This window comes from Streptomyces sp. CB01635, from assembly GCF_002803065.1.
GTDB lineage: Bacteria > Actinomycetota > Actinomycetes > Streptomycetales > Streptomycetaceae > Streptomyces.
In genome coordinates, this window is sequence record NZ_NNBL01000027.1 from 43,550 (window position 1) to 100,272 (window position 56,723).

At 71.9% G+C, this 56,723-nt stretch carries 49 protein-coding genes (1 of these 49 cut by a window edge); 21 read left to right on the forward strand and 28 right to left on the reverse strand.

Annotated features, from left to right (window positions below):
• Window positions 1-77 precede the first annotated feature (77 nt).
• The 3 genes from CG723_RS38050 to CG723_RS38060 form a co-directional block, all read right to left on the reverse strand.
• The gene (locus CG723_RS38050; RefSeq protein WP_100598115.1) at window positions 78-3,506 is read right to left on the reverse strand and encodes an ATP-binding protein; all 3,429 of its coding nucleotides are present in this window, start codon (window positions 3,504-3,506) and stop codon (window positions 78-80) included.
• 86 nt (window positions 3,507-3,592) lie between these two features.
• Window positions 3,593-6,520: an FG-GAP-like repeat-containing protein gene (locus CG723_RS38055; protein ID WP_100598164.1), complete on the reverse strand. Its 2,928-nt coding sequence runs from the start codon at window positions 6,518-6,520 to the stop codon at window positions 3,593-3,595.
• A complete protein-coding gene (locus CG723_RS38060) occupies window positions 6,520-9,054 on the reverse strand; it encodes a S8 family serine peptidase (RefSeq protein ID WP_100598116.1) in 2,535 nt (844 codons plus the stop codon). The genes CG723_RS38055 and CG723_RS38060 overlap by 1 nt, the downstream gene beginning before the upstream one ends.
• Before the next feature lie 285 nt (window positions 9,055-9,339).
• On the opposite strand from CG723_RS38060, the gene CG723_RS38065 reads away from it, so the two are divergent.
• The 3 genes from CG723_RS38065 (at window position 9,340) to CG723_RS38075 (ending at window position 13,363) form a co-directional block, all read left to right on the forward strand.
• The gene (locus CG723_RS38065; protein WP_100598117.1) at window positions 9,340-10,728 is read left to right on the forward strand and encodes an aldehyde dehydrogenase family protein; all 1,389 of its coding nucleotides are present in this window, start codon (window positions 9,340-9,342) and stop codon (window positions 10,726-10,728) included.
• A gap of 14 nt (window positions 10,729-10,742) precedes the next feature.
• Window positions 10,743-11,825 carry a Zn-dependent alcohol dehydrogenase gene (locus CG723_RS38070; RefSeq protein ID WP_100598118.1) on the forward strand — a complete coding sequence of 361 codons (1,083 nt, stop codon included), beginning with the start codon at window positions 10,743-10,745 and terminating at the stop codon, window positions 11,823-11,825.
• Window positions 11,826-12,031: 206 nt separating this feature from the next.
• Window positions 12,032-13,363 carry an MFS transporter gene (locus tag CG723_RS38075; RefSeq protein ID WP_100598119.1) on the forward strand — a complete coding sequence of 444 codons (1,332 nt, stop codon included), beginning with the start codon at window positions 12,032-12,034 and terminating at the stop codon, window positions 13,361-13,363.
• On the opposite strand, the gene CG723_RS38080 is transcribed toward CG723_RS38075, so the two are convergent.
• The 3 genes from CG723_RS38080 to CG723_RS38090 all read right to left on the reverse strand — a co-directional run bounded on the left by CG723_RS38080 (window position 13,326) and on the right by CG723_RS38090 (window position 15,897).
• Window positions 13,326-14,384 carry an urea transporter gene (locus tag CG723_RS38080; protein WP_100598120.1) on the reverse strand — a complete coding sequence of 353 codons (1,059 nt, stop codon included), beginning with the start codon at window positions 14,382-14,384 and terminating at the stop codon, window positions 13,326-13,328. The genes CG723_RS38075 and CG723_RS38080 overlap by 38 nt on opposite strands.
• A gap of 111 nt (window positions 14,385-14,495) precedes the next feature.
• On the reverse strand, window positions 14,496-15,206 hold the full coding sequence (locus CG723_RS38085) for an ArsR/SmtB family transcription factor (RefSeq protein ID WP_100598121.1): 711 nt from the start codon (window positions 15,204-15,206) through the stop codon (window positions 14,496-14,498).
• Between the two features lie 43 nt (window positions 15,207-15,249).
• A complete protein-coding gene (locus tag CG723_RS38090; protein WP_100598165.1) occupies window positions 15,250-15,897 on the reverse strand; it encodes a TetR/AcrR family transcriptional regulator in 648 nt (215 codons plus the stop codon).
• A 79-nt stretch (window positions 15,898-15,976) separates the two neighbouring features.
• Between CG723_RS38090 and CG723_RS38095 the strand changes: the two genes are divergently transcribed.
• From CG723_RS38095 to CG723_RS38105, 3 genes are all read left to right on the forward strand, one after another.
• Window positions 15,977-17,164 carry an acyl-CoA dehydrogenase family protein gene (locus CG723_RS38095; RefSeq protein WP_100598122.1) on the forward strand — a complete coding sequence of 396 codons (1,188 nt, stop codon included), beginning with the start codon at window positions 15,977-15,979 and terminating at the stop codon, window positions 17,162-17,164.
• Between the two features lie 114 nt (window positions 17,165-17,278).
• Window positions 17,279-17,569: a YiaA/YiaB family inner membrane protein gene (locus CG723_RS38100; RefSeq protein ID WP_100598166.1), complete on the forward strand. Its 291-nt coding sequence runs from the start codon at window positions 17,279-17,281 to the stop codon at window positions 17,567-17,569.
• Window positions 17,570-17,643: 74 nt separating this feature from the next.
• Entirely contained in the window at window positions 17,644-18,282 is a 639-nt protein-coding gene (locus CG723_RS38105; RefSeq protein ID WP_199842058.1) for a TetR/AcrR family transcriptional regulator, read from the forward strand.
• 12 nt (window positions 18,283-18,294) lie between these two features.
• Here CG723_RS38105 and CG723_RS38110 read toward each other — a convergent pair whose 3' ends face one another.
• Window positions 18,295-18,756, reverse strand: coding sequence for a MaoC family dehydratase (locus tag CG723_RS38110; RefSeq protein WP_100598168.1), 462 nt, complete (start codon window positions 18,754-18,756; stop codon window positions 18,295-18,297).
• Window positions 18,757-18,880: 124 nt separating this feature from the next.
• Here CG723_RS38110 and soxR point away from each other — a divergent pair, with 124 nt between their 5' ends.
• Window positions 18,881-19,348, forward strand: a complete 468-nt coding sequence (gene soxR, locus CG723_RS38115; RefSeq protein ID WP_100598123.1) for a redox-sensitive transcriptional activator SoxR — start codon at window positions 18,881-18,883, stop codon at window positions 19,346-19,348.
• An 11-nt stretch (window positions 19,349-19,359) separates the two neighbouring features.
• Here the strand turns inward: soxR and CG723_RS38120 are convergent, their stop codons facing one another.
• Window positions 19,360-20,022 (reverse strand): response regulator, encoded by a 663-nt coding sequence (locus CG723_RS38120; RefSeq protein ID WP_100598124.1) that lies wholly within the window; start codon window positions 20,020-20,022, stop codon window positions 19,360-19,362.
• Window positions 20,019-21,236 (reverse strand): sensor histidine kinase, encoded by a 1,218-nt coding sequence (locus tag CG723_RS38125; protein ID WP_234374721.1) that lies wholly within the window; start codon window positions 21,234-21,236, stop codon window positions 20,019-20,021. Before CG723_RS38125 ends, CG723_RS38120 begins: the two co-directional genes overlap by 4 nt.
• 133 nt (window positions 21,237-21,369) lie before the next feature.
• Here CG723_RS38125 and CG723_RS38130 point away from each other — a divergent pair, with 133 nt between their 5' ends.
• The 3 genes from CG723_RS38130 (at window position 21,370) to CG723_RS38140 (ending at window position 23,796) form a co-directional block, all read left to right on the forward strand.
• Complete coding sequence (locus CG723_RS38130) at window positions 21,370-22,308, forward strand: ABC transporter ATP-binding protein (RefSeq protein ID WP_199842059.1); 939 nt, start codon at window positions 21,370-21,372, stop codon at window positions 22,306-22,308.
• Window positions 22,305-23,159, forward strand: coding sequence for an ABC transporter permease (locus CG723_RS38135; RefSeq protein WP_234374722.1), 855 nt, complete (start codon window positions 22,305-22,307; stop codon window positions 23,157-23,159). Before CG723_RS38130 ends, CG723_RS38135 begins: the two co-directional genes overlap by 4 nt.
• A 124-nt stretch (window positions 23,160-23,283) precedes the next feature.
• Complete coding sequence (locus tag CG723_RS38140) at window positions 23,284-23,796, forward strand: hypothetical protein (RefSeq protein ID WP_100598126.1); 513 nt, start codon at window positions 23,284-23,286, stop codon at window positions 23,794-23,796.
• A gap of 77 nt (window positions 23,797-23,873) precedes the next feature.
• Here the strand turns inward: CG723_RS38140 and CG723_RS38145 are convergent, their stop codons facing one another.
• Window positions 23,874-24,476, reverse strand: coding sequence for a hypothetical protein (locus CG723_RS38145; protein WP_100598127.1), 603 nt, complete (start codon window positions 24,474-24,476; stop codon window positions 23,874-23,876).
• 257 nt (window positions 24,477-24,733) lie between these two features.
• Between CG723_RS38145 and CG723_RS38150 the strand changes: the two genes are divergently transcribed.
• Entirely contained in the window at window positions 24,734-27,589 is a 2,856-nt protein-coding gene (locus tag CG723_RS38150) for a penicillin acylase family protein (protein ID WP_100598128.1), read from the forward strand.
• Between the two features lie 43 nt (window positions 27,590-27,632).
• Here the strand turns inward: CG723_RS38150 and CG723_RS38155 are convergent, their stop codons facing one another.
• Window positions 27,633-28,958 (reverse strand): MFS transporter, encoded by a 1,326-nt coding sequence (locus CG723_RS38155; RefSeq protein WP_234374723.1) that lies wholly within the window; start codon window positions 28,956-28,958, stop codon window positions 27,633-27,635.
• A gap of 84 nt (window positions 28,959-29,042) precedes the next feature.
• Window positions 29,043-30,293 (reverse strand): exo-beta-N-acetylmuramidase NamZ family protein, encoded by a 1,251-nt coding sequence (locus CG723_RS38160; protein ID WP_199842060.1) that lies wholly within the window; start codon window positions 30,291-30,293, stop codon window positions 29,043-29,045.
• Between the two features lie 149 nt (window positions 30,294-30,442).
• On the opposite strand from CG723_RS38160, the gene CG723_RS38165 reads away from it, so the two are divergent.
• Genes CG723_RS38165 through CG723_RS38175 form a run of 3 tightly spaced genes read left to right on the forward strand, consistent with a single transcriptional unit; the run spans window position 30,443 to window position 33,494 of the window.
• Complete coding sequence (locus CG723_RS38165) at window positions 30,443-31,210, forward strand: SDR family oxidoreductase (protein WP_100598130.1); 768 nt, start codon at window positions 30,443-30,445, stop codon at window positions 31,208-31,210.
• Window positions 31,207-32,874 (forward strand): class I adenylate-forming enzyme family protein, encoded by a 1,668-nt coding sequence (locus CG723_RS38170; protein ID WP_100598131.1) that lies wholly within the window; start codon window positions 31,207-31,209, stop codon window positions 32,872-32,874. The genes CG723_RS38165 and CG723_RS38170 overlap by 4 nt, the downstream gene beginning before the upstream one ends.
• A gap of 26 nt (window positions 32,875-32,900) precedes the next feature.
• Complete coding sequence (locus CG723_RS38175) at window positions 32,901-33,494, forward strand: TetR/AcrR family transcriptional regulator (RefSeq protein ID WP_100598172.1); 594 nt, start codon at window positions 32,901-32,903, stop codon at window positions 33,492-33,494.
• Between the two features lie 84 nt (window positions 33,495-33,578).
• Here CG723_RS38175 and CG723_RS38180 read toward each other — a convergent pair whose 3' ends face one another.
• The 3 genes from CG723_RS38180 to CG723_RS38190 form a co-directional block, all read right to left on the reverse strand.
• A complete protein-coding gene (locus CG723_RS38180; protein WP_100598132.1) occupies window positions 33,579-34,799 on the reverse strand; it encodes an acyl-CoA dehydrogenase family protein in 1,221 nt (406 codons plus the stop codon).
• Between the two features lie 6 nt (window positions 34,800-34,805).
• Window positions 34,806-35,840, reverse strand: a complete 1,035-nt coding sequence (locus CG723_RS38185) for a phosphotransferase family protein (RefSeq protein WP_100598133.1) — start codon at window positions 35,838-35,840, stop codon at window positions 34,806-34,808.
• Between the two features lie 175 nt (window positions 35,841-36,015).
• On the reverse strand, window positions 36,016-36,312 hold the full coding sequence (locus CG723_RS38190; protein WP_100598134.1) for a hypothetical protein: 297 nt from the start codon (window positions 36,310-36,312) through the stop codon (window positions 36,016-36,018).
• Window positions 36,313-36,397: 85 nt separating this feature from the next.
• Here CG723_RS38190 and CG723_RS38195 point away from each other — a divergent pair, with 85 nt between their 5' ends.
• Window positions 36,398-37,333, forward strand: coding sequence for an NADP-dependent oxidoreductase (locus CG723_RS38195; protein ID WP_100598135.1), 936 nt, complete (start codon window positions 36,398-36,400; stop codon window positions 37,331-37,333).
• A gap of 62 nt (window positions 37,334-37,395) precedes the next feature.
• Here the strand turns inward: CG723_RS38195 and CG723_RS38200 are convergent, their stop codons facing one another.
• The 4 genes from CG723_RS38200 to CG723_RS38215 are packed head-to-tail and all read right to left on the reverse strand — an operon-like array spanning window position 37,396 to window position 39,669.
• Window positions 37,396-37,746, reverse strand: coding sequence for a DUF202 domain-containing protein (locus CG723_RS38200; RefSeq protein ID WP_100598173.1), 351 nt, complete (start codon window positions 37,744-37,746; stop codon window positions 37,396-37,398).
• Window positions 37,747-37,751: 5 nt separating this feature from the next.
• Window positions 37,752-38,144 (reverse strand): YidH family protein, encoded by a 393-nt coding sequence (locus CG723_RS38205; RefSeq protein WP_100598136.1) that lies wholly within the window; start codon window positions 38,142-38,144, stop codon window positions 37,752-37,754.
• A gap of 9 nt (window positions 38,145-38,153) precedes the next feature.
• Window positions 38,154-38,741 carry an NUDIX hydrolase gene (locus CG723_RS38210; RefSeq protein WP_100598137.1) on the reverse strand — a complete coding sequence of 196 codons (588 nt, stop codon included), beginning with the start codon at window positions 38,739-38,741 and terminating at the stop codon, window positions 38,154-38,156.
• A 37-nt stretch (window positions 38,742-38,778) separates the two neighbouring features.
• Window positions 38,779-39,669: a DMT family transporter gene (locus tag CG723_RS38215; RefSeq protein WP_100598138.1), complete on the reverse strand. Its 891-nt coding sequence runs from the start codon at window positions 39,667-39,669 to the stop codon at window positions 38,779-38,781.
• Between the two features lie 186 nt (window positions 39,670-39,855).
• On the opposite strand from CG723_RS38215, the gene CG723_RS38220 reads away from it, so the two are divergent.
• The 5 genes from CG723_RS38220 to CG723_RS38240 all read left to right on the forward strand — a co-directional run bounded on the left by CG723_RS38220 (window position 39,856) and on the right by CG723_RS38240 (window position 45,748).
• Window positions 39,856-41,523, forward strand: coding sequence for an FAD-binding dehydrogenase (locus CG723_RS38220; protein ID WP_100598139.1), 1,668 nt, complete (start codon window positions 39,856-39,858; stop codon window positions 41,521-41,523).
• 235 nt (window positions 41,524-41,758) lie between these two features.
• Window positions 41,759-42,718 (forward strand): hypothetical protein, encoded by a 960-nt coding sequence (locus CG723_RS38225; protein WP_100598140.1) that lies wholly within the window; start codon window positions 41,759-41,761, stop codon window positions 42,716-42,718.
• 71 nt (window positions 42,719-42,789) lie between these two features.
• Complete coding sequence (locus CG723_RS38230; protein ID WP_100598141.1) at window positions 42,790-44,352, forward strand: APC family permease; 1,563 nt, start codon at window positions 42,790-42,792, stop codon at window positions 44,350-44,352.
• Window positions 44,353-44,493: 141 nt separating this feature from the next.
• Window positions 44,494-45,159: a molybdopterin-dependent oxidoreductase gene (locus CG723_RS38235; RefSeq protein ID WP_100598174.1), complete on the forward strand. Its 666-nt coding sequence runs from the start codon at window positions 44,494-44,496 to the stop codon at window positions 45,157-45,159.
• Window positions 45,143-45,748, forward strand: coding sequence for a cytochrome b/b6 domain-containing protein (locus CG723_RS38240; RefSeq protein WP_100598142.1), 606 nt, complete (start codon window positions 45,143-45,145; stop codon window positions 45,746-45,748). Before CG723_RS38235 ends, CG723_RS38240 begins: the two co-directional genes overlap by 17 nt.
• Before the next feature lie 9 nt (window positions 45,749-45,757).
• On the opposite strand, the gene CG723_RS38245 is transcribed toward CG723_RS38240, so the two are convergent.
• Genes CG723_RS38245 through CG723_RS38260 form a run of 4 tightly spaced genes read right to left on the reverse strand, consistent with a single transcriptional unit; the run spans window position 45,758 to window position 49,589 of the window.
• Window positions 45,758-46,789: an L-idonate 5-dehydrogenase gene (locus CG723_RS38245; RefSeq protein ID WP_199842062.1), complete on the reverse strand. Its 1,032-nt coding sequence runs from the start codon at window positions 46,787-46,789 to the stop codon at window positions 45,758-45,760.
• A 26-nt stretch (window positions 46,790-46,815) separates the two neighbouring features.
• Window positions 46,816-47,589: an SDR family oxidoreductase gene (locus tag CG723_RS38250; protein WP_100598144.1), complete on the reverse strand. Its 774-nt coding sequence runs from the start codon at window positions 47,587-47,589 to the stop codon at window positions 46,816-46,818.
• Window positions 47,590-47,607: 18 nt separating this feature from the next.
• The gene (locus CG723_RS38255; protein WP_100598145.1) at window positions 47,608-49,005 is read right to left on the reverse strand and encodes a GntT/GntP/DsdX family permease; all 1,398 of its coding nucleotides are present in this window, start codon (window positions 49,003-49,005) and stop codon (window positions 47,608-47,610) included.
• A gap of 38 nt (window positions 49,006-49,043) precedes the next feature.
• On the reverse strand, window positions 49,044-49,589 hold the full coding sequence (locus CG723_RS38260; protein ID WP_100598146.1) for a gluconokinase: 546 nt from the start codon (window positions 49,587-49,589) through the stop codon (window positions 49,044-49,046).
• Window positions 49,590-49,719: 130 nt separating this feature from the next.
• Between CG723_RS38260 and CG723_RS38265 the strand changes: the two genes are divergently transcribed.
• Window positions 49,720-50,421 carry a FadR/GntR family transcriptional regulator gene (locus tag CG723_RS38265; protein WP_100598147.1) on the forward strand — a complete coding sequence of 234 codons (702 nt, stop codon included), beginning with the start codon at window positions 49,720-49,722 and terminating at the stop codon, window positions 50,419-50,421.
• A 15-nt stretch (window positions 50,422-50,436) separates the two neighbouring features.
• Here the strand turns inward: CG723_RS38265 and CG723_RS38270 are convergent, their stop codons facing one another.
• The 5 genes in view from CG723_RS38270 to CG723_RS38290 are tightly spaced (at most 55 nt apart) and all read right to left on the reverse strand, a layout consistent with a single transcriptional unit that may run on beyond the window.
• On the reverse strand, window positions 50,437-50,829 hold the full coding sequence (locus tag CG723_RS38270) for a YchJ family protein (protein WP_100598148.1): 393 nt from the start codon (window positions 50,827-50,829) through the stop codon (window positions 50,437-50,439).
• Between the two features lie 55 nt (window positions 50,830-50,884).
• On the reverse strand, window positions 50,885-53,146 hold the full coding sequence (locus CG723_RS38275; RefSeq protein ID WP_100598149.1) for a glycoside hydrolase family 3 N-terminal domain-containing protein: 2,262 nt from the start codon (window positions 53,144-53,146) through the stop codon (window positions 50,885-50,887).
• Window positions 53,143-55,077: a glycoside hydrolase 5 family protein gene (locus CG723_RS38280; protein ID WP_100598150.1), complete on the reverse strand. Its 1,935-nt coding sequence runs from the start codon at window positions 55,075-55,077 to the stop codon at window positions 53,143-53,145. Before CG723_RS38280 ends, CG723_RS38275 begins: the two co-directional genes overlap by 4 nt.
• A gap of 34 nt (window positions 55,078-55,111) precedes the next feature.
• Window positions 55,112-56,149, reverse strand: a complete 1,038-nt coding sequence (locus tag CG723_RS38285; RefSeq protein WP_100598151.1) for a LacI family DNA-binding transcriptional regulator — start codon at window positions 56,147-56,149, stop codon at window positions 55,112-55,114.
• Window positions 56,146-56,723 carry the 3' portion of a carbohydrate ABC transporter permease gene (locus CG723_RS38290; protein ID WP_100598152.1) on the reverse strand. The gene runs 268 nt beyond the window's last position, so only the last 578 of its 846 coding nucleotides appear in the window; its start codon lies off the right edge, out of view — the gene reads right to left on this strand; the stop codon is at window positions 56,146-56,148. Before CG723_RS38290 ends, CG723_RS38285 begins: the two co-directional genes overlap by 4 nt.

Below are 56,723 nucleotides of genomic sequence, written 5' to 3' on the forward strand. Positions count from 1 at the left end.
CGGGGTGTCTTCCCCAAGCCCGCCCCTTCCCGAACCGGGGCTCCGCCCCGGACCCAGCTCCTCAAACGCCGAAGGGGCTAGCCACGCCCCAGTGCTGCTTGCGCGCGGCCGTGTATGGCCCTGGCCTCCGCCTCCGCCAGGCGTTCGCCTGCCTCGTGGGCGCGGGTGGCCTCGGCCTCGGCAAGCGTTGCTGCCTGGGCCGGGCGGCCCGCCTCCAGGTGGGCCCAGGCCGTGAGATGTCCCGCGTCCGTCGCGCCCGCCAGCAGGGCCAGTGCCTCCTCGGGACGGCCCCGGCGCACGCCCAACTCGGCCCGGGCCAGCCGTACTTCCTGCTGGGCCTGCCGGTCGCCCTGCGCATCGGCGGTCCGGCCCGCGCGGTCCAGCAGGGCGGCGCACGACTCCGCGTCACCGGACCGCATCCGTACCCGTGCGAGCGCGGCCAGCGCATACGGCGCGCACCAGCCCGTGTGCGGCTCCGACTCGCGTACCGCGTCCTGCGCGAGGTCGTGCGCCGCGTCGTACTCCTCCAGGAGCAGATGGAGTTCGGCGAGATTGGCCCGCTCGAAGGCCGCAGCCGTCGGGTCGCCGGAGCGCTCGGCCAGTGCGAGGGCGCGCTCACCTGTGGTGATGGCCTCCCGCAGCCGACCCGACCGGCGTGCGTGTTCCCGCAGGACGGAGAGGACCGAGCCGAGCAACTGCGGATCCCCGTACGCCTCCGCGTGCGGCAGCGCCCGGTCCGCCACCGGCCGGGCCTGCGCGAAGCGCCCGGCGAGGGCCAGTGACGTGGCCTGCGTGGCGAGCGAACGCCCGAGCAGGCCCCGCTGCTCGGGCCCTGTCACCCGCAGCGCCGCCGCGTGCGCCGCCTCTCCCGCGGTGACGGCTTCCGGGTAGCGCCCGGTGACGAACCACAGGATCGAGCGGGCGAGATGGTGCGCGGTGGCCGCCTCGGGCGCGGTGCCGGCGGCGGGCGGCGCCGCGTCGAGGAGGGCGAGCCCCTCCTCCGTGGACCGGGTCTTCGCAAGGACCTCGCCGAGCCGGGCCGAGGCAAGGACGCGCCCGTCCGCATCGCCGCGGCGCGTCACGTCGTCGAGTGCCTCGCGCAGCACCCGCGCCGCGTCCTCGTACCGCGCCATGCGGCGCAGTACGGCCGCCCGGTCGATCCTGGCCCGCGCCGACTCGGCGGCGAACGCGTCGAGACGGTCGGTGAGCTGGGCGTAGTAGTGGTCCGCGGTGTCGTTCGCGCACAGGGCGGCGGCCCGCTCGGCGGCCTGCCGGAGGTAGCCGGTGGCGCGCGGGTCGTCGGCGCGCGTCAGATGGGCGGCGAGCGTGTCCACGGCGTCGGGCCTGCGCCGCAGCACGGCCTCCGCGTACGCCGAGTGGAGGAGGCGGCGGCGGGCGGCGGAGAGGCGTTCGTAGCAGGTGAGGCGTACGAGGGGGTGGCGGAAGGTGAGGCCGGGTACGGTGCGCCCGTCGGCGACGACGTCCCGTTCGGCAAGGACCGAGGCGGCGACCGCCGCGTCGGCGCCCGATGTCGCCTCGGCCACGGAGAGCAGCGGGTGCAGCCCCGCGCTCGCGACGTCGAGTACTTCGGCGAGCGCCGCGTCCCCGCCGGCCACCGCCACGGCCTCCACGACCCGGCGCGCGCCGGGCCCGAGCCGCGCGAGCCGAGCGGCCACCAACTGCCGTACGCCATAAGGCGTCTGCGGCTCGAAGTCGTCGCCCCTCGCATCCGCGCTCGCCCCCGTCCCGAGCCCGCTGCCGCGTCCGTCCCCGTCCATGCCAAGACCGTTCCCGTGTCCGTCCCCGTCCGTCCCGAGTCCGGCCCCACGCCCGCCCGCGTCCGTGCGGAGCCCGACACCACTCCCGTCCCCGCCCGCGCTCGGCCCACCCCCGCGCCCGTCTCCAAATGCCCGTGCCAGTTCCAGGGCGAAGAGGGGGTTGCCCAGTGAGAGGTCCCAGACTCGTTCGGGTACGTCGGATCCGGTCGGCAGGCCCAGTGCGTCCGCCGCCAGGGTCAGGCAGTCGTCGCGGCCCAGGCGGGGCAGGTCCACGTGGCGCGCGAGGCGTTGGCCCACGAGGGATTCGAGGCCCGTGCGGCGCGGGTCGGTCTCGGTGAGTTCCTCGGACCGGTACGTCGCCACGAAGCGGACGGGGCCGCGGGCCGTCCTGGCGCGGCGGGCCAGATGCCCGAGCAGCTGGAACGACCCCGCGTCGGCCGCGTGCAGATCGTCGAGGACGACCAGGACGGGCGCCGTCTCCGCGAGGTCGCCGAGGAGCCCCGCCGCTGCCCGGAAGAGCCGCTCCCGCTCCTCCTCGGGGCTGCGTTCCGCGCCGCTGCCCGCCTGCCCCAACGACGGGAGCAGCGAGGCGAGTTCGGGGTACTCGGCACCGGCCCTGGCGCGCTCGGCGGGCGGCCGGTCGGCGAGCCACCCGTCGAGCGCCTCGACGAACGCCCCGAACGGCGTGTGCCCCTCCGCGTCGTGCCCCGCGCCCCACAGCACGGCCGCGCCCTCGCCCGCCGCGCGGAGCGCCGCCTCGGTCACGAGCCGCGTCTTGCCGAGCCCTGCCTCGCCGCCGACGAGCTGTACAGGCGGCGCGTCGGGCGCGAGCAGCAGGGCGAGCGCCGCCTCACGCCCGCGCAGTGGCGCCGGCGCCGGGCCACGCAGTACGGCGGGCGGCGCGAAGCCTCCCGCGGGCCGTGCCACCTGGACCGCGGGGCTGCCGCTGTCGAGGGCGAGCAGATGGAGCCGCTCGGTCTCCGATCCCGGCCGCACGCCGAGCTCGGCGTCCAGGGCCTCCCGGCAGGCGTGGAACTGGCGTACGGCCTGCCGCCGGAGCCCCTGCCGCAGATAGGCGCCGATCAGGATCTGATGGGCACGCTCGTCGGCGGGGTTCTCGTCCAGGGCCCGCCGGGCGACCGCCGCCGCCTCCTCGGGCGCGCCCTCTTCGAGGAGCGCCTCGGCGAGCGTGATGCGCAGCCGCTCGGACACCACGGCCAGCTGTTCGCGCCGGGCCTCGGCCCAGGGGGCGTACCGGTCCTCGGGCAGCAGTTCACCGGTGAAAGCGTCGAGGGCGGCGGCGAGTTGAGCGGAGAAACCCGATGCGAGGGCGTTGTCCGCCAGGCGTTCCGCGTGGTCCGCGTCGATCCACACCGTGCCCGGATCGAGCCGCAACAGCGTCCCGTCGGCAGTGAGGTACGACGACGTGGCGCGCGGCGCGAGCTCGGGTTCCAGGGCGCGGCGCGCGGCGTGCAGGGCGACGCGCAGACTGCCGAGCGCGGCGGACGGGTCGGCGTCGGGCCAGCAGATGTCCATGGCCTGTTCGCGGTGGAGGCTGTGGCCGGGGGAGACGGCGAGGAGTTTCACGAGGGCGCGGGCGCTGGGCCGTTGCCATCGCTCGGCGAGTGCGCGACCGCCGTCACGAGTCACCCGAAAGCCGCCGAAAAGGTGCAGGCGTAGTAGTGGGGGAGCGGACTCCGTGCCGTGATCCGTGCCGTCCGCGCCCATAAGGGCGCACTTTAACCCCCTTCTCCGGACGCACCGCAGGCCCCCCGAACGGATGTCCGGGGGGCCTGCGGTGCGTCCGGAGAAGGTCAGGAGAGCGTGTTCACCGTCAGCTGGGAGATCGCGGTGAACTGGTTGAGGTACCGGCCGCCGAGCAGCTCGGTCGTCCGGTCGAAGCCCGTCTCGTCGAAGCCGAGATTCACGAGTTCGTCGACGCCGTCACCGTCCAGGTCCCCGGAGAAGTACTCCCGGGCGCCGAGGGACGTGATGGTGCCGATGCCGTCGGGGTAGTGGCGCCCCGCGGTCAGCACGGCCGGGTCCCACAGGTAGGCGCCCGCGTCGGTGCCGCCGACGAGGAGGCGACGTCCGCCGGGCCCGGTGAGGAAGCCGCCGGTCTCCACCGTCGGCAGTGTGTAGATCGAGTAGTCCTGGCCGCCGGCCCCGTAGGTGCGGTACGAAGCGGTTCCCGCGAGGATCAGCCCCTCCGGCCCGGTGAAGTAGTTCCCGAGCGTCCAGGCGCCGCCTGCGATGCCCTGGTGGAGGACCTCCCCCGTGCGGCTGTCGCGGATCTCGACGATGTTGGTCAGGCTGGTCGCGTCCGGCGCGCCCGAAGAGGTCGTGGACGTTGCCCCCATCCAGGTGTAGACGACCGCGTGCCCGTCGGCGTACGGGATCTTCGGCGAGGTGAAGACGCCCCGGCTCAGGACCGCGCCGTACAGCTTGCCGCCGACGCTCTCGGCCGGGGCCTTCGGCGAGGCGGTCCAGCGCACGGTGCCCTTCTTGGCGTCGAGTGCGACGCCGTCGACCACGGGCGACTCATTCTCGAGGGAGTCGCCGCTGGTGTACTGCGCGTACACCCGGCCCTCGCCCACCGCGGGGTCGCCGAACACGACGCCGCCCGCGTCGGCGGGAGCCGCGTAGGTCCACAGCTTCGAGCCGTTGCCGCGGTAGGCCCGCAGCGCGTCTGTGGGCACGAGGATGTCGGCACGCTTGTCGCCGTCGAGGTCGGCGACCGTCACGGAGCGGACGAACTGCCCGTTGCCGGCGATGCGTTCGATGACTTTCCCGTTGCGTCCGTCGATGACCGCGACGGCTGTGTCCGCGGCCACCACGAAGTCGTCGTGGCCGTCGCCGTTGACGTCGCCCTTCTCGATCCGGTGCACCTGTCCGGGAACTGTGGCCTTCCACAGCAGCTTGGGCTTGCCCGCGGTCAGGGACGGACCCGAGTAGGCCCACACGCCGTCGGACTTGCCACCGACCACCAGGTCGTTCTTCTTGTCGCCGTCGAGGTCGGCCGAGGCCGAGGACGACAGGTCGCCCTGCAGCGGCAGTACGCCCTGCTGCTTGCCGTTGCCGAACCCGTAGGTGTGGACGTTCTGGTTCTGGTCGACGGTGCGCACGTGCTGCCCGCCGCCGTCGCGGTAGACCTGGGCGAACATCGGTGAGGCGCCGAGGCCCTTCTCCCGCCAGCGCACGTCGCCGCTGCCGGAGAACACGGTGAGCGAGGCGTACTGCCCGCCCCCGGGGTTCTCCGCCGAGTTCATGCCGGTGTCGTCCTGGGCGGCCGTCACGAGGCTCCCGTCGACGACGTCGAGGCTCCAGGCGCTCGGCCCGTCATGGCCGTTGTCGGCGGCGCGCTTGACGGTCGAGGACCACAGAAGGGTGGCCGGGTCGGTGCCGTCCACGACCCGGACGGTGTTGGAGTTGATCCACAGGTAAGGGTCGAGCGTGGACTCGCTGACCACGTACTCGGGCTTCCGGTCGCCCCGCAGGTCACCGATCGTCATGTCGGTCGGCAGCGCGTTGATCCGTGTGTCGAGCGTGGTCCGCTCGCCGTCGGCCAGGGAGTAGGAGTCGATCTCGTACTTCATGCCGTCGTTCGGGTCGGACTGCTCCAGGGCCACGAGCCGTCCGCGCGCCGTGTCCAGGTGCAGCTGGCGCGAGTAGAGAGCGCTGTCCGACTGCCACTTGACCTTGCCGTCCGCGGTGTCGAGCACGAGGGTGCGCCCGCGGCCCGCCGCTGTGGCGGTCCTGCGCTGGTTGTACGACGCGGCGACCAGACCGCCGCCGAGGTCCTCCAGAGCGCCCCACGCCGTGCCGGCGCGCACCCCCGTGTCGTACGTCCATGTGTCGGTGGGCTTGAGCGCCCCGTCGGCGTACGAGAAGCGGATGCCGGAGACGGTGGCGGTCGCGTCGGCAGGGGAGTTGAGGTTGTAGTACGGCGCGTCCGTGACGACGAGCGTCTTGCCGACGAGCTTCACGTTGTAGGCGTACGCGTACAGCTTCGACCACAGCGTCTTTCCGGTCTTCCCGTCGAGGACCGTGACGAAGGTGCCGTTGGCGAGGGACGAGCCGGGCGAGGTGAAGGGGCGGTACGGGGCCACACCGACGCTTGCGGAGAACACCACGTCGTCCACGCCGTCGCCGGTGAGGTCGCCGGTCACGTACCCCTGGTCGGAGGCGGGTGTGAACGGGCTGACCGCGTTGTAGCCCATGACGACGCGGGCCGGGTACGGCTCGGTCTGCCAGGGCCGGGAGTTCTTGACACCCCAGTCCGCGTACAGCGAGGCGTTGTCGCGCCGCCACAGGGCGGTGCCGTCGGCCTTGCTGCGCTGGACGCTGCCGAGGCTGTGCAGGGTGAAGTAGTCGCCGCCCTTGTCTCCGGCAGGGACGGTCGCTGCCAGACCGCGCACACCCTCCAGCGTGGACTTGGTGGAGATGGTGACGGCGCCGTCGGTGCCGGTGCCGTCGAGGTGGGAGCCCGCACCCTGGTCGTCCTTGCCGGAGGTGCCGGAGCCTTTGGTCGCGCCCTGCGGGTCGAGCGTCTCGCGGTCGGCGTCCGCGTAGGCGTTGAGCTGAGCGTGGTCCGCCAGCTTCTCGGCCTGGCTGTCGGTCAGCGTGAGAAGGGAACTTCCGTCGTCGTCGGCGGCGAGGGCGGGCGGCGCGGCGCTCAGCGCCAGACCGGCGGCGACCAGTGCGGAGGCGAGCCGCAGAGCCCGCCGGGAGTCGTGTCTCATCACTTGGTCCCCTGCGCGATACGGATGGCCGAGTGGTCCTTGAGGACCGGCTCGTCGAACGAGTACTGGAGGGCGTCGGTGCCGGACTGGTTCTCGATGCCGACGGTGGCGCTCGCGCCGCTGCCCGGCACGGACTGGTACTGGAGGCTGACGGCGCCGGTGGCCTCGTCGAAGACGGCCTCGAAGGAGACGCGGCCGGAACTTCCCTCCGCGAAGGCGGCGTTGTTCCAGACGACGGCGAACTTCCGGCTGCCGGCCGTACCGGTGGTGGAGGTCTGCACGCTCGACTTCTTGTCCAGGGTCAGGTCGTCCCAGAACGCGGCGACGGTGCCGTTCGGCTTGTCCGCCGACGGGAGTGCGACGTTCTCGTAGTCGCCGAGCCGCGGCTCCATGAAGTTGATCAGGCCGTTCGTGGTGACGCTCGCGCTGGAGTAGGAGACGCCGTACAGCTTCACCGGGAAGGGCAGCGCGATCGTCCTGGCGTCCTCGTCTCCGCTGAGCGCGACCTTGCCGCTGCCGGCGATCCAGGAGTACGCGGCGGGGGTGCAGCTGTTGCCGGTGCTGTCGGAGCGGGCGGGCACCCGGGCGGTGAGCGTCTCGTCGCCGTCCACGGTCAGCTTGCCGTTGTACGTGCCGTTGCACAGGACGGGCGCGGCGGGCGTGGCGGTCAGGGTGTACGAACCTTCAGCAACCTTCGGCAGGTTGAAGCGGCCCGCGGAGTCGGTGGTGACGGCGGCGACCGGGGTGCCGGCGACCTGCACGGTTGCCTTGGCGAGGGGCTTGCCTGTGACGTCGAGGACCGTGCCGGACACGGCGTGCGAGGCGACCGCGGTCAGGGTGAAGTCCTCGGTGACCTGCTCGCCGGTCGTGACGGCGACGCCGGACCTGGCGCCGTCCGCGTAGCCGTAGCCGCCGAGGGCGAAGTCGTAGGTGCCGGCCGGCAGGGTGAGCCGGTAGGAGCCGTCCGCCGAGGTGGTGACGGTGCGGTTCGAGTCGCTGCCCGATGCCTTCACCGTGACGCCGGAGAGTGCGGAGCCGGTCGCCTTGTCGGTGACCTTTCCTGTGACGACGGCCGCGGTGTGCGGGGCCTTGTCGACGGACGCGAAGATGTCGAGCTTGCCCTCGCCCCACACGTTGTTCGCGTCCGCGGTGCCGCCGCAGTGGGTGTCGCCCACGTTGCGCGCGCCCTCGTTGAGCAGTGCGCGCGTCGCGTCGATGTTGCCGATGAGGGAGGGGGCCGACGACCAGAGCAGCGCGACGGCGCCCGCGACGTGCGGTGTCGCCATCGACGTACCGGAGATGGCCTTGTACGTGTTGCCCGGCCAGGTGGAGCGGACGTTGACGCCCGGGGCCGAGATGTTCGGCTTCATCGAGCCGTCCAGCCTGGACGGGCCGAAGCCGGAGAAGTCGGCGATCTTGCCGTCGACGTCGTACGCGCCGACGCCGTAGGCCGGTGCCTGCGAGCCGGGCGCGTGGCCGGTCGAGCAGGTCACGCCGTCACCGTCGTTGCCGGAGGCGAACGCCTCGAAGATCCCGGCCGCGTTCCACGCCTCGACGATGTCCTGGTAGAACGTCGTGTCGCCGCCGCCCCACGAGTTGTTCACGATGTCGGGGGCGAGGTCGGGCCGCGGGTTCTGGCCGGTGTGGTCGGTCGGGGCGAGGATCCACTGGCCCGCCGCGAGCAGCGAGGAGTCCGAGCAGGAGCTGGACTCGCAGCCCTTGGCGGCGATCCACTTCGCGCCCGGCGCGACACCGACCCCGCCCGCGCCGACCATCGTGCCCATGGTGTGGGTGCCGTGGCCGTTGTTGTCACAGGGTGCCGACGTGGGGCACTGGCCGGTCGGGTCGTACCAGTTGTAGTCGTGCGTGAAGGAGCCGTCGCCGTTGTTGCCACGGTAGTTGGCCTTCAGCGCCGGGTGGTCGTACTGGACGCCCGAGTCGACGTTCGCGATGACGATGCCCTCGCCGCGGTCGTCGTACTGGTCCCAGACCTGGTCGGCCTTGATGTCCTTGACGCCCCACTCGGGGGTGACCGGGTCGCTGTCGCCGGCCGCGTCGGAGACCCGGCTCTCGGTCGCGTCAAGGGCGTAGTGGTGTTCCTTGACGATGCTCGCCACGTCGGCGCGCTTCGCCAGGTCCTCGACGAGCCGCTCGTCGCCGGTCACCTTGAGCGCGTTGGCGATCCAGAACGACTGGTAGCCGACCTTCTCCTTGTCCAGGAAGGACTGCAGGGGCTGCTGGCTGCTCTTGGCCTTGGCGCGCAGCGCGGCGAACGCCGACTTCGCCTTCGCGGCGTGCGTGCGCCCGCCCTTGGCCGCGGACAGGTCCGCCTGCTTCTTGAGGACGACGAAGAAGGTCGAGTCCTTGCCCTTCCCGACGGTGTCGAGAACGGACGGGTCGACCTCGGCGGTGCTGCGCGTGGTGGTGTCGGACTGCGCGAAGGCGGGGGCCGGGCCGATCAGGACGGCCGCCGCCGTGATCGCGGCCGCGGCCCACGCGGCGGATCTGCGCCGGGGGGATCGGGGCAGGTGCATAGGAGCGCTCCTCCAGGACTGGTACGGGGAAGCCCGCCCGCCGCCCGTACCCACACGGGGGAGGTACGGGGCGGGGCGGGCTGGTCCCGGACGCTAGGAGGGGGCCGTTACTGGCGCATTACCGGCCTGGACGAGGCGGACTTCGCGCGCTGGGCGTGGCACCGTGACGGGAGCCATGGCAGTGGCCCCTGGCGCCCAAAAACTAACGGCGCTAGTTTGGGCCGCGGACGACTACGCCGTAGCGGACGACTGTGCCGTGGACGCGGCACCCCGGGAGGAACAGCCATGAAGGCCCACGACGGGATGTACATCGGCGGCGAGTGGCGGGCCGCCGCGGGCACGGACACGATCGCGGTGGTCGACCCGGCCGACGAGCAGGTCATCGCCCATGTCCCGGCGGGCATCGCCGAGGACGTCGACGCCGCCGTGTTCGCCGCCCACGAGGCGTTCCCCGCCTGGGCCGCGACGCCGCCCGCCGAGCGTGCCGCGAGGATCGCCGCCCTGCGCGACGTCCTCGTCGCCCGCAAGGACGAGATCGCCGAGACCGTCACCGCCGAACTCGGCGCGCCCCTGCAGTTCTCGCAGATGGTGCACGCCGGCGTGCCGATCCTGGTCGCCGGCTCGTACGCCGAACTCGCCGCCTCGTACGCCTTCGAGGAGAAGGTCGGCAACTCCACCGTCTACGCCGAGCCGGTCGGTGTCGTCGGCGCGATCACGCCCTGGAACTACCCGCTCCACCAGATCGTCGCGAAGGTCGCCCCCGCGCTCGCGGCGGGCTGCACCGTCGTGCTCAAGCCCGCCGAGGACACCCCGCTGACCGCCCAGCTCTTCGCCGAGGCCGTCCACGAAGCGGGCATCCCCGCGGGCGTGTTCAACCTCGTCACCGGTCTCGGCACCGTCGCCGGCCAGGCGCTCGCCGCGCACCCGGGCGTCGATCTGGTCTCCTTCACCGGCTCCACCGCCGTCGGCAAGCAGATCGGCGCCACCGCGGGCGCGGCCGTCAAGCGCGTCGCCCTCGAACTCGGCGGCAAGTCCGCCAACGTCATCCTGCCGAGCGCCGACCTCACCAAGGCCGTCGGTGTCGGCATCGCCAACGTCATGGGCAACTCCGGCCAGACGTGCAGCGCCTGGACCCGCATGCTCGTCCACACGTCCCAGTACGACGAGGCCGTCACGCTCGCGGCCGAGGCCGCCGCCAAGTACGGCGACCGCATCGGCCCGCTCGTCAACGCCAAGCAGCACGCGCGCGTGCGCGGCTACATCGAGACGGGTGTCGCCGAGGGCGCCCGCCTCGTCGCCGGCGGCCCCGAAGCCCCGCGCGAGCAGGGCTACTTCGTCAGCCCGACCGTCTTCGCCGACGTCACCCCCGAGATGACCATCGCCCAGGAGGAGATCTTCGGCCCGGTCGTCTCGATCATCCGTTACGAGGACGAGGACGAGGCCCTGCGCATCGCCAACGGCACCGTGTACGGCCTCGCGGGCGCCGTCTGGGCGGCCGACGACGCCGAGGCGGTCGCGTTCGCGCGTCGCATGGACACCGGCCAGGTCGACATCAACGGCGGCCGCTTCAACCCCCTCGCCCCGTTCGGCGGTTACAAGCAGTCCGGCGTCGGCCGCGAGCTGGGCGCGCACGGCCTGTCCGAGTACCTCCAGACCAAGTCCCTCCAGTTCTAGGAGCTCCGCGCCTCATGGTCCGTGCCGCTGTACTGCCCGCCGTCGGCTCTCCCCTGGAGATCACGGAGATCGACCTGCCCGAGCCCGGCCCCGGCCAGGTCCGGGTCAGGCTCACCGCCGCCGGGGTCTGCCACTCCGACCTGTCCCTGACCAACGGCACGATGCGCGTGCCCGTACCCGCCGTGCTCGGCCACGAGGGCGCCGGCACCGTCGTCTCCGTCGGCGAGGGCGTCACCCATGTCGCACCCGGCGACGGGGTCGTCCTCAACTGGGCGCCCGCGTGCGGAAAGTGCCACGCCTGCTCGCTCGGCGAGGTGTGGCTGTGCGCCGACGCCCTCACCGGCGCGGGCTCCGTGTACGCCCACCGCTCCGACGACGGCAGCGACCTCCACCCCGGCCTGAACGTCGCGGCGTTCGCCGAGGAGACGGTGGTCGCCGCGAACTGCGTCCTGCGCGCCCCCGAAGGCGTCCCCCTCACCGACGCGGCCCTCCTCGGCTGCGCCGTCCTGACCGGATACGGCGCCGTGCACCACTCGGCGCGGGTCCGCGAGGGCGAGACGGTCGCCGTGTTCGGCGTCGGCGGGGTCGGCCTCGCCACGCTCCAGGCGGCCCGAATCGCCGGCGCCTCGAAGATCATCGCGGTGGACGTCTCCCCGGAGAAGGAGGAGCTGGCCCGCAAGGCCGGCGCCACCGACTATGTCGTGGCCTCCGAGACCACCGCACGCGAGATCCGCGGCCTCACCGGCAAGCAGGGTGTGGACGTCGCGGTCGAGTGCGTGGGCCGCGCCGTGACCATCCGTACCGCGTGGGAGTCCACGCGGCGCGGCGGCCGCACCACGGTCGTCGGTATCGGCGGCAAGGACCAGCAGGTCACCTTCAACGCCCTGGAGCTCTTCCACTTCGGCCGCACGCTCTCGGGCTGCGTCTACGGCAACTCCGACCCGGCGAAGGACCTCCCGGTCCTGGCCGAGCACATCCGCGCGGGCCGCCTCGACCTGAGCGCGCTCGTCACCGAACACATCGCCCTCGACGGGATCCCCGCCGCCTTCGACAACATGGTCGCGGGCAAGGGCGGACGGGCGCTGGTCGTCTTCTAGACCCGGGTGGACCCGTGCCCCACGACCCCGGCCGCCCCCGCGCGGCCGGGGTCGTGGGGTTGTCCGCACCCGGCCCGCGCTTTCCCATGGCCAGGCAAAAACTGCTGCTGCGCAACCCGTTGACCTACGTACCGTCCGGTCAGTACGTTCCCGGAACCGCGGCGCCGCGGATCGTCCCCTCCCCGCAGTCACCGGAGTGTGCACGCATGGACACGGCACCATCCGCTCGCCCCGCAGCCACCGCTTCCCCCGAAGCCGAGACCCGCGCCCGAAGGAAGGTCGCCACCGCCGCCGCGCTCGCCTCGGCCGTCGAGTGGTACGACTACTTCGTCTTCGGCATCGCGGCCGCCCTCGTGCTCGGCGACCTCTACTTCCCCTCCGGCAGCTCGTCGGCGGGCGTGCTCGCCGCCTTCGCGACCTTCGCCGTCGGCTTCCTGGCCCGCCCGCTCGGCGGGGTCATCGCCGGCCAGCTCGGCGACAAGCGCGGCCGCAAGCCCATGCTGGTCCTCGCCCTGACCCTGATGGGCCTTGCCACCACGGGCATCGGCCTGCTCCCCACGTACGACACGATCGGCGTGGCCGCGCCGATCCTCCTCGTCGCCCTGCGCGTCGTGCAGGGCCTCGCCGTCGGCGCCCAGTGGGGCGGCGCGATGCTGATGGCCACCGAGTACGCCCCCGAGGGCAAGCGCGGCCTCTACGGCAGCCTCGTCCAACTCGGCGTCCCCATCGGCGTGGTGACCGCCAACACCGTGTTCCTCGTCGCCGGCGCCCTCACCAGCGACAGCGCCTTCACCGCGTGGGGCTGGCGGCTCCCGTTCCTGGTGGGCCTGCTCGTCCTGGCCCTTGCCTGGTACATCCACGCGAAGGTCGAGGAGACCCCCGAGTTCAAGGCCGCGGAAGCGGAACTGGCGAAGGCGGAGGCGGACCGCTCCCGCTCCCCGCTGCGCAGGATCCTGCGCGAGCACCTCGGCACGGTCTTCCTCGCGGGCGGCTCCTTCGCCGTGAACACCGCGACGTTCTACATCATCATCACGGGAGTCCTCGACTACACGACCCGTGAACTCGGCATGGAGCGCGAGGCCGTCCTCACCGTCTCGCTCTGCATCAGCCTCACCCAGCTCGCCCTGATCCCCGCGTCGGCGGCCCTCTCCGACCGCATCGGTCGGCTGCGGATCTACGCGCTCGGCGCCGCGGGCCTCGTCGTGTGGGCCGTGCCGATGTTCCTGCTCATCGACACCGGCTCACTGCTCTGGCTGGCCGTGGGCACCTTCGTCACCAGCTGCTTCCTGAGCATCATGTACGGGCCGCAGGCCGCGCTGTTCGCGGAGCTGTTCACCGCCGAGATGCGCTACACGGGAGCCTCGCTCGGCTACCAGATCGCGGCCGTGTTCGGCGGCGGACTCGCGCCGTTCGTGATGGTGCTGCTCCTGGAGGCGACCGGCACGTCGATGGCCGTCTCCGGCTACATCATCGGCCTCGGCGTGATCGCCCTGATCTCCATCAAGGTGCTTGCGGGGCGGGCCCCGGCTGCGCGCTGAGCGTCCCCGCCGCCATCGGCTCCGGCACCGCGGGTGCCGGAGCCGAGGTGCGCAGCCCGGGGAAGGACCGGGCCGCCGCCAGGAAGGCGAATGTCGTCAGGACGAACGGCCAGGTGAACGTGTGCCCGCCCGACGGCGCGAACACCGCCGCCATGGCTGGCGTCGCGGCCGTCGCGGTGAACGCGCCCACCGCCGCGTACGCCAGAGTGCGCGGACCCGCCTCCAGGAACACCCCGCACAGGGCCAGCGCCACAAGGATCGCGTTGTAGCCCATGGTCCCGTCCGCGATCTGCGCGGCGGGAGCGCCGAGCGCCCACGCGGAGAGGATCCCGACGAGGCTGCCCATGCCCGCCACGGCCGCGGCCCTGCGGCTCGCGACGAGCAGCGCGGCGAGGATGAGCGCGCCGACGTACCACTGCGGCATGAAGAAGATCTCGGCGAAGCCCGTGAAGAACCCGTGCCACAGATCGGAGAAGCCGAGCGACGTCGGCCCGGTCGCCGCGCTCGTGAGGGCCGCTAGGCCGTCGCCGTGGTGCCAGATCCGCTCGAACCCCGGTGCCGCGGTGGTCGTCGCGCTCGCGAGGAGGCAGTAGGGGAGCGTCAGCGACGGCAGGTTCCACACGCCGAGCAGATTGACGACGGCCGCGGTGACGACGGTGACGACGACGCAGCCGGCCGCGGCGAGCAGCGCGGTCGACAGATGGTCGGCGCCCAGGAACACCGCGAAACACAGCGCCGTCAGACAGGCGTTGAATCCTTCGAGGCCCGTCGAGACGCGCTCGCGGTCCGCGCCGAGCAGCCGCGAGGTGGCCGTGCCGAGCGCCGTTCCCGCGATCGCGTAGAGCCCGTACTCCCACCCCGCAGCGAACAGTGCCACGGTGAGGAGCGCACCGGCCGGGACGCTGGACAGAAAGACGACCTGAGCCTGCCCGCGCAGGAGCTGAACGCCGAGCTGTCTACAACCCGCTCCCCAATTAAGGGGTGATTTGCCAGGAGTTGGGCCGTACTTGGCCTGCCGCATCCCGTGCCCCCGTGTTACGTCCCTGTTTCACCCAGCAGAACGGAGGCACTTTACCGACATCCCCTGAAGTCCGGAAGAACGGGCCTATCACGGTAGGAAGCCCCCTCCCGGCTAGTGCAGCGCCCCCGCCTCGATCCCCAGCGCGTCGCCGAACGCCCGCTCCCCGGCAGGCGTGACCTTCACGGCCCGCTCCGACCCGATCCGCACGACCCAGCGCGCGTCGAACGCGTGGCTGCACAGGGCCGCGCCCGCCGTCCCCGCGAGATGCGGCCGGCGCTCGGTCCAGTCCAGGCACGCCCGCGCCAGGGGCCGGCGCCCCGACCGGTCGAGCCCGATCCCCAACGCGCCGAACAGGTCCACCCCCTGCGGGGTCAGCGCGAACCCCGTATCCGTGCGCAGGTCCCCGCGCCGGACCAGCGCGTCCGTGAGCGCGATGCCGAGGCGGCCCGCGAGATGGTCGTAACAGGTGCGCCCGCGCGCCATCGCGTCCCGCGCGCTCACCGCCCGCAGGGTCTGCGGCCGCTCCCCGCCGTCGGGCGCCGCGTACGCCGCGAGTTCCTCCACGAGCCCGGCCACGCGCGCGTCCGCGAGCCGCACGTAGCGGTGGCGCCCCTGCCGCTCCTCGGAGAGGAGGCCGCCCGAGACGAGCTTGCCCAGATGCTCGCTCGCCGTCGACGCCGCGACCCCTGCGTGCCGTGCCAGCTCACCGGCGGTCCACGCCCGCCCGTCGAGCAGGGCGAGCAGACAGGCCGCGCGGGTCTCGTCGGCCATCAGTGCGGCGAGCGCGGCGAGGCGCGGTGCGCCGGGTTCCCTGGACTTCATGGGTCGAGCATGCGCCCGGCACGGTTCGGTGACCGCCGAAACGTCAGTGCAGCGCCGCGACCTGCTCGTACTGCAGCGTGAGCCCGTCGAGGAGCGCCCGCAGGCCCGTCTCGAAGGCCCGCTCGTCGATCAGCTCCTGGCGGTCGGCGAGCAGATGCGCCTGGCCGAGGTGGGGGTAGTCGGCGGGGTCGTACGCCGTCTCGTCGTCGACGAAGCCCCCGGCAAAGGAGCCGAGCGCGGAGCCCGTCACGAAGTACCGCATGAGCGCGCCGATCGACGTGGCCTGCGCCGGGGGCCAGCCCGCGTCCACCATCGAGCCGAACACGGCATCGGCGAGCCGGAGCCCCGCGGGCCTGCGCCCAGGCCCCTGGGCGAGCACCGGGACGATGTTGGGGTGCGCGAGCAGAGCCGCCCGGTAGGAGACCACCCAGTCGTGCAGGGCCGTGCGCCAGTCGCGCCCGTCCGCGGCGTCGAACATCGACAGGTCGACCTGCGCGCTCACCGAGTCGGCGACCGCCTCAAGGATCTGGTCCTTGGTGCGGAAGTGGTTGTACAGCGAGGGGCCGCTCACGCCCAGCTCGGCGGCGAGCCGCCGCGTGGAGACGGCCGCGAGGCCCTCGGCGTCGACGAGAGAGAGCGCCGCCGTGACGATGCGGTCTCTGCTCAGGAGGGGCTTGCGCGGTCGGGCCATGCGGCACATAGTAGGGCTGTCAACCAAAAACTAGCAGTGCTAATTTAGTACTCGTTCACTCATGCCTGAGGTGTGGTCCATGAATCTGGAGCTCAGCGAGGAGCAGACGGCTGTCCGTCAGCTCGCCAAGGACTTCGTGGCACGCGAGATCACCCCGAACGTCGTCGGCTGGGACCGCGCCGAAGAGGTCGACCGCGGCATCGTCAAGAAGCTCGGCGACGTCGGCTTCCTGGGCCTGACCATCGACGAGGAGTACGGCGGCTCGGGCGGCGACCACCTGGCGTACTGCCTGGTCACGGAGGAGCTGGGGCGCGGCGACTCGTCCGTGCGCGGCATCGTCTCCGTCTCGCTGGGCCTGGTCGCCAAGACGATCCAGTCCTACGGGACCGAGGAGCAGAAGCGGGAGTGGCTGCCGCGGCTCACGGCCGGCGAGGCCCTCGGCTGCTTCGGGCTCACCGAGCCCGGCACCGGCTCCGACGCCGGCAGCCTCACCACCCGGGCCGTCCGCGACGATGGGGGCCCCTCCCGCTCGAGCGGAGCCGAGAGTGGGGGAGACTACGTGATCAACGGCTCCAAGATGTTCATCACGAACGGCACCTGGGCCGACGTCGTCCTCCTCTTCGCCCGCTCCACCGACGCCCCCGGACACAAGGGCGTCACCGCCTTCCTCGTCCCCACGGACACCCCCGGCCTCACCCGCCGCACCATCCACGGCAAGCTCGGTCTGCGCGGCCAGGCCACCGCCGAGCTGGTCCTCGAGGACGTCCGCGTGCCCGCCTCCGCGATGCTCGGCCCGGAGGGCAAGGGCTTCTCCGTCGCCATGTCGGCGCTCGCCAAGGGACGCATGTCGGTGGCCGCGGGCTGCGTCGGCATCGCGCAGGCCGCGCTCGACGCCGCCGTGGGATACGCGGCGGAGCGCGAGCAGTTCGGCAAGTCCATCGCCTCGTACCAGCTGGTGCAGGAGCTGATCAGCGACATATCCGTCGACGTGGACGCCGCGCGCCTGCTGACCTGGCGCGTCGCCGACCTCATCGACCGCGGCGAGGACTTCGCGACCGCCGCCTCCAAGGCCAAGCTCTTCGCCTCCGAGGCCGCGGTGCGCTGCGCGAACAACGCCCTCCAGGTCTTCGGCGGCTACGGCTACATCGACGAGTACCCGGTCGGCAAACTCCTGCGCGACGCCCGCGTCATGACCCTCTACGAGGGCACCAGCCAGATCCAGAAGCTCATCATCGGCCGCGCGCTCACCGGCGTATCGGCCTTCTGAGACCGGGCTGTCGGGTCGGACTTCCGCATCCGGCTTCCGAGTCCGGCTTCTGAGTACGTTTCTGAGTACGCGAGCGGATGGGGGTGTGCCCCCGTCCGCTCCATGCTGTCGCCCATGAGTGACACACCGGTCAAGCACAGGACCACCAACGCCTTCTACGGACAGGCCGTCGCCTCCTTCGCGCTCGCGCTCGTGGCGACCGCCGTCGGGATCTACCGCATCGACGCCAGCGGCTGGGTCCGCGGCTTCCTCGCCATCGCCGTCCTCTATCTGACGACCTCCGCGTTCACGCTCGCCAAGGTCATCCGGGACCGTCAGGAGGTCGATCAGGTCGTCAGCCGTATCGACCAGGCCCGCATCGACAAGATCCTCGCCGAGCACGATCCCTTCAAGCCCGCCGCCTGACATACGGAACTAAGCGCTCGCTCACCTCTAGGGGTATGGTGTTCGTCCTGTCCACGGGAGGATGTGAGCAAGCGATGAGCGCGGAGCGGCACGGCCAGAACGAGGCTGCCACGGACGACATGTCCTGGGCCGAGGTCACCCCGGACGCGGCCAGGCGGCTGCTGATCGCCGCCGTCGAGGCGTTCGCGGAGCGCGGCTACCACGCGACCACCACCAGGGACATCGCGAGCCGGGCCGGCATGAGCCCGGCCGCGCTCTACATCCACTACCGGACCAAGGAGGACCTGCTCCTCCGCATCAGCCGCATCGGCCACGAGAAGGCCCTGGAGATCCTCAAGGACGCGGCCGCCGAGGAGGGCACCGCTTCCGAGCGGCTCTCCGAGGCCGTACGGTCCTTCGTCCGCTGGCATGCGGCACGCCATCTGACGGCGCGCGTCGTGCAGTACGAGCTGGACTCGCTCGGCGAGGAGCACCGGCCCGAGATCGTGGCCCTGCGCCGCGAGAGCGACGCGACCGTGCGCGAGATCATCAACGACGGTGTGAAGGCGGGGGAGTTCGACGTCCCGGACGTCCCGGGCACCACGCTGGCCGTGCTGTCGCTCTGCATCGACGTGGCGCGCTGGTTCAACACGGAGGGCCGCCGGACGCCCGACGAGGTCGGCGCGCTGTACGCCGACCTCGTCCTGCGGATGGTGGGGGTCCGGGTTCCCTGACCCCGGCGGAGCTCAGAGGTAGTAGCGGGACACCGACTCGGCGACACACACCGGCTTGTCGCCGCCGTCGCGCTCCACGGTGAAGGCGACCGAGACCTGGACGCCGCCGGGCACGTCGTCGACGCCGGTGATCTTCGCGGTGGCGCGCAGCCGGGAGCCGACCGGCACGGGGGCGGGGAAGCGGACCTTGTTCGTCCCGTAGTTCACGCCCATCTTCATGCCGTCGACCCGGATCAGCTGCGGCCCGAAGAGGGGGAGCAGCGACAGGGTCAGATAGCCGTGCGCGATCGTGGTGCCGAACGGCCCCTCCTTGGCGCGCTCGGGGTCGACGTGGATCCACTGGTGGTCACCCGTGGCGTCCGCGAACTGGTCGATCCGCTTCTGCTCGATCTCGACCCAGTCGCTGTACCCCAGCTGCTCGCCCACCGCCGCGCGCAGCTCGTCGACCGTCGCAAAAACCCTCGGCTCTGCCATGTCCTGGCCTCCCATGTATGCACCATGTGCGGATCTCTAAGGCAATGTCTAAGCGCTTGCTCAGCATGCTAGGGCGGGCGACCTCTGTCAACGATGTCAGGGTCCGCCCAGTAGGCTCGGCACAGTGCCCCAGATTCCAGTGAAGATCCACGAACTCGCCGTCGGTCAGCTGTCGGCGCGCAGCGGAGCCGCCGTCTCGGCCCTGCACTTCTACGAGGCCAAGGGCCTGATCAGCAGCCGCCGCACGACGGGCAATCAGCGCCGCTACCAGCGCGACACCCTGCGCCGAGTCGCGTTCATCCGCGCCGCGCAGCGCGTCGGCATCCCGCTCGCCACGATCCGTGACGCGCTGTCCGAGCTGCCCGAGGGGCGCACCCCGACCCGCGAGGACTGGGCGCACCTCTCCGAGGCCTGGCGCTCCGAACTGGACCAGCGCATCACCCAGCTGGGGCGGCTGCGCGACCATCTGACCGACTGCATCGGCTGCGGCTGTCTGTCCCTGGAGAACTGTGTGCTCTCCAACCCGGACGACGTGTTCGGCGAGCGCCTCACCGGCTCCCGCCTGATGAGGGAGAACCGGGAAGGCGCCTGAGGGGCCGCCGCTCAGCGGGGCGCGGAGACCAGCCCCGACTCGTAGGCGATGATGACGAGTTGGACCCGGTCCCGGGCGCCCAGTTTGGTGAACAGGCGCGCCACGTGCGACTTGGTCGTGGCCACGGTGATGTAGAGCTCGTCCGCGATCTCGCTGTTCGACCGGCCGAGCCCCACCAGTGTCAGGACCTCGCGCTCCCGCTCGGTGATGCCCTCGACCGGGCGCGACGCGCGGGCGGGCGACGGCTCGGGGCGCCGCACGAAGTCCGCGATGAGGCGGCGCGTGATGCCCGGCGCGATCAGCGCGTCCCCGGCTGCGACGACCCGGATCGCGGCGAGGATGTCGTCGAGCGCCATGTCCTTGACCGCGAAACCGCTCGCGCCGGCGCGCAGCGCGCCGTAGACGTGGTCGTCCTCGTCGAAGGTGGTCAGGACGAGCACACGGGTCGCCCCCGCGCCCGACGTGACCAGGTTCGTGGCCTCGATCCCGTTCATGCCCGGCATCCGGATGTCCATCACGATCACATCGGGGCTGACCTCCTTCGCCAGCCGGACCGCCTCCTCGCCGTTCGCGGCCTCCCCGACGACCTCCAGGTCGGGGGTGTCGGCGATGAGGACGCGCAGCCCGGAGCGTACGAGCGGCTGGTCGTCGGCGAGCACCACGCGCACGGTCATCGGGCATCCGCCCCCGCCGCGCTGGTGCCGTCCGTCGGTGTGGCCACCGGCTCCGGAAGCGGCAGCCGTGCCGCCACCCGGAATCCGCCCTCCGGCCGCGGCCCCGCGCTGAACTCTCCGTGCAGCAGCGCCACCCGCTCCCGCATCCCGGTGATCCCGAACCCCACGCCCGTCCCCGCGCCCTGCATCCCACGCCCCTCGTCGACGACCTCCACGGACAGCCCATCCTCTCCGAACCCGACGCTCACCCGGCACCACCCGGCACCCGAGTGCCGCACCACGTTCGTCAGCGCCTCCTGCACGATCCGGTACACCGACAGGTCGATGTCGGGCGGCAGTTGACGCCGCCGCCCGCTCCACCGCAGGTCGACCTCGACGCCCGCGTCCGCGGTCGTGGTCGCGAGGCGCTCCAGGTCACCGAGGCCCGGCGTGGGTCCGTACGGCGCCGCCCCCGACTCCGCCGAAGGACCCGACCTGCGCAGTGCGACGAGCGTGCGCCGCAGCCCCGACAGGGTCTCCCTGCTCGTGGCCTCGATGGCGCTCAGGGCGGCCCGCGCCTCCAGCGGCTGCGTCTCGATGACCCGGCTGCCGACTCCGGCCTGGATCGCGATGATGCCGATGCTGTGCGCGACCTGGTCGTGCAACTCACGGGCGATCCGCAGTCGTTCGGCCGTGATCGCCTCGGCGACCTCGTGCGACCGGAGCTCATTCGCGTACCGGCGGCGCTCGCTGCCGAGGAGGCCCACGACGCAGGTGGTCACCAGCGCCAGGAGGGCGATCGTCCCGATCACGAGGAGGTCGGGGCCGTGCGTGAAGCCGAGGATCGTCAGGCACTGCGTGAGGAACGTGAGGCAGACGGCGACCACCGACGCCCGCAGGGTGCGGGTCGCGACGACGTACCCGAGCAGGATGTCGACCGCGACGAACGGCACGAACCACACAGGGCCGTGGTACTTGGCCACCGGCGGCAGGAGGGCGGTGACGAGCAGCGTCATGACCAGGGCCGCCATGGGCCTGCGCCGGATCATGCCGACGAGCAGGACCGCGGCGAGAGCCGAGCCGCAGGCCGGGAGGATGCCGGGCGCCCACGGGTCGGCGCTGACCGCGGGGAGCAGCGCCATGAACGGGTACAGGACCGCGCCGATCCAGGTGAGGACCGTACGGTGCGTCCCGTAGGCGCGTTGGGGCGGCGGGGGTGTCGAGGTGGCGTCCACACCAGGGATCGTAGGTGCGCCGTCCGCTCCCGGCATGAGCCCACGGGCTGCGTCCCACGGGTGCATGCCGCCCCCGGGGAGGCCGCCGACGGGCCGATGCACGCCCCTCACCCGCACCGGCACCGTTGCCCTCGTGATCGAAGTCAGCGAACTCACCAAGCGGTACGGCGACAAGACCGCCGTCGACCACCTCTCCTTCACCGTGCGGCCGGGACAGGTCACCGGCTTCCTCGGCCCCAACGGCGCGGGCAAGACGACCACCATGCGGATGGTCCTCGGCCTGGACGCGCCCACCGCCGGCACCTCCACCGTCGGCGGCGTCCCCTTCCGCACCCACCCGCGCGGCCTGCGCCACGTCGGCGCGCTGCTCGACGCGCAGCAGGTCCACGGCGGGCGCAGCGCCACCGCGCACCTGGGCGCCCTGGCCCGCAGCAACCGCATCCCGGTGAGCCGCGTGGCCGAGGTGCTCGCCGAGGTGGGCCTGACCGAGGCGGCCGGGCGCCGCATCGGCGGGTTCTCGCTCGGCATGAAACAGCGGCTCGGCATCGCGGCGGCGCTGCTCGGCGACCCTCCTGTCCTGATGTTCGACGAGCCGATCAACGGCATGGACCCGGAGGGCGTGCTCTGGGTACGCGGCCTCTTCCGCCACCTGGCCGCCGAGGGACGCACCGTCTTCCTCTCCAGTCACCTCATGACGGAGATGGAGAGCACCGCGGACCAGCTCGTCGTGATCGGACAGGGCCGCCTCATCGCCGCCGAGTCCGTACGGGAGTTCGCTGCCCGCAGCACCCGCTTCAGCGTGCTGGTCGCGACGCCGCAGGCCGGCGAGCTGACGGCCGTCCTCACGGCGGCCGGCGCGTCCGTCGCGCCGCACGGCCCGCCGGACGCGGCCAGGATCGCCGTGACCGGGCTGCCCGCCGAGCGCATCGGAGCGCTCGCCTTCGAGCACCGGATCATGCTGCACGAGCTGACCAACCGGACGGCCTCGCTGGAGGAGGCGTTCATGGAACTCACCGCCGGCAGCGTCGAGTACCTGTCAGGAAACGCGGGAAAGGCGGGTCAGCCCCGATGACGAGCACGACGCCCCGCACCACCACCCCCACGATCGCAGCCGCAGTGGACGAACTGCCCGCCCGCTTCCTCGACCTCGTCGCCGCCGAGTGGATCAAGGTGCGGTCGCTGCGCTCCACACCCTGGGTGACCGTCCTCGTCACGCTGGTCGTGACCGGCGTCGCCGCGGCCCGCGCCCTCGCCGACTACAACAACTTCCCGTCCTACGACGCCCTCACGCAGCGGGAACACTCCTTCTCGCTGGGCGACTCCTTTCCCGCGGAGGCGTATCTGACGCTGATGCTCGCCGCCGTGTCGGTCGGCGCCATCGCCGCGGTCAGCGAGTACGGCAGCGGCCTCATCCGCACCACGACGGTGGCCGTCCCCGCGCGCGGCGCCGTGGTCCTGGCCAAGGCCGTCGTGCAGGCCGTCCTGTGGACCGTGGTCGGGTCGGTCGTCGCCCTGTGCTCGTTCTCCGTCGCCCAGGCCATCCTGAGCGGGCGGGACGCTGCGATCTCCCTCGGCGACCCCAACGCGCTGCGGGCCCTGGCCGCGTCGGCGCTGCTCGCCCCGGTGTGCGCGCTGGTCGGCCTCGGCCTCGGCGTCCTGATCCGGCACAGCGCCACCACCATGGTCGCGGGCACCTTCGTCCTGCTCCTGCTGCCGGTGTTCTTCTCGTCCCGCAAGCCGCTGTCCGTCGCCTTCGCCAACGCGATGGTGCGCAACGCGTGGCAGCGTCTGGCCCAGATCTACGGAACGCCGGCCGAGGCGTACAACGGGGCCACGGTCGGCGGGAGTTGGACCGTGTACGTGCTGTGGCCGCTGGTCGCGCTCGCCCTGGCGCTGGTCGTCGTACGGCGCCGGGACGTGTGACAGCGTGCACCCGCACCCGCACCCGGAACCGGCCGTCCAGGTGTCTTCACGCGCGGGGGAGTTGGGGATGAATGAGGACATGAAGACATGACGGCACGACGGATCACGGGGACGGGGAGACGCGATGGGACTCGCCATCTGCTCGCTGAAGTACGAGGCCGCACGCTCGGGCCCGCAGAAGATCACCTATGACCGCGACGGCTACCACCTCGTCCGCTTCCCCTACGCGGCGGGCGAGGAGTCGTACGACCCGTGGAAGATGCACGACCCGCCGAAGGGGTCCAAGTACCCGGACACCCACTCGGGTCTGATCCGGCCGAGTCACGACGGATGGGGCACCCTGTCCGCGCTGGTCTTCTGGGAGCCGGACTCCGGACCGCGCGAGTTCAGGGCGCGCTTCGTGCGCGACCCGCTCGCAGCTTCGACCGGCTACGACTCGACCGCCACGACGGACTCCGCGCCGACCGGCGGCGGTCAGTACCGGTCGTACACCTGGCAGATGTTCGTGCACCCGGGAACCTCGCTCGGCCTGAAGATCTCGGTGCGCGGCGCGGGTGACGCGCTGATCCGTACGCCGCTGGTCCTCGCCGAGTTCAAGCTGGCCGTCCAGACGGACGTGATCACACCGAGCGGCTGAGACAGGTGCGTGGACCGGGGGTGCGGCTCATGGGCGGCACCCCCGTGCTCACACAGTCGTGCTCGTGCCGATGCGCTCTACGCCGAGACAAGGACCCGCGCCCGCCAGGCTCCGGCCAGGGACGCGGGGGTGAGGACGGGGCGCGGCACCACGATGCCGCAGTGGGTGCAGACCGGTCCTGACGACGGTTCGTGCGCCAGGTCGTGCTTCCAGAGGAGTGCCGTGCCGGTGCAGACGGGACAGGCCGTGCCGGGCTCGCGCTCCAGGGCCGCGATCAGCCGGTTCAGGACTTCCGCGAGGGGTTCGGAGGGGTGGACCATCGGGTCGTCGCACCAGGCGACGCCGAAGCCGCCCCAGGTCAGCCGGTGCCAGTCGTCGACCGTGCCCGGCCTGCGCAGCCCGTCGTGCTTCTCCTTGCGGCGGCGCTCCGCGAACTGCGTCTCGTACGCGAGCCAGACCGCCCGCGCCTCCTCGAGCTCGTCGAGCGCGGCCGTCAGCCGCGCCGGCTCGGGGGAGCGGTCCTCGGGGTCGAACCCGGCCCGCGAGCACAGGTGGTCCCAGGTCGCTCGGTGCCCGTAAGGGGCAAACCGCTCCAGGCACTTGCGCAGCGAGTACCGCCGCAGTGCCAGATCATTGCGCGGGTCGCGCGTTTGTCTCGCCAGGCTCCGGAATCCGGCCATCGCCCTGCACCTCCGTCACACGTACATGTACTTCGGCGTCGTCGTCGAACGGACGTCGCCGAATAGACGTATCGACACTCGATTCGGATCCATGCCGGTCCATCCGATTTCCGATGGACTCCGTCAGCGGTACCTCCTGGGGCCGGTAGGTCCCAGAGGGTCTCGTGTGGCGATTCCGAAAAAGTGACGCATGTTCATCTTCAGCCGGTGGCCTACCGCCGGTAACCTCCGGCGCACCATCGTCGGGAGGATCAGGCATGCGACGGCGCACCCCACGAACCAGCCAGCACAGAAGCCTCCGTAGAACTCTCAAGCGCACGGCCGCCACAGCGGTGTTCGTCCTCACGGCGGGGCTGCTGTCCCCGGCCGGCGGGGCGTCCGCCGCGGAGCCGCCACCGGCGCCCGACTACTGCGCGGGCCGGTGCGCGGACATCCTGCCGCCCGGCGCGAACGGCAGCGCCACGCTGGCCGAGATTCTCGGCCACCGCGTCCTCGGCACCCAGCCCGCCCACGCCGACGATCAACTCGGCCCCTACGACGCGCTCTCCGCCGGGTATCCGTCCCTGACGGACGACACCCTCACCCAGTTCTTCAACGACTCCTCCTTCGGGGTCCCCGATGGTCAGGTCGGTTCCGTCACGCGCCCCCGCGACGATGTGACGATCACCCGTGACAAGAAGAACGGTGTACCCCACGTCAAAGGTTCCACGCGTTACGGAACAGAGTTCGGCGCCGGCTACGCCGCAGGTCAGGACCGGCTCTGGCTGATCGACCTGTTCCGGCACATCGGCCGAGGGGAGCTCACGTCGTTCGCGGGCGGCGCCCTCGCGAACCAGGGGCTCGAGCAGGAGTTCTGGCCGCAGGCCCCGTACACCGAGCAGGACCTGGAGCGGCAGGTCGAGTACATCAGGACCACGCAGGGCGAGCGCGGCAAGCAGGCCATGGACGACGCGCAGGCCTATATCGACGGGCTCAACGCCTATCGCGAGAAGTCGAAGAACGGCCGCTACTTCCCCGGCGAGTACGTCCTGACCGGCAAGATCGACGCGATCACGAACGTGGGCGAGATCCAGCCGTTCAAGGTGACCGACATGATCGCGCTGGCCTCGGTCGTCGGTGGCCTCTTCGGGGGCGGCGGCGGGGGAGAGGTCGGCCAGGCCCTCTCGCTCCTGTCGGCGCAGCAGAAGTACGGCGTCGAGCGGGGCACCGAGGTCTGGGAGTCCTTCCGCGGGCGCGACGACCCCGAGGCCGTGGCGACCATCCACGACGGCACGAGCTTCCCGTACGGGGCCAAGCCGAAGAACCCGCGCGGGGAGGCGCTGCCCGACAAGGGCACCGTCGAGAGCGAACCGCTCGTCTACGACCGCGAGGGCTCGGCCAAGCCGGCCGAGGCGGGGCGCAGGACCCCCGTCAAGGCACCGGCGAAGCTCAAGCCGCTCCAGGGCATGTACGACAGGGGCGTGCTGCCCGCGGACACGTTCCGCAACTCCGACTCGAAGAAGGGCATGTCCAACGCGCTCCTCGTCTCCGGCAAGCACACCGCGTCCGGCCATCCGGTCGCCGTGTTCGGCCCGCAGACCGGGTACTTCGCCCCGCAGCTGCTGATGATGCAGGAGCTCCAGGGCCCGGGCATCAGCGCGCGCGGCGTCTCGTTCGCGGGCGTCGGCATGTACATCCAGCTCGGCCGCGGCCAGGACTACGCCTGGTCGGCGACCTCGGCGGGCCAGGACATCACGGACACGTACGCGGTGGAGCTGTGCGAGCCGGGCGGTGGCACCCCCACCAGGCAGTCCACCAGCTACCTGTACCGCGGCACCTGCACGCCCATGGAGAAGCTGGAGAAGAAGAACGCCTGGAAGCCGACCCTCGCCGACTCCACGGCGGCCGGCTCCTACCGGATGCAGGTCTTCCGCACGAAGTACGGCATCGTCACGCACCGTGCGACGGTCGACGGCAAGCCCGTCGCGTACACCTCACTGCGCTCGACGTACCGGCACGAGGCCGACTCCATCATCGGCTTCCAGATGCTGAACGACCCGTCGTACGTGAAGGACGCCGCGACCTTCGAGAAGGCGGCGCAGCACATCAGCTACGCCTTCAACTGGTTCTACGCCGACTCGCGCGACATCGCGTACTACAACAGCGGCGCCAACCCGGTGCGCGCCGACGACGTCGACGCCTCCTTCCCGGTGAAGGCCGAACAGGCCTACGAGTGGCGGGACTTCGACCCGGCGGACAACACGGCCGCGTACTCGCCGCCGTCCGAGCACCCGAACTCCGTCGACCAGGACTACTACATCTCCTGGAACAACAAGCAGGCCAAGGGGTTCGGCGCCGCCAACTTCAGCCTCGGCGCCGTGCACCGCGCCGATCTGCTCGACGGGCGCGTGAAGAAGCTCACCGCCGAGGGCGGCGTGACGAGGGCCTCGCTGACCCAGGCCATGGAGGAGGCCGCCCTCACGGATCTGCGGGGCGAGCAGGTGCTGCCCGAGATCCTCAAGGTCGTCCGCAGCAAGCCCGTCGACGACCCGGCCCTGAACAAGGCCGTGCAGCAGCTGGAGGCCTGGCGCAAGGCGGGAGCCCAGCGCAACCAGACCGCGGCCGGCTCGCACACCTACGCGCACCCGGATGCCGTACGCATCATGGACGCCTGGTGGCCGCTCCTGGTGAAGGCCGAGTTCGAACCCGGTCTCGGGGGTGACCTGTACGGGGCGCTCACCGGCCAACTGACCGTCGACGAGTCGCCGTCCGCGGGCCACGGTCCCACCGGCGCGCACGCGGGATCGGCCTTCCAGTACGGCTGGTGGGGCTACGTCGACAAGGACCTGCGTACCGTCCTCGGGCAGCCGGTGAAGGGCAAGCTCGGCGCCGCCTACTGCGGCGGTGGCAAGCTCGACGCCTGCCGCGACGCCCTGCTCGCCACGCTCACGCAGGCCGCTGCCGAACCCGCCGCCGAGGTCTACCCCGGCGACGACGCGTGCAAGGCCGGCGACCAGTGGTGCTCGGACACGATCATCCACCGGGCGCTCGGCGGTATCACGCACCGCGGGATCCAGTGGCAGAACCGTCCGACGTACCAGCAGGTCGTCGAATTTCCCTCGCACCGGCCGTAGCTGACCGCTTCCATGGGGCACGCACACGCGTGCCCCATGGAGGTCAGCCCAGTTCGCGCTCCCGCGTCTCCGGCAGGGCGAGGACGCAGAGCAGGGAGACGACGGCCATCGCGCTGACGTACCAGCCCACCGAGGACGAGCCGAACTCGCCCTGGAGCCGCGTCGCCACGAGCGGCGCCACCGCGCCGCCGAGCACCCCGCCCAGGTTGTACGCGAACGACGCCCCGGAGTAGCGCACGCGCACCCCGAACAGCTCCGGCAGATACGCGCCCATCGGCCCGTACACGACACCCATGCAGAACAGCGCGCCGCCCAGGGCGAGCGCGATCAGCACGGGCTGCTCGGTGTCCATGAGCGGGAAGAGGACCAGACCCCAGACCACCGCGAGCCCGGCGCCCGCGAGCACCAGCTTGCGGCGCCCGCCCGCGTCGGAACGGGTCGCGGCCAGCCAGGTGCCCGCCGCGAGGAAGAGGCAGGCGACGAGCGAGACCGCGAGCATCGTGTTGCGCGGGACACCGAGGGTCGTGGTGCCGTAGGCGAGGCAGTACGTGGTGGCCGTGTAGAAGAGCCCGTACGCGACAACCATGCCGCCCGCGCCGAGCAGGATCTCGCGGGGGTGGCGCTTGAAGACCTCCAGCGCAGGGGCCTTGCTCGCCTCCTGCTCCTTCATCACCTTGGCGAACACAGGTGTCTCACTGATCTTCAGCCGCACGAAGAGGCCGACGGCGACCAGCAGGAAGGAGAGCAGGAACGGCACGCGCCAGCCCCAGGAGTGGAACGCCTCGTCGTCGAGCGTGGTCGACAGGATCCAGAAGATTCCGGTCGCCGCGAAGAAGCCGACGGAAGGGCCGAGTTGGGGGAACGCGGCGAACAGGCCGCGCTTGCCGCGCGGCGCGTGCTCCACGGCGAGCAGCGCGGCGCCGCCCCACTCGCCGCCGAGGCCCACGCCCTGGAGGAAGCGCAGCAGGACGAGCAGCAGCGGCGCCCACACGCCCAAGGTGCCGTACCCGGGCAGCAGGCCGACGCACGCCGTCGAAAGGCCCATCAGGAGCAGTGAGGCGACGAGGACGGACTTGCGGCCGACCCGGTCGCCGAAGTGGCCGAACAGGAGCGAGCCGATGGGGCGGGCCGCGAAGGCCACCGCGTACGTCGAGAAGGATGCGAGGGTCGCGTTGAGGGAGGAGAGGTTCGGGAAGAACGCCTCGTTGAGGACGAGGGCGGCGGCCGTTCCGTAGACGTAGAAGTCGTAGAACTCGATCGCGGTCCCGATGAAACTGGCGACGGCCACGCGGCGCAGGCTCTCGGGGCTGTCCCCGTCAGAATCCGCGCCGGTGACCGTGTTCTGCCTGGTGGAGTCGTCTTTGAGCACGTACTGCACTGTGGTTGTGCGTGTACATGGCAGTCAATACGCGAAACGGGTCGTCCCGTATCGCGAGACGTCAGGGGCTGCGCCCTACTTGTACGCCAGGTACCGGCCGCGCACCGCCCGGAACGCCGCCAGTTCGCCCTGCCAGGCCGCGACCACGTCGTCCGTGGACGCCCCGGCGTCGATCATCGTCCGCACCTGGGTGGACCCGGTGAGCTTGTCGATCCAGTTGTCCGAGCGCCACGCGAAGGCGGCCCAGGACTTCTTCGCCGTCACCAGGAGCGCGATGCCGGTGCGTACGGGGTCGTACGCGGCCCGGTCCCTGACGTGGATCTGCACGCCGCCGATCGTCTTGCCCTGGAACTTGGAGAACGTCGGCGCGAAGTACGCCTCGCGGAAGTCCACGCCGGGCAGGTGGAGTTCATTGGCGGCGGCCGCCCAGCGCCCGTCGACGTCCTCGGCGCCGAGCAGTTCGAAGGGGCGGGTCGTGCCGCGGCCCTCGGAGAGGTTCGTGCCCTCGAAAAGGCAGGTGCCCGAGTAGACCAGCGCGGTGTCGGGCGTCGGCATGTTCGGGCTCGGCGGCACCCACGGCAGCCCCGACGCGTCGTAGAAGTCGCGCCGCTTCCAGCCCGTCATCCGGACCGTCTCGAGCTCGACGGGGTGGGTGAGGTACTCGGCGTTGAACAGGCGCGCCAGCTCGGTGACCGTCATCCCGTGGGCCTGGGAGATCTCGCGGCGGCCGACGAACGTCGCGAACTCCTTGTGCAGGACGGGCCCGTAGGCGTTCCGGCCGGTCACCGGGTTCGGGCGGTCGAGCACCACGAACTTCTTGCCCGCGAGCTGCGCGGCCTCCATGCAGTCGTAGAGCGTCCAGATGTACGTGTAGAAGCGTGCGCCCGCGTCCTGGATGTCGAAGACGACCGTGTCGACACCGGACGCGGTGAAGATGTCCGCCAGCGCCTGCCCGCTCTTCAAGTAGGTGTCGTAGACCGGCAGTCCGGTCGCCGGGTCGTCGTAGCGCCCCTCCGAGCCGCCGGCCTGCGCCGTGCCGCGGAAGCCGTGCTCGGGCCCGAACACCGCGGTCAGCTTCACCCGTTCGTCGGCGTGCATCACGTCGACGATGTGCTTGACGTCGCGTGTGACGCCGGTCGGGTTCGTCACGAAGCCGACCTTCTGCCCGGCGAGGATCCGGTATCCGTCGTCCGCGAGGCGCTCGAAACCGGTGCGGAGCCGGCCGCCGTCCTTCTCCGCGGCGAGCGCGGGGGACGCCGCGCCCGCCGTGGCGGCCACCGCAGAGGCGGTGGTGGCGGCGAGCAGGCTCCGTCTGGACACGTTCATGTGGTGACCTCCGTGATCGCGGAAGGTGGCATGTGCACGCACGCTAGCGTGCGCCGCGCCCCCGCGGAACGAAGCCGACCGCCGACACCTCTTCCGTTGGGCTGACCGACTGCTTAGTCTGTGACGGAAAGTCGAGTCAAGGGAGACCGATGATGGACAGCCTGCACGGCACGGGGGTCGTCGTCACCGGCGCGGGAGGCGGCATCGGAGCCGCGCTCGCCCGCCGCTTCGCCGCTTCGGGAGCGCGCGTCGTCGTGAACGACCTGGACGCGGGGAAGGCCAAGGCGGTCGCGGACGAGATCGGCGCCACAGCGGTGCCGGGCGACGCCTCCGAGATCGTGCCCGAGGCGCTGGACGCCCTGGACGGCACCGTGGACGTCTACTGCGCCAACGCGGGGCTCGCCTCCGGCGGCACCGAGGACGCCGACGAGCAGATCTGGGCCGACGCCTGGGACGTCAACGTGATGGCCCACGTCCGCGCCGCGAAGGCCCTGCTGCCCGGCTGGCTGGAGCGCGGCAGCGGCCGCTTCGTCTCCACCGTCTCCGCGGCGGGACTGCTCACGATGGTCGGCGCCGCGCCCTACAGCGTCACCAAGCACGGCGCGTACGCCTTCGCCGAGTGGCTCTCCCTCACCTACCGACACCGCGGGCTCAAGGTCCACGCGATCTGCCCGCAGGGCGTGCGTACGGACATGCTCACCGCCTCCGGATCGGCCGGGGAGCTCGTCCTCGCGCCGACCGCGATCGAGCCCGAGGACGTCGCCGACGCGCTCTTCGCGGGCATGGAGGAGGACCGCTTCCTGATCCTCCCGCACCCCGAGGTCGCCGGTTACTACGCGGCCAGGGCAGCGACGCCCGACCGCTGGCTGTCGAACATGAACCACATCCAGCAGAAGTGGGAGGCGGCACAGAAGTGAGCTCCTCCATCTACGCGGCCCAGCCATGGCTCGGCCGGCTCTCCGAGGCCCAGCGGGCCCCGGTCACCCCGGCCGACTCCGTGCTGCACGCCTTCCGCGCCGCGGTCCGCACCGCTCCCGACCGCACCGCCGTCGCCTACTTCGACGGCCGCCTCAGCTACCGGGAGCTGGACGAGCTCAGCGACTCCGTCGCCGGGCACCTCGCCGCGCGCGGTCTCGGACGCGGCGACCGCGCCGCCCTCATGCTGCAGAACTCGCCGCACTTCGTGATCGGCCTCCTCGCCGCCTACAAGGCGGGCGCCACCGTCGTCCCGGTCAACCCGATGTACAAGTCGGGCGAGGTCACCCACGTCCTGCACGACGCCGACGTCACCGCTCTGATCTGCTCGGACCGGGCCTGGGAGACGTACCTGCGCGAGACCGCCGCGGACTCTTCCGTACGGATCGTGCTCACCGCCTGCGAGCTGGACCTCCAGACGCGGGGCGACGAGCGCGTCCTGAAGTTCGAGCGCGTCGAGCCGCAGGCCGAGGACGCCGACGACCTCCTGACGGTCGCCCGCCAGGGCAACGCGGCGCCCGAGGGCCGCGACCCGCGCCCGGACGACATCGCGCTCATCAGCTACACCTCCGGCACCAGTGGCACGCCCAAGGGCGCCACGAACCTGCACCGCAACATCACGTACAACGCCGAGCGCCAGCGCACCGGACTCGGCATCCCCGAAGGCGGCACGTACTTCGGGCTCGCGCCGCTCTTCCACATCACCGGCATGGTCTGCGAACTGGTCTCCTCCTTCGCGAACACGGGCACCCTCGTCCTCGCGTACCGCTTCGAGGCCGGGGTCGTCCTGGACGCGTTCGCCGAGCATCGGCCCGCCTACACCGTGGGTCCCTCCACCGCGTTCATGGCGCTCGCCGCGCACCCGGCCGCGACCCGCGAGCACTTCGCGTCCTTCCGGTCGATCTCGTCCGGCGGCGCCCCGGTGCCGCCCGCCCTCGTGGAGAAGTTCCGGGCCGGTTTCGGCCCCTACATCCACAACGGCTACGGCCTCACCGAGTGCACCGCCCCCTGCGCCTCCGTGCCGCCCGGCAAGGAAGCCCCCGTCGACCCCGTCTCCGGCACCCTCGCCGTCGGCGTCCCGGGCCCCGAGAGCGTCGTCCGGATCGTGGACGACCTCGGCCAGGAGGTGCCCTTCGGCGAGCAGGGCGAGATAGCCGTCCGTGGCCCCCAGGTCGTGCCCGGCTACTGGAAGCGCCCCGACGCCACCGCCGAGTCCTTCCCGGACGGCGAACTGCGCACCGGAGACATCGGCTTCATGGACGCCGACGGCTGGCTCTACGTCGTCGACCGCAAGAAGGACATGATCAACGCCTCCGGCTTCAAGGTCTGGCCCCGCGAGGTGGAGGACGTCCTCTACACCCACGAGGCCGTGCGCGAGGCCGCCGTCGTGGGCGTCCCCGACCCCTATCGAGGCGAGACGGTCAGGGCGTACGTGAGCCTGCGCCCGGGCGCCTCGGTGGGCCCCGACGACCTGTCCGCCTACTGCAAGGAGCGGCTCGCCGCGTACAAGTACCCGCGCGAGGTGGAGATCCTGCCCGAGCTGCCGAAGACGACAAGTGGGAAGATCCTCCGGCGGGAACTGCGTTCCCGTACACAGAACAGCTGATCGCAGGAGAAAGGCAGGTGGCGGCAGTGCCCAGGACGTCGGACGGAGACGGTACGCCCGTCCCTCAGAGGCTGCTCGCCGCCGCCACCCGGCTCTTCGCCGAACGCGGTTTTGACCGCACCTCGGTCCAGGAGATCGTCGAGGCGGCCGGCGTCACCAAGGGTGCGCTCTACCACTACTTCGGCTCGAAGGACGACCTGCTGCACGAGGTGTACGCGCGCGTGCTCCGCCTGCAGCAGGAACGCCTCGACGCGTTCGCGGACGCCGACGCCCCCGTGGAGCAGCGGCTGCGCGACGCCGCGGCCGACGTGGTCGTCACGACCATCGAGAACCTCGACGACGCGTCGATCTTCTTCCGCTCCATGCACCAGCTCGGCCCGGAGAAGCACAAGCAGGTGCGGGCCGAGCGGCGGCGCTACCACGAGCGGTTCAGGGCCCTCATCGAGGAGGGCCAGCAGGCCGGCGTGTTCTCCACGGCCACGCCCGCCGATCTGGTGGTCGACTACCACTTCGGCTCTGTGCACCACCTCTCCACCTGGTACCGCCCGGGCGGCCCGCTCGCCCCGCAGGAAGTCGCGGACCACCTGGCGGACCTGCTGCTGCGCGCACTGCGTCCCTGACGCCGCCCACGCTCTGATACACGACCAAGGGCCCCCGCACTCGAGCCGAGTGCGGGGGCCCTTCGCCGTCACGGGGTCACCGCGTCACAGGTACTTCTTCAGCTCGCGCCGGGCCAGCGAGCGCTGGTGGACCTCGTCGGGGCCGTCCGCGAGGCGCAGGGTGCGCGCTCCCGCCCACAGCTCGGCCAGCGGGAAGTCCTGGCTGACGCCGCCCGCTCCGTGCAGCTGCACGGCCTGGTCGATGATGTCGACGACCGTGCGCGGCGTCGCGATCTTGATGGACTGGATCTCCGTGTGGGCGCCCTTGTTGCCGACGGTGTCCATCAGCCAGGCCGTCTTCAGGACGAGGAGACGCAGCTGCTCCACCGCGACCCGCGCGTCCGCGATCCACTCCTGTACGACGCCCTGCTGGGCCAGCGGCTTGCCGAACGCCGTACGGGCCACGGCCCGCTTGCACATCAGCTCGATGGCCCGCTCGGCCATGCCGATCAGCCGCATGCAGTGGTGGATACGACCCGGGCCCAGCCGCGCCTGGGCGATGGCGAAGCCGCCGCCCTCCTCGCCGATCAGGTTGCTCGCGGGCACGCGGACCTGGTCGAAGACGACCTCGGCGTGGCCGCCGTGGTAGTGGTCCTCGTACCCGTACACCTGCATGGCGCGCCGGATCTCGAGGCCGGGGGTGTCGCGGGGGACGAGCACCATGGACTGCTGGCGGCGGATGTCGGCGCCGTCGGGGTCCGTCTTGCCCATCACGATGAAGATCTTGCAGTCCGGGTTCATCGCCCCGGAGATGTACCACTTGCGGCCGGTGATGACGTACTCGGAACCGTCGGCGGAGCGCTCGATGAGCGTGGTGATGTTCGTGGCGTCCGAGGAGGCGACCTCGGGCTCGGTCATCGCGAACGCCGAGCGGATCTCACCGGCGAGCAGCGGCTCCAGCCACTGCTTCTTCTGGCGCTCGTCGCCGAACTGGCTCAGCACCTCCATGTTGCCGGTGTCGGGGGCCGCGCAGTTGAGGGCCGTGGGCGCCAACTGCGGGCTGCGGCCGGTGATCTCGGCCAGCGGCGCGTACTGGAGGTTGGTCAGCCCGGCGCCGTACTCGGCATCGGGCAGGAAGAGGTTCCACAGGCCCTGCCGCCTGGCCTCGGCCTTCAGCTCCTCGACGACGGCCGGGGTGTCCCACGGGGAGGCGAGCTGCGCGCGCTGCTCGTGCGCGACGGCCTCGGCCGGGTACACGTGCTCGTCCATGAAGGCGAGGAGTTTCGCCCGCAGTTCCTCGGTGCGCGCGTCGAATGCGAAGTCCATTGCGGGTCAGCCTTTCTGAAGGGACGTCAGGCCGTGGTCGATGAAGACGGGCACGAGCTCACCGATGCGGTCGAAGCCGGCGCCGACGGTCTGGCCGAGGGTGTAGCGGTAGTGGATGCCTTCGAGGATCACGGCGAGCTTGAACCACGCGAAGGCCGTGTACCAGGAGACGGCGGAGACGTCGCGCCCCGAGCGCGCGGCGTACCGCTCGATGATCTCGGCGGGGTCGGGGTGCCCGGCGGCTGCGGCCGTCGTGGAGACGGGGGAGTCGGGCATGTCCAGCTTCGCGCTGTACATCACCAGCAGGCCAAGGTCGGTGAGCGGGTCACCGAGCGTGGACATCTCCCAGTCGAGGACGGCCTTGATCCGGTCGACGCCGTCGGCGTCCTCGTTGATCAGGACGTTGTCGAGGCGGTAGTCGCCGTGCACGATCGTGGGGGCGGGCGAGCTGGGCAGCGAGCGGCCGAGCGCCGCGTGCAGCTCGTCGACGCCGGCCAGCTCGCGGTTCCTGGACGCGTCGAGCTGCTTGCCCCAGCGCCGCAGCTGCCGGTCGAGGAACCCCTCGGGCCGCCCGAAGTCCGCGAGGCCGACCTCGGCGGGGTCCACGGCGTGCAGGTCGACGAGGGTGTCCACGAGGGCGAGCACGGCGGCGCGGGTGCGCTCGGGGCCCAGCTGCGCGAGCTGGTCGGCCGTGCGGTACGGCGTGCCCGCCACGTACTCCATCACGTAGAACGGCGCGCCGAGCACGCTGTCGTCCTCGCACATGAGCAGCGCCTCGGGCACCGGCACGGACGTCGGGTGCAGGGCGCTGATCACCCGGTGCTCGCGCTTCATGTCGTGCGCGGTGGCGAGTACATGGCCCAGTGGCGGGCGGCGGACCACCCAGGTCGACGAGCCGTCGCCGACGAGGTACGTGAGGTTCGACCGGCCGCCCTCGACGATCCGCCCGGACAGCGGACCGGCCACGAGCCCCGGGCGCTCCCGGTCGAGGTGGCCGCGCAGCTGGTCGAGATCAAGACCTGGGGGGTGGCCGGCGCTCATCGATGTCCTCCGGAGGCAGAGTGAAGCGGTGTCGCGTCACATGATGCCGACCGGTCGGTATGTCGTCCAGGGCGGAGGCTGAATGTGATCCATCTCGTACGCTACTGCCCGCGGCCGGGCGGTGCGGGTGCGTCCGGCGAGAATGTCGGCCGCACCCCGCGCGGCCTGCGGACCGTCAGTGGTCGTCCCAGTGGCCCTCGTGCTGCGCGTGCCGGTGCCCGTCGTGGACGTAGTCGACGTGATCGCCGTGTGTGACGGCCTGATGCCCGCAGTTCTGGCCGTGCTGGTGCTCGTGGCCCTGGTGCGTGGTGTGGGCGCCGGGCTCGCACTCGTCCCAGTGGCCGTTGTGCTCCGCGTGCAGATGTCCGTCGTGCGCGTAGTCGACGTGGTCGCCGTGCGGCACCGCCGCGTGGCCGCAGCCCTCGCCGTGGGTGTGCTCGTGGACGGGGTGTTCCTGATGGAGAGTGGTCATGGAGTCAGGCTAGCCGGAAATGCCTGAATCATTCCGTTATGGAACCCTTGTGCTGTTCCTGTGCCTTTCGCGAGGAGTACGTCGGATGAAGGCGATCAGCTACAGCGGCTACGGCGGTCCCGAGGTACTCGAATACGGGGAGGCGCACGACCCCAAGGTCGGGCCCGACGCCGTCCTGGTGAAGGTCAGGGCCGCGGCGGTGAACCCCGTCGACTGGAAGGCCCGCGAGGGCTACCTCGACCCGGTGCTCGACGCCGTCTTCCCCGTGATCCCCGGCTGGGACGTGTCCGGCGTCGTGGTCCAACCCGGCTCCTCCGTCACCGAGTTCGTCACCGGCGACGAGGTGATCGGGTACGTGCGCGAGGACTTCCTCTCCCGCGGGACCTTCGCCGAGTACGTCGCCGCGCCCGTGCGCACCCTGGCCCGCAAGCCCCGGAACCTCACCTACGAGGAGGCCGCCGGGCTGCCGCTCACCGGACTCACCGCCTACCAGGTCCTGACCGGCGCCCTCGCCGTGCAGGAGGGTGACGTGGTGCTCGTCCACGCGGCGGCCGGCGGCGTCGGGTCGATCGCGGTCCAGCTGGGCCGCCACCTCGGCGCCCGCGTCATCGGCACGGCGAGCGAACGCAACCACGACTTCCTGCGGGAGCTGGGCGCCGAACCGATCACGTACGGGGACGGCCTCGCCGAGCGGGTGCGGGCGCTCGCTCCGGAGGGCGTGGACGCCGCGTTCGACACGGTGGGCGGGGAGGCCCTGAAGGTGTCCGCGGACCTGCTCGCGCCGGGCGGCCGGCTCGCGTCCATCGCCGACGCCTCGGTCGTCGACCTGGGTGGCCACTACGTCTTCGTGCGCCCCGACGCCGCCGACCTCGCGCGCCTCGCGGACCTCGCGGAACAGGACGTGGTCACGGTGCACGTCGACGAGACGTTCCCGCTGGAGCGGGCCGCCGACGCCCAGCGGCTGAGCGCCGAGGGCCGCACCAGGGGCAAGATCGTGGTCACCGTGCCGTGGACCGACTGACCGACTGACCGACTGACCGACTGACCGACTGACCGGCGGGCTGGAAGCGGCGCAGGTCGCCGTCACACCACCAGCGCCGCGGCGAACGCGGCCAGCGCCACCGAGCAGGCCACCGCCACCACGGCCGCGCGCCCGGTCAGTACGGGCGGCCCGGCCTCGTGCAGCGCCAGATCGCGGATCCGGCGGTGCGCCACCGCCAGGAACCCCAGCCACGCCAGGAAGCACAGGGCGGCGCCCAGTACGCCGAGGGTGTCCGCGCCGCCGCTCAGTGTCGTCTTGGCGGCGAGGATCGCGGCCACGGTGCAGGACAGCGTCGTCCGCCGCCAGGCGAGCCGCGTCCGCGCCGGCTGGAGCCCCGGATCGCGCCCGGCCGTTCCTCCGTCGCCCTGTCCGTCGCAGGGCGGTTCGGACAGGCCGCTCACCCCGCCCACCCGGCGAGCACGACCACCACCATCGCGACGGCCACCAGCGCCACGACGACGCTCAACAGCGCCGGGAACCGTGAGACGGGCAGGTCCTCGCCCCGCCGCATCGCCCGTTCGCAGCGCACCCAGTGGCTGACCGCGCGTAGGGAGCACAGGGCGCCCGCCGCGAGCAGCGCGAGCGCGAGCCCGGCCCGCCAGGCCCAGCGCAGGTCCGGCAGGAACTGGTCCACGGCGAACCCGCCGCCGATCAGCGCGAGCGCCGTGCGCAGCCAGGCCAGGAACGTGCGTTCGTTGGCCAGGGAGAAGCGGTAGTCGGGTGTCTCGCCGTCCTCCCGCACCCGTTCGGGTGCGAACCAGAGGCGGACACTACGTACAAATTCGATCACGGGGCGACCTTATCCGGGCGGCCCGGGCAGGCCCGCGGCCCCTGCACGGTAGGCCCGCAGCCGCTCGTACGCGTCGAGCCCGTCCGGCACCCACGGCCACTCGGGAAGCCGCCGCTCCAGCTCCTCGTCGGTGAGGAAGTCGTGCCAGGCGACCTCCTCGGCCTGCGGGTCCACCGGCGGCTCGCAGCGCACCTCGTACAGGTACGACCACCAGGTGCGGCCCGCCCCGCCGTCGTACAGGAACTTGAACAGCGGCTCGGGGCGCGGCAGCCCGGACACGCCGAGTTCCTCCTCCGCCTCGCGCAGGGCGGCGTCGTCGTAGGACTCGCCGGCGCCCACGACGCCGCCGACGAACATGTCGTAGAGGGACGGGAACACCAGCTTCGTCGGGGTGCGGCGGTGCACGAAGATCCGGCCGGCGGAGTCCCTGGCCTGGATGAACACGCACCGGTGGCGCAGTCCGCGTGCGTAGGCCTCGCCGCGCGGGGCCTGCCCGACCACCCGGTCGTGCTCGTCGACGATGTCGAGGACCTCCGCCGCCGGATCCGGGGCGGCAGCGGCTTCAGCGGCGTTCGTGGGATCGGTGGGAGGGGTCATGCGCCCATGACATCAGAACCCGGAAGACCCCGGCAGCTCAGACCCCGACCCCCGCCCGGTCCCCCTCCCGAGGGCCCGCGGTCGGCATCGCCGGATGCATCCCGAGCAGCACGATCCCCGAAACGATCGCCGTGAGCCCGGTCGCCTGCCAGGCGAGCGCCCCGGCATCCGTGCGTAGCTGGTCGCCCATGAAGCCGACCCCGCACGCGATGCCCGCAAGCGGCTGCGCCGCCGTCAGCGCGGGCAGCGACATCCGCAGCGGCGCCATCTCGAAGGCGCTCTGCACCAGGATCAGGCCCGTGACGCCCAGCACCAGGACCCCGTAAGGCTGCCAGCTGGTGAACAACCCGGCCCAGCCGCCCGACGAGAACAGCTGCCCGCTCATCCGCGTCAGCGCGTCCTGCACCCCGTAGAGGAGCCCGGCCGCCACGCCGAGGAGGACCGGGGCCGCGCCCATCCGTGACTTCTTCGCGTACGCCGTGAGCAGCAGCGCGCCGCCCACCATCACGCCGATGATCAGCCAGCGCCGCAGCGGGTCGGTGACCGCGTCCCCGCTGCGTGGCTCGCCCGCCACGATGAAGGCCGTCACCCCGCCCGCGAGCAGGGCCAGGCCCGCCCAGCCCTGTTTGCCCAGCGGCTGGCGGGTCTGGTGGCGCGAGAGGGCGAGCGCGAACAGGAGGTTGGTCGCGAGCAGCGGCTCGACGAGGGAGATCTCCCCGTTGCCCAGCGCGATCGCGCCGAGCGCCATGCCGCACACCATGAAACCTATGCCGCCCAGCCAACGGGGCACCCGAACGAGGTCGAGGAGCAGGCGCGGCGACAGGAAGTCGTTCAGCGGGGCGTGCTGCGCCGCGTTCTGCTGGAGCACGAATCCGATGCCCAGACAGAAGGCCGCGGAGACGGCGAGGACGAGTACGAGAACCGACACGCTGCGCACCTCGAGAATGCAGGTATCAAGATCGGCCGTGGGCGGGTCGTTGCACGGGTGTATGGCCGACGATAGCGCCCCGCGGCACCGGCTGCCCCGCGAGTGACCCGGACGGCGAGGTTGACGCCGCCGACCCCCGTGCCCAAGATCTGACCCACCGGTAACTTTCGAGAGGGACGGACCCCAATGACGACGTACGACGCGGACGTGATCGTGATCGGGGCGGGCCTCGCCGGGCTCGCGGCGGTGGCAGAACTCGTGGACGCGGGCCGCAAGGTGATCCTGCTGGACCAGGAACCGGAGCAGTCCATCGGCGGTCAGGCGCACTGGTCCTTCGGCGGTCTCTTCTTCGTCGACTCGCCCGAGCAGCGCCGCCTGCGGATCAAGGACAGCCACGCGCTCGCGCTCCAGGACTGGATGGGCACCGCCGGCTTCGACCGTGCCGAGGACCACTGGCCGCGCAAGTGGGCCGAGGCGTACGTCGACTTCGCCGCGGGCGAGAAGCGGTCCTGGCTGCACCAGCAGGGCGTCCGGTTCTTCCCCGTGGTCGGCTGGGCGGAGCGAGGCGGCTACGACGCGAACGGGCACGGGAACTCGGTGCCCCGCTTCCACATCACCTGGGGGACCGGGCCCGGCCTCGTCGCCCCCTTCGAGCGCCGCGTCAGGGAGGGCGTGGCGCGCGGTCTCGTACAGCTGAAGTTCCGGCACCGGGTGACCGGCCTGTCCCGCAGCGCCGGCGCCGTCGACACCGTCAGCGGCGAGATCCTCGAACCGTCGTCCATCGAGCGCGGCCAGGGCAGCAGCCGTACGGTCACGGGCTCCTTCGAGCTCAAGGCGCAGGCGGTGATCGTCACCTCCGGCGGCATCGGCGGAAACCACGACCTGGTCCGCGCCAACTGGCCCGAGCGCCTCGGCACCCCGCCCGAGAAGATGCTCTCCGGCGTGCCCGCGCACGTCGACGGCCTGATGCTCGGGATAACGGAGGACGCGGGCGCGCACCTCATCAACCGCGACCGCATGTGGCACTACACCGAGGGCATCGAGAACTGGAACCCCATCTGGGACAAGCACGGCATCCGCATCCTGCCGGGCCCGTCCTCGCTCTGGCTCGACGCGCGCGGTGAGCGCCTGCCCGTGCCGCTCTTCCCCGGCTTCGACACCCTCGGCACTCTCGACCACATCATGAAGACCGGATACGGCTACACGTGGTTCGTGCTCAACCAGCGCATCATCGGCAAGGAGTTCACCCTCAGCGGCTCCGAGCAGAACCCCGACCTCACCGGGAAGTCCGTGCGCGGTGTCATCGACCGGGCCCGCGCCGACGTGCCGGCGCCCGTCAAGGCCTTCATGGACAACGGCGCCGACTTCGTCGTCGAGAAGGATCTCCCCGCCCTCGTGCGCGGCATGAACGCCCTGACTGAGAAGTCATCGGGTCCGCTGATCGACGAGGCCGCACTGCGCCGCACCCTCGTCGCCCGCGACCGCGAGATCGTCAACCCCTTCACCAAGGACCTCCAGGTGACCGCCATCCGCGGCACCCGCAAGTTCCTCGGCGACCGCCTCATCCGCACCACGGCCCCGCACCGCATCCTCGACCCGAAGGCGGGCCCGCTGGTCGCCGTGCGCCTCAACATCCTCACCCGCAAGTCGCTCGGCGGTCTGGAGACCGACCTGTCCTCGCGCGTCCTGACCGACGCCGGTGAGCCCCTGCCGGGCGTGTACGCGGCGGGGGAGGCGGCCGGGTTCGGCGGCGGGGGCGTGCACGGCTACCGCTCCCTCGAAGGGACCTTCCTCGGCGGCTGCCTCTTCTCGGGCCGCGCGGCGGGCCGCGCCGCGGCCGCCGCGACCGGCTGAATCTCGCCTTGACAGCACCCCGGACACTTCTTTGCGGTCCGGGGTGCTGTCTCGTGTCACCAGCTCAACAGCCCAGGTGAGAAAGGGGATTGGTCGATCGCGAGGGCGAACTCGGAGGATTGTGAAACGAGTTGGTGAAGGCCGCCCCTTGGTCCGCCCTTGACTCGGAGCGCCCCATACCGCTTTGCTGTGCGTGATCACCTCAAGTAAGCCGCGTCGTAGAGGACTTCCTGCGGTGCCCCCACCCCCGCCACCACTCGGGCGTGCCCGCAAGCGGGCCGCTGCCCCGTTCGACTCCGCGCTCGACGACAGCGGCCTCGTGGCCGCCCGCGCGGCCCTCGCTCAGGGGCGCTGGACCGAGGTCAGGGAACTGATCTCGGCCACCGGCGACGACTGGGACCGCCGCGGTCATCGCGTCGTCGTCCTCGCCGAGGAACCCACGACCACCGCCTGGGTCAGGGACTGGCGGCTCGCCGAACCCGAGTCGGCCGACGCCGCCGTCCTGCTCGCCCTCGCCGCCGTGCAGCGCGCCCGTATCGGCAAGTCGCGACCCGAAAAGGCCCGCGACGCCTGCCGCGACGCCGCCGCCCTCGCGCCCGCCGACCCCACTCCCTGGCTCGGACTCCTGCTTCTGGAACGGGACATGGGCCGCGAGGAGGACGTCGTCCGCCTCTTCGACGAGATCCGCCACCGCCACCCCGAGCACCACCACGCCCACCACCTGATGGTCGCCAGGCTCGCCGAACGCCGCCCCGACGCGGGCCAGGACCCGCTCCACGAGGTCTACGACTTCGCGTCCTGGGCCGCCGAACAGGCCGGACCCGGATCACCGCTGGCCGTCCTCCCCGTCGTCGCGCACGCTGAGCGCTACCGCGTCCTCGCCGCCGCCGGCAGTGAACCGCCCGACCCCAAGGCGTCCGGACACTGGACGGGCCGCCGCGCCCGCGTCGTGATGAAGACCGCCTTCGACTGGTGGCTCGAATGGGGCTCTCCGGAGCGCTCCGCTCATCCGCGCGGCCGCGTCGACCTGAACTTCCTCGCCCACGCCAAGTCCTGCGAGGGCAGGCCCGCGGAGGCCGCCGCCCTGTTCCACCGCATCGGCCGGCACGCCACCGCGGCCCCCTGGTCGTACCCGGACCGGGATCCGCACGAAGCGTTCAGCGCCGCGCGCCGCGCCGCGCTCGGCACGGCCTAGGACGACGCCCCCAGGCATCCCCAGACACCCGCACCAGCAGCGCTCATCCACAGGGAAGGGACAACCCCGCCATGACGACGGGCAGTTCGAGCACGAGCGACACGGCACCACCCCCCGCGTCCGACGCGGGGATCAACACCTTCAAGGGACAGGAGAGCGCTCTGCGCGCCGGCCGCCTCGGCACGGCGGGCCTGCTGCTCTCCGTGCTGGCCGCGACGGGCCCGCTCATGGTGGTCGCCGGCGTCATGCCCACCACGTTCGCCGTGATGGGTGTCGTCGGGCAGCCGCTGCTCTTCCTCATCCTGGGCGTCGTCCTCGCCCTCTTCAGTGTCGGCTACGCCGAGATGAGCCGGCACGTCCACAACGCCGGCGCCTTCTACGCGTACATATCCCGCGGCCTCGGCCCGACCGCCGGTGCGGGCGCCGCCCTGGTCGCGCTCGTCGCCTACAGCGTCCTCCAGGTCGGCATCTACGGGATGTTCGGCTTCGAGGTGTCCAACCTCCTCGCCACCTACCTCGACCTCAGCATCGCCTGGTGGATCCCGGCGCTGGTCGCCGTGCTCGCCGTCGGCGCGCTCGCCCTGCTGAAGATCGACGTGAACGCGCGCGTGCTCGGCGTACTCCTGCTCGTGGAGGTCGCGCTCGTCGTCATCTTCGACATCGCGGCGATCGGCGACCCGGCCAAGGAGGGCCTGTCGCTGCACGCCTTCAACCCGGACACCCTCACCGGCGCGGGCGTCGGCACCGCCCTGTGCTTCTGCATCGCCGCCTTCACCGGCTTCGAGCAGGCGCCCGTGTACGCGGAGGAGACCAGCCGCCCGCACATCCTCGTGCCGCGCGTGATGTTCATGGCGGTCGGCTTCGTCGCCGTCTTCTTCGCCATCAGCTCCTGGGCGCTCACCGTCGCCGCGGGACCCTCCGCGATCATCCCGACCGCGCAGAAGCAGAGCGCGGGCCTGATGTTCTTCCTGACGGAGAGCAGGCTCGGCGGCACGTTCACGGACATCGTCCATGTCCTGTTCGTCACGGGCATGTTCGCGGCGCTCCTCAGCTTCCACAACGTCGTCTCGCGCTACGCCTTCGCCATGGGACGAGAGGGACTGCTGCCCGCCACCTTCGGCCGCACCAACAGCTCCAGCGGCGCGCCCGGCACCGGCTCCCTGCTCCAGACCGCCCTCTCCCTGATCATCGTCGTGGCCTTCGCGGTCACCGACGACGGCAAGGCGGGCGACCCGACGGCGCCCGTGCTCAAGCTCTTCACCTGGGGCGGCAACGTCGGCGCCCTCGGCATCATCCTGCTGATGGCCACCGCCTCGCTGGCCGTGATCGTCTTCTTCGTCAGGCGCGGCGCCGCGGGCGCTCAGATCTGGCGCCTGATCGCGTCGGGGATCGCCGGGATCGCGCTGCTCGTCATCGCCTTCTACACGGTCAAGGACTTCGACGTCCTCGTCGGCTCGGGCCCGGGCTCCTCCCTCAACTGGGTGCTGCCCGGCATCATCGCGCTGGCCGCCGTCATCGGCTTCGTCCACGGCGTCGTCCTGCGCGGCAGGAACCCCGAGGCGCACGCCGGGATCGGTCTCGGCAACGAGGCGTTCCAGCTGGAGAAGGCGGCCGGCGTGCCCGCCCAGAAGTGACAGAACGCTGACGAACACCCGTGGCCACTGGTCACCGGCGGCCGCGGGTGCTCGAATCAGTGTGTGAACCCGGAAGAACCCGTACCGCCCGAGCGGGACGAGCAGCGAGGCGCGCCCGTCGGCCGCCGTCTCGTCCTCGGCATGCTCGGACTCGGCGCCCTCGGCGTCGCCGCCGCGCCCACCCTTCAGCGCGGCCTCGAATCCTTCCTCGGCAGCGCCGCGGACAAGGACCCCACCGGCCTGACGGACCTCCTGCCGAACGGCGGCGGCTTCCGCTACTACTCGGTCGCCTCCTCCGTCCCCAACAGGTCGGCCGCCGACTACCGCCTCACCGTCGACGGCCTCGTCGACCGGCCCACCACCTACACGCTCCCCGCGCTGCGGGCGCTCCCGCAGACCCGCCTCGTGCGCGACGTCCAGTGCGTCACCGGGTGGCGCGTGCCGGAAACCCCCTTCGAGGGCGTACGCCTCTCCGCCATCCTGGACGCGGCCGGGGTCCGGCCGTCCGCCAAGGCGCTGCGGCTGACCTGCTTCGACGGCACGTACAGCGAGAGCCTCACGCTGTCCCAGGCCCGCCGTGCCGACGTGCTCGTCGCGCTGCGGATGCAGGACAAGCCCCTCGGTCACACCCACGGCGGGCCGGTCCGCCTCTACGTCGGCCCCATGTACTTCTACAAGTCGGCGAAATGGCTGTCCGGCATCACCGTCACCGACCGCGTCGAACCCGGCTACTGGGAAGAGCGCGGCTACGACGTGGACGCGTGGGTCGGCCGCTCGAACGGACGCGACGATGAACCCACCCAGTGAACTCACCGCGCGCGTAAGGCGCTTCACCCGCACCGAGACCTGGGTCCACCGGTCCACGGCGGCCCTCATGGGCCTGTGCATCCTGACGGCGGCCTGCCTGTACGTGCCCCAGTTCGCGGAGCTCGTCGGCCGCCGCGAACTCGTGGTCAGGCTCCACGAGTGGTCAGGTCTCCTGCTGCCCGCGCCCTACCTCGCCGGCCTCGCGTCCCGCGCCTTCCGCGCCGACCTGCGCCGCCTGAACCGCTTCGTCCCGCACGACCGCACCTGGCTTCGCTCCGCCCTGCGCCGCTCGGGCCCGAGGCCAGCGGGCAAGTTCAACGCGGGCCAGAAGCTGTACGCGGGCTGGCTCGGGGGAGCGGTCCTGGTGATGCTCGGCACGGGCCTGCTCATGTGGTTCACCTACCTCGCGCCCCTCACGTGGCGCACCGGCAGCACCTTCGTGCACGACTGGCTGTCCCTCGCCCTCGGCATCGTGGTCGCCGGGCACATCGCGAAGGCGTGGGCGGACCCCGAGGCGCGGCTCGGCATGCGGACCGGGTTCGTGGGGAGGGAGTGGGCCGAGCGCGAGCACGGCGAGTGGCTGCCTTGACGGGCCGCGCTACGCGCCCGCGCCGAAGTCCAGCAGGACCTTGCACGCCCGCGCGCGGTCCGCGGCCAGCACGAACGCCGACTCCGCTTCCGCCACCGGGACCACCGCGCTGATCAGCTCCGCCAGCCCCGGTTGCTCGGCGAGCAGGCGCAGCGCGTCGTCGAACTCCGTGTCGAAGCGGAACGCCCCGCGCAGCTCGATCTCCCGGCTGACCACGAGGTTCCCCGCGAACGGACTCTGCCCCGGCGGCAGCATCCCGAGCTGTACGACCACACCGCCGCGCCGCACCTGGCGCAGGCAGCTGTCGAGCCCGGCGGCCACGCCCGAAGCCTCGACAGCCGCGTGGGCCTCGTCGGGCCAGCCCTTGTCGGCCGGGTCGTCCGCGCGTACGAGGGTGTCGGCGCCGGCGAGTTCCGCGTACCGGAGAGCTTCGGGGAGGAGATCGGTGGCGGTCACGTGGGCCGCCCCGGCCGCCTTGGCCGCGGCGACGACGAGGCAGCCGATGGGGCCCGCGCCGGTCACGAGCACGTGTTTGCCCGCGACCGGTCCCGCCCGGCGCACCGCGTGCAGCGCCACCGCGAGGGGCTCGGCGAGGGCGGCCCGGTCGAGCGGAAGCCCGGCCGGTACGGCCCTCAACTGGTCGGCGGGGACGGTGATCCGCGCGGCGAATCCGCCCTGGACGTGCGGGGTGCGGGCCGCGCTGCCGAGGTAGCGGGTGTCGCGGCAGACATTGCGCCGCCCGTCCACGCACTCGGGGCAGATCCCGCAGGGGGTGGCGGGGTGCACGGCGACGGCCGTGCCGGGCGCGGGGCCGGTGGCACCGTCCCCGTACGAGATGACCGTGCCCACGACCTCGTGGCCGAGCAGCATGGGTTCCCGGAGCCGGAAGTCGCCGACGCCGCCGTGGCGCCAGTAGTGCAGGTCGGAGCCGCACACCCCGCCGTAGCGGACGGCGACGAGCGCCTGACCCGGGCCGGGTTCGGGGACGGGGAGTTCGTCGACGCGCAGATCTCCCGCGCCGTGGATCACGCAGCCCAGCATCAGGTCTCCTCCAGCCATGAGGTCTTCTAGAGAACGCTCGTCATGCCGCCGTCGACGTAGAGGATCTGCCCGCTGACGAAGTCGGACGCGGGCGAGGCCAGGAACAGGGTGCCGCCGACGAGGTCGTCGGTGCGGCCCCAGCGGCCGGCCGGGGTCCTGCGGCGGACCCAGGCGCTGAACTCCTCGTCACGGACGAGCGGTTCGGTCAGCTCGGTCTCGATGTAGCCGGGGCCGAGCCCGTTGACCTGGACCCCGGAAGGGCCCCAGTCGGCGCACATGCCCTTGGTGAGCATCTTCAGGGCGCCCTTGGTCGCGGCGTAGGGCGCGATGCCGGGCCGCACGACCTCGCTCTGCAGCGAGCAGATGTTGATGATCTTTCCGTGGCCGCGTTCCACCATGCCGCGGGCCGCCTCACGGCCCACCAGAAACGCGCTCGTCAGATTGGTGTTCAGGATTCGGTGCCAGTCGGCGTCGGTGAACTCCAGGAGCGGGGCGCGCAGTTGCATGCCCGCGTTGTTGACGAGGATGTCGAGCGGACCCACCCGCTCCTCGACCCCGGCGACTCCGGCGGCCACGGACGGTCCGTCCGTGACGTCGAACGCCGCGGTGTGGACCGGGCTGTTTCCCGTCTGATCCGACAGCCGCTCGGCCGCGTCCGCGAGGGCGGACTCGTCGCGTCCGTTGAGGACGACGGTCGCGCCGGCCTCCAGGAGGCCGCGGGCCAGGGCGAACCCGATCCCGCGGCTGGAACCGGTCACCAGGGCCGTGCGGCCGCTGATGTCGAAGAGGGGGTGGGTCATGGCTCGGTACTCCCGTCGCTAAATGACCAGGGACAGCAGCAGGACCAGGCCACCGGCGACGACCGAGATGATCGTCTCCATGACGGACCAGGTCTTGATGGTCTGCCCGACGTTCAGGCCGAAGTACTCCTTCACCAGCCAGAAGCCCGCGTCGTTCACGTGGCTGAAGAAGAGCGAGCCGGCGCCGATCGCGAGGACCAGCAGGGCCGTGTGCGCGGTCGACATGTCGGCCGCGAGCGGCGCCACGAGACCGGCCGCCGAGATGGTCGCGACGGTGGCGGAGCCCGTCGCGAGGCGTATGACGACCGCGATCAGCCAGGCGAGCAGCAGGGCCGGGATCGCCCAGTCCTTGGAGATGTCGAGGACCATCTGGCCCACGCCGGAGTCGATGAGGGTCTGCTTGAAGCCGCCGCCCGCGCCGACGATGAGGAGGACGCCCGCGATCGGGGCGAGCGACTTCTCGACGGTGGAGGACAGCCGGTCCTTGGTGAACCCGGCCGCGCGGCCCAGCGTGAACATGCCGACGATCACGGCGGCGAGCAGGGCGATCAGCGGCGAACCGATGACGTCGAAGACGCGCTGCACGGTGTGCTCGGGCTTGTCCACGACGATGTCGACGAGTGCCTTGGCGAGCATCAGGACGACGGGGAGCAGGATCGTGGCGACGGCCGCGCGGAAGCTGGGACGCTTCTCCAGGTCGTCGCTGGCCCGCGCCGGGGTCATCTTGTCCGGGGCCTGGACGTCCACCCAGCGCGCGGCGACCTTCGAGAACAGCGGACCCGCGATGATCACCGTCGGGATGGCGATGAGGACACCCAGGGCGAGCGTGACGCCGAGGTTGGCGCCGACGGCGTCGATCGCGACGAGCGGGCCGGGGTGCGGCGGGATCAGGCCGTGCATGACCGACAGGCCGGCGAGGGCCGGGATGCCGATGCGCATCAGCGAGTAGTTGCCGCGCTTGGCGACCATCAGGACGACCGGGATCAGCAGCACGATGCCGACCTCGAAGAACAGCGGCAGACCGATCACCGAGGCGATCAGGACCATCGCCCACGGCATGGCGCGCCCGCCCGCTTTGGCGAGGATCGTGTCGACGATCTGGTCGGCGCCGCCGGAGTCGGCGAGCAGCTTGCCCAGGATCGCGCCGAGCGCGATCAGCACACCCACACCGGCCACGGTGGAACCAAGGCCCGCGGTGAAGCTGACGATGGTCTTGTCGAGGGGGGCGCCCGCGAAGGCTCCCAGGGCCAGAGAACCGATGGTCAGCGCCAGGAAGGCGTGGACCCGGAACTTCGTGATGAGCAGAACGATGACAGCGATGCCCGCGAGGACGGCGATCCCCAGCTGGGCGTGGCCCGCCGAGGTGATCGGTTCGACGGCATCCGCTGCCAGCGTCTCGACGCTGAGACTGGTCACGGCTTTTCCTTGGTGGTGGTGGGGACTTCTGGGCTACTTCAGCGCCGGGCGCTGGGGGACGGGGACCGGCCTTCGAGGCTGTCGAGGGCCGCGACGGCCCGCTCCGTGATCTCCTCGGGGCTGCCCGACACATCGACGTCGACGCCCGCCTCGTCCGCCGCGAGCGGCTGGAGCGTGGCGAACTGCGAGTCCAGCAGGGCCGTGGGCATGAAGTGCCCCTGGCGGTGCGACATCCGGTCCTCGATGAGGGCGCGGTCACCCGTGAGGTGGACGAACACGACTCCGGGGGCCTCGGCCCTGAGCCGGTCGCGATAGCTCCGCTTGAGCGCGGAGCTGCTGACGACGCCGCCGAGTCCCGCCCGTCCGTGCGCCCACTCGCCGATGGCGTCGAGCCACGGCCACCGGTCGTCGTCGGTCAGGGGGGTGCCGGCCGACATCTTGGCGATGTTCGCCGGCGGGTGGAAGTCGTCGCCCTCGGCGTACGGAACGCCGAGCCTGTCTGCGAGCAGGGGGCCGATCGTGGTCTTGCCGGTCCCTGCCACGCCCATGACTACGACGACGTGGGGGGTGCGTCGTGTCTTCATCGCGTCCTCGCTGTCTTCTTCGACATCGCTGTGTCACGCCACTGAAACCTAAATGGTCGGACAAATTCAAGAGACTGTGACACAAAAGTCTGACTTTTTATTCCGTCGGCCCGCCTCGTACGCTGACGTCATGACCACACAGGGCCGGGGGCTGCACGCCCACGTACTGGAGAACCTCGGCCCCGCCATCACCGCGGGGGAGTACCCACCGGGCAGCGTGCTGCGCACGGACGAGCTGGCCCAGCGCTACGAGGTGTCGCGCTCCGTCATGCGGGAGGCCGTACGGGTGCTCGAGTCGATGCACCTCGTGGAATCCCGGCGCCGGGTCGGCGTGACCGTACGGCCCACGCAGGAGTGGAACGTCTACGACCCGCAGGTCATCCGCTGGCGGCTGGCCGGCGCGGACCGGCCGCGGCAGCTGCGCTCCCTCACGGTGCTGCGTTCCGCGGTCGAGCCGGTCGCGGCCGGACTCGCCGCGACCCACGCCACGGCCGAGCAGTGCGCGGCGCTCACCGAGTGCGCGCTCGGCATGGTCGCCACGTCACGCGGCCATCAGCTGGAGGCGTACCTCGTCCACGACATCGAGTTCCACCGGGTCGTCCTGAACGCGTCGGGCAACGAGATGTTCGCCCGGCTCGGTGACGTGGTCGCGGAGGTCCTCGCGGGCCGCACGCACCACCAGGTGATGTTCGAGGACCCGGACCCGGCGGCCGTGTCGCTGCATGTGCACGTCGCCGAGGCCGTCCGCGAGGGGGACGCGATCCGCGCGGAGGCGCTCACGCGCGAGATCGCGGTGGGCGCGCTCCAGGAACTGGACATCCTCGCGCCCTGATCGCAGGGCCGGGCCCTACTCGATGAAGTCGCCGTCCACGTACACCCAGGCGCCGTCGAGCCGTATGAACCGGCTGCGCTCGTGAAGCGAGCCGGGCCGCCCGCCGTCGGTGTAGCGGGCCCGGAAGGTCACGGTGCCGGTGGTGTGGAAGGCCGACCCCTCGCTCGTCCCCAGGATCTCCAGACCGGTCCACTTCGTCCCCGGCTCGAAGGTGATGGCCGGGGGCCGGGTGGCCGGGTGCCAGGTCCGCAGCAGATACGCGGCGTCCTTGACGGCGAAGGCGCAGTAGCGGGACCGCATCAGGGCCTCGGCGGTGGGCGCGTTCGCCCCTCCGGAGTGATACCGGCCGCAACAGGCGTCATACGCGGAGGGGAGCCCGCAGGGGCAGGTGGGGGCGGGGCGTGACATACGGACGATTCAACCAGCTCCGCAGCCGATCACCCGGCCCCCACCCCCACCCCTGTCACCGAGTCACGGTCAGTGCCGTGCCCCGCGTGCGGTCCGACGAGGGTCCCGTCTCGATCTGGACCTCGCCGGGCTCCACGGCGAGGTCCAGGCCGCGGGTGACCGAGGCGAGCACCTCGGCGTCGAGGGCGAACACGGCCTCGGCGCTCCCGCCGGGCTCCAGGTCGAGCCGTACGAACCCGCGCAGCTCCCGCGCCCGCGGCCATGACGTACCGCCCGACACCCGGCGCACATACAGCTGCACCGTCTCGCGCACGGGCCGCGTCCCGGTGTTGGTCACGGTGACGGAGCACGTCGTGCCGGGTTCACCGGCCGTGACGGTGGAGTGCGCGAGGCGGGGCGCCGCGTACTCCACCGTCGAGTAGGACAGGCCGTGACCGAAGGCGTGCCGCGCGGTGGCGCTCTGGTCCACGTAGCCGCGGTAGTCGTGGTCCTTGGCGTTGTAGAACACCGGCAGCTGCGCGGCGGACCGCGGCACCGACACCGGGAGCCGGCCCGCCGGCGACGCGGCCCCGAACAGGACGTCGGCCACCGCCCGTCCGCCCCACGGCCCCGGATACCAGGCGCACAGCACGCCCTTCGCCTTCCCCGTGAGGTCGGGCAGCGCGTGCGGGCGGCCCTGGACCAGGACCACGACGACCGGGGTGCCCGTCGCCGCCACCGCGTCGAGCAGCGCCGACTGCCCGTCCGGCAGGCGCAGATCGGCCAGGTCGACGCCTTCGCCGCAGGTCATGCCTACCGGGTTCCCCGAGGAGACGACGGCCGCCCCGTTGGCCTCGAAGTGCGTGTCGCCCTCGCGGGCGCTCGACCCGCCGAGGACGAGCACGGCCACCTCGGCCGACGCGGCCAGAGCGACCGCCTCCGGCACGCCGGACAGGTCGCCGCCGACGAGCTCGCACCCGCGTGCATACGTCACTTCGGCGCCGGGCGCGGCCCCCGCCCGGATTCCGTCGAGCACGGTGACACCCGAGCCGGGCCGCTGCGGCGCGGTGTAGTCACCGATCTGGCCGGGAACGGAGTCCGCGCCGGGGCCCATGACCGCGATGCGGCGCAGGGAAAGGCCGAGTGGCAGCGTCACCCCGTCGTGCTCCAGGAGCACGATCGACTCACGCGCCAGGCGCTCGCTCAACTCCCGGACGCCGGAAGGTTGTTCAGGCCTGCCGACGTACGGCCGCTCGAAGAGGCCGAGCCGGAACTTGAGCGCGAGGACGCGCTCCACCGCCGAGTCCACGGTCGCCTCCGCGACGAGCCCCCGCTCGACGGCCTCGCCCAGTCGCGGGAAGCAGTCGTCCCACAGGCTCAGATCCGTGCCCGCCGCCAGGGCGAGCGCGCCCGCCGCCGCGGGATCGCCGGCCAGGCGCGTCAGCCGGTCGAGCGCGCCCCCGTCGGCCATCACGATGCCGTCGAACCCCCAACGCTCCCGCAGGAGTTCGGTCAGGAGATACCGGCTCGCGGCGCACGGCAGACCGTCGAACTCGTTGTACGCCGCCATCACGCCCGCGGCGCCCGCACGGACCCCTGCCCGCGCCGCCGCCAGATGGATCTCGTGCAGCTCGCGGACGCCGATCTCGGTGGCCGCGCTGTTGCGCCCGCCCACCGAGGAACCCTGGCCCGCGAAGTGCTTCAGCACCACCCCGACCCCGGCCCGCCGCATGCCCCGTACGAGCGCCTCGGTGAACCGGGCCGCCAGATACGGGTCCTCGCCGAAGCACTCCTCGGCCCGGCCCCAGCGCGGGTCGCGGACGAGATCGAGCGCCGACACCAGGGCCAGATGGCCGCCCCTGGCCCGTAGTTCGGCCCCGGCCCCGGCCGCCGCCTCCTCGTAGAGGTCCGGGTCCCAGGTCGAGCCGACGGCCAGGTTCACCGGCAGGACGGTGCCGTCGAGCGCCTGGTGGCCGTGCGGGACCTCCTCGACCAGCAGCACGGGGATGCCGAGCCGCGTCTGTTCGACCATGTGCCGCTGTACCGCGTCCGCGACACCCGCCGCGTCCGCCGCCGTGATCCCGTCGGCGAAGGTCACCCCGGACCACGGGTCCGCGCGCTGGAGCCCGTACAGGGCGCCCATGCCGTCGTACGCGGCGACCTCGGAGCGGAACGCGTCCGTCAGCCGGTGGCCCGAGCCGGTGCGCTGGTACGCGTGCCAGCCGTACATCCGCTGGTTGAGCTGTCCGACCTTCTCGGTGAGCGTCATCCGGCCGAGCAGATCCCGCACGCGCTCGCGCACCGGGGCCGCAGGGTCGCGGTAGAGCGGCTCGTTCATCGCAGTTCCAGAACGCGCACGCCGTACGGGTCCAGGGCGACGTCCGTGACGGGCTCGCCCGTCCCCGCGTCGTGCAGCGTCCCGGCGGCCTGCGGGCGCACCGTCGTCTCCTGCCCGGACTGGCTCACCAGCCACACGAACCGCCGCCCGTCCTCGTGGACCAGCACATCGGCCGACACATACGGGCTCTCGACCGTCACGGGCCGTGCCACACCGGCGACCTCGGCGAGCGCCGCGTACAGCCGGTGGGTCTGCTCCGGGTTGACGTGCGCCGTGCGGGCGGCCATGTGCTCCAGCGGATACGTCGCGAGGACGGTGCGGCCGAGGCCCGTGGCCCGCGAGAGGAGTGCGGGGCGGCCGTGCGCGTCGACGGCGACGACCTCAGCGTCGCGCGCCTCGACCGGCAGGTACGCCCGGCTGTCCTCGTTGCCCGCGACCGGGAAGCGCAGGGTCTCACCGGCCCTGATGCCCCCGAAGTCCCTCGTGAACGTCATCTCCAGGACGTCGTCCTCGATCGGCTCGGCCACCCCGTACGACAGCTGCATCTCGACGCCGAACAGGCCGTCCAGGTCGTCGAACCACGGCCCGCGCGTCCCAGGGTGCTCGCCCGAGCAGAACGACAGGTAGACCGTGGCTCCCTCGGTGGCCCGCCGAGCCAGTGCGCGCCGGGTGCGGGTCGTCAACTGCCTTGTCGCGGGGAGGAGATAGAGCTGCGGGTCCTCGCTGAGGCCGTCCGCCTCCCGGGTGAGGCCCACCGCCAGGTCCGCGGCGCGCGCCGCGACGTACCCCTGGTGGAGCGAGGTGAAGATGAGCGGGCGGTCGGCGGGGCGGCTGTACGGGTAGCCGCGCTCCAGGAACGCGGGCACGACGAGCGCGGCCCCGGCGTCCGAGCGGCGGCAGCGCGTGAAGTCGACCTGCTCCAACACCTTCGCGAACGCGGCGAGTTCGACGAGCGGGGCCTTCGGGGCGCCCGTGCTGTCCGTGATGCCGAAGTGCATCTCGAAGGGGTGGTGGTCGTAGGGGGACCGGTCCCACAGATCGTCGTAGTCCGTGTTGTTCCAGGCGACCCAGCCCGTCGCGCCGCCCAGCAGTGAGTTGTGCAGGGTCTGGCGGTAGTACACGCCCGCGTTCTCGGCGGACACCGTGTCCGTCGACAGGCCGAACTCCTCCAGGACCACCGGCTGCCCCGTGACGGCCGCGAGCTCGCACTCGAACGCGGCGCGGTAGTGCTGGCGCGGCCGGTCCGTGTCGGAGCGGTAGACGTGCGGGCCCACGAAGTCGACGTACTCGGCGGTGTCCCGCAGCGAGAAACCGTTGTCGCGGCCCGTCACCTCGATGCCCCACGCGCCGTCGCCCAGGGAGACGGGCTGGGTGCCGCCGGCCGCGCGCACGGCGTTGCACATGGCCTGGGCCCACGCCGTGACGACGTCACTGGAGGGCGGATCGACCTGGTAGATCCGCCCGTAGCCCGGCATCTCGTTGGTGATCAGCCAGCCCGTGACGGCCGGGTGGTCCTTGAAGCGGCGCGTCATCTGGGACACGAACCACGCCTGGCGGCCGACCATCCACACGTCCTCGTACAGGTCCCGGCCCCCGCGCCAGGCCGGATCCCAGTTCTCGCCGGACATGTGGCCGACGATGAACGTCGGCACGGTGCCCATGCCCGCCTCGGTGTGCGCGTCGAGGAAGTCGCGGAAGCGCTCGCACAACTCCTCGTCGATCCGGTGCGGTTCGGGGTGGAAGTCGGGCCAGTAGAAGAACGAGCGGGTCATGTTCAGACCGTGCTCGCGCAGCACCGCCAGTTCCTCGCGCACCGTCTTCGGCTCGTAGTCGCGCCACATCAGGGGACCGCCGGTGCGGGACCAGAAGTTGGCGCCGAGCCAGGGCAGGACGGCGGAGTCGTGGGTGAGGTGGGCGCTGTGGCGTCGCATGGTGGTACCTAGCTCCGTTGGAATGCGGGACTTGTCAGGGGGTTGCGGGGCCGGTCGACTCGCGGACGACCAGGTGCGGGCGCCCTTCGAGAGGTGTCTCGGGAACGTCCTCGCCGCACCGGGCGAGCAGCACGCGCGCGGCGGCCGCGCCGACCCGCTGCACCTGCTGGTCGACGGTCGTCAGGCGCGGGTGCAGCCAGCTGCCGAGCGGGAGGTTGTCGTAACCGACGACGGACAGGTCTTCGGGCACGCGCAGGCCGGCGCGCTGGGCGGTGCCGATGCCGCACACGGCCATCGAGTCGTTGGCGTACACGATCGCGGTGGGCCGCTCGGTGCGCCCGATCAGCTCCTCGGTCGCGGCGACGGCGGCCCCCTCCGAGAAGTCGGTGCTCAGGACGGCGACGGGCCGGAGCCCGGCGAGGCCGAGCGTCTCTTCGAAGACCGTGCGCCGCAGCCGGGTGTGCTGGAGCTCGGTGGGCCCGCAGACGTACGCGATGCGCCGGTGGCCGAGCCCGAGCAGGTGGTCGACCGCCTCGTGGACGCCCGACCCCTGGTTGCCGAGGCCGACGGTCGGCACGGTGGCCTCCGGGTCGGGCGCGCCGAGCAGTACCGACGGAAGCCCGATGCGGCGCAGCAGAGCCGGGCGCGGGTCGTCGGCCCGCGCGTCCGTGAGGACGGCCCCGTCGACCCGGCCCTCGGCGGCGAGCCGCTCGTACAGGGCGCTCTCCTCGTCGACACCGGCCACCAGATGCAGCAGCAGACCGTAGCCGCGCGGCGCCAGCTCTCCCTCTATGCCGGTGATCAGCTCACTGAAGTGCGGGTCGGCCCCGAGCACGTCGGTGGGCCTGCGCACGACGAGCGCGAGCGTACGGGTGCGGGCGCTGCGCAGCGCCGCCGCCGACGCGCTCGGCGACCAGCCGAGCTCCGCCGCCGCGTCGAGGATCCGCCGCCTGGTCGGCTCGGCGAGGCGCCCCTTGTCGTTGAACGCCTGCGACACCGCCGCCGTCGACACACCGGCCGCGGCCGCCACCGCCTTGATGGTCGGCCGGCTTCCGGTACGGGCCTTGCTCACATCTTCACCGCCCCACTGACGAGTGCCTGCTGCATCCGCTTCTGGAGCACCGTATAGACGATCCACACCGGTACGAGGGTGAGGACGGTCCCCGCGGTCAGGACCCCGTAGTCCGTCCCGGTGATGGACTTCAGCGTGGGCAGCGCCACTTGGACCGTGCGCTGAGCGGGGTCGGGGCCGATGATCACGAGCGAGTACAGGTACTCGTTCCAGAACGTCAGGAAGTTCAGGAGCAGCACGGTCGCGATGCCGGGCAGGCACATCGGCGTGTACACGTGCCGGAGCACCGCGAAGGTCGAGGCGCCGTCCATACGGGCCGCCTCCTCCATCTCCCTGGGGACGATCCGCATGAACTGGACCAGGATCACCACCGAGAGCGGCAGCGCCGTGGCCGGCAGGAACAGGATCATGAACGTGCGGGTGTGGAACAGGCCGGTGGCCGCGGCCAGCAGGAACGTCGGGAAGAGCGCCGCGAACGTCGGGATCAGGAACCCCAGCGAGAAGACGCTCTCGACCACGGAGGCGAGCCGGCCCGTCGAGCGGGCCAGCGCGAACGCGGCCGGTATCGCGAGCG

Bases quoted from the DNA above. Each gene is read 5' to 3' on its own strand.
- CG723_RS38145 (WP_100598127.1), bottom strand. From the start codon at position 24,476: ATGGCCGGATTCCGGAGCCTGGCGAGACAAACGCGCGACCCGCGCAAT.
- CG723_RS38070 (WP_100598118.1), top strand. From the start codon at position 10,743: ATGGTCCGTGCCGCTGTACTGCCCGCCGTCGGCTCTCCCCTGGAGATC.
- CG723_RS38210 (WP_100598137.1), bottom strand. From the start codon at position 38,741: ATGACCCCTCCCACCGATCCCACGAACGCCGCTGAAGCCGCTGCCGCC.
- CG723_RS38180 (WP_100598132.1), bottom strand. From the start codon at position 34,799: ATGGACTTCGCATTCGACGCGCGCACCGAGGAACTGCGGGCGAAACTC.
- CG723_RS38055 (WP_100598164.1), bottom strand. From the start codon at position 6,520: ATGAGACACGACTCCCGGCGGGCTCTGCGGCTCGCCTCCGCACTGGTC.
- CG723_RS38235 (WP_100598174.1), top strand. From the start codon at position 44,494: ATGCTCGGACTCGGCGCCCTCGGCGTCGCCGCCGCGCCCACCCTTCAG.
- CG723_RS38195 (WP_100598135.1), top strand. From the start codon at position 36,398: ATGAAGGCGATCAGCTACAGCGGCTACGGCGGTCCCGAGGTACTCGAA.
- CG723_RS38090 (WP_100598165.1), bottom strand. From the start codon at position 15,897: ATGGCCCGACCGCGCAAGCCCCTCCTGAGCAGAGACCGCATCGTCACG.
- CG723_RS38250 (WP_100598144.1), bottom strand. From the start codon at position 47,589: ATGACCCACCCCCTCTTCGACATCAGCGGCCGCACGGCCCTGGTGACC.
- CG723_RS38270 (WP_100598148.1), bottom strand. From the start codon at position 50,829: ATGTCACGCCCCGCCCCCACCTGCCCCTGCGGGCTCCCCTCCGCGTAT.
- CG723_RS38120 (WP_100598124.1), bottom strand. From the start codon at position 20,022: ATGACCGTGCGCGTGGTGCTCGCCGACGACCAGCCGCTCGTACGCTCC.
- CG723_RS38065 (WP_100598117.1), top strand. From the start codon at position 9,340: ATGAAGGCCCACGACGGGATGTACATCGGCGGCGAGTGGCGGGCCGCC.
- CG723_RS38280 (WP_100598150.1), bottom strand. From the start codon at position 55,077: ATGCGACGCCACAGCGCCCACCTCACCCACGACTCCGCCGTCCTGCCC.
- CG723_RS38085 (WP_100598121.1), bottom strand. From the start codon at position 15,206: ATGAAGTCCAGGGAACCCGGCGCACCGCGCCTCGCCGCGCTCGCCGCA.
- CG723_RS38095 (WP_100598122.1), top strand. From the start codon at position 15,977: ATGAATCTGGAGCTCAGCGAGGAGCAGACGGCTGTCCGTCAGCTCGCC.
- CG723_RS38245 (WP_199842062.1), bottom strand. From the start codon at position 46,789: ATGCTGGGCTGCGTGATCCACGGCGCGGGAGATCTGCGCGTCGACGAA.
- CG723_RS38100 (WP_100598166.1), top strand. From the start codon at position 17,279: ATGAGTGACACACCGGTCAAGCACAGGACCACCAACGCCTTCTACGGA.
- CG723_RS38060 (WP_100598116.1), bottom strand. From the start codon at position 9,054: ATGCACCTGCCCCGATCCCCCCGGCGCAGATCCGCCGCGTGGGCCGCG.
- CG723_RS38050 (WP_100598115.1), bottom strand. From the start codon at position 3,506: ATGGGCGCGGACGGCACGGATCACGGCACGGAGTCCGCTCCCCCACTA.
- CG723_RS38080 (WP_100598120.1), bottom strand. From the start codon at position 14,384: ATGCGGCAGGCCAAGTACGGCCCAACTCCTGGCAAATCACCCCTTAAT.
- CG723_RS38190 (WP_100598134.1), bottom strand. From the start codon at position 36,312: ATGACCACTCTCCATCAGGAACACCCCGTCCACGAGCACACCCACGGC.
- CG723_RS38230 (WP_100598141.1), top strand. From the start codon at position 42,790: ATGACGACGGGCAGTTCGAGCACGAGCGACACGGCACCACCCCCCGCG.
- CG723_RS38150 (WP_100598128.1), top strand. From the start codon at position 24,734: ATGCGACGGCGCACCCCACGAACCAGCCAGCACAGAAGCCTCCGTAGA.
- CG723_RS38160 (WP_199842060.1), bottom strand. From the start codon at position 30,293: ATGAACGTGTCCAGACGGAGCCTGCTCGCCGCCACCACCGCCTCTGCG.
- CG723_RS38185 (WP_100598133.1), bottom strand. From the start codon at position 35,840: ATGAGCGCCGGCCACCCCCCAGGTCTTGATCTCGACCAGCTGCGCGGC.
- CG723_RS38105 (WP_199842058.1), top strand. From the start codon at position 17,644: ATGAGCGCGGAGCGGCACGGCCAGAACGAGGCTGCCACGGACGACATG.
- CG723_RS38240 (WP_100598142.1), top strand. From the start codon at position 45,143: ATGAACCCACCCAGTGAACTCACCGCGCGCGTAAGGCGCTTCACCCGC.
- CG723_RS38275 (WP_100598149.1), bottom strand. From the start codon at position 53,146: ATGAACGAGCCGCTCTACCGCGACCCTGCGGCCCCGGTGCGCGAGCGC.
- CG723_RS38135 (WP_234374722.1), top strand. From the start codon at position 22,305: ATGACGAGCACGACGCCCCGCACCACCACCCCCACGATCGCAGCCGCA.
- CG723_RS38220 (WP_100598139.1), top strand. From the start codon at position 39,856: ATGACGACGTACGACGCGGACGTGATCGTGATCGGGGCGGGCCTCGCC.
- CG723_RS38110 (WP_100598168.1), bottom strand. From the start codon at position 18,756: ATGGCAGAGCCGAGGGTTTTTGCGACGGTCGACGAGCTGCGCGCGGCG.
- CG723_RS38075 (WP_100598119.1), top strand. From the start codon at position 12,032: ATGGACACGGCACCATCCGCTCGCCCCGCAGCCACCGCTTCCCCCGAA.
- CG723_RS38165 (WP_100598130.1), top strand. From the start codon at position 30,443: ATGATGGACAGCCTGCACGGCACGGGGGTCGTCGTCACCGGCGCGGGA.
- CG723_RS38140 (WP_100598126.1), top strand. From the start codon at position 23,284: ATGGGACTCGCCATCTGCTCGCTGAAGTACGAGGCCGCACGCTCGGGC.
- CG723_RS38260 (WP_100598146.1), bottom strand. From the start codon at position 49,589: ATGAAGACACGACGCACCCCCCACGTCGTCGTAGTCATGGGCGTGGCA.
- CG723_RS38265 (WP_100598147.1), top strand. From the start codon at position 49,720: ATGACCACACAGGGCCGGGGGCTGCACGCCCACGTACTGGAGAACCTC.